General features: G+C 57.2%; 51 protein-coding genes (2 of these 51 running past the window's edge). 26 read left to right on the top strand and 25 right to left on the bottom strand.

The window, feature by feature from the left end:
• The 3 genes from idnD to DW56_RS12245 all read right to left on the bottom strand — a co-directional run.
• Positions 1-863, bottom strand: partial view of an L-idonate 5-dehydrogenase gene (gene idnD, locus DW56_RS12255; protein WP_024554817.1) — the 5' portion only. The gene continues 178 nt to the left of window position 1, outside the view; only the first 863 of its 1041 coding nucleotides appear in the window; the start codon lies at positions 861-863; the stop codon falls past the left edge of the window.
• A gap of 9 nt (positions 864-872) precedes the next feature.
• Entirely contained in the window at positions 873-2228 is a 1356-nt protein-coding gene (locus DW56_RS12250) for an MFS transporter (RefSeq protein WP_024554816.1), read from the bottom strand.
• 74 nt (positions 2229-2302) lie between these two features.
• Complete coding sequence (locus DW56_RS12245) at positions 2303-3070, bottom strand: SDR family oxidoreductase (protein WP_024554815.1); 768 nt, start codon at positions 3068-3070, stop codon at positions 2303-2305.
• 283 nt (positions 3071-3353) lie between these two features.
• Here DW56_RS12245 and DW56_RS12240 point away from each other — a divergent pair, with 283 nt between their 5' ends.
• Positions 3354-4055: a FadR/GntR family transcriptional regulator gene (locus tag DW56_RS12240; RefSeq protein WP_024554814.1), complete on the top strand. Its 702-nt coding sequence runs from the start codon at positions 3354-3356 to the stop codon at positions 4053-4055.
• A gap of 76 nt (positions 4056-4131) precedes the next feature.
• Complete coding sequence (locus DW56_RS12235) at positions 4132-5385, top strand: enolase C-terminal domain-like protein (RefSeq protein WP_024554813.1); 1254 nt, start codon at positions 4132-4134, stop codon at positions 5383-5385.
• A 249-nt stretch (positions 5386-5634) separates the two neighbouring features.
• Here the strand turns inward: DW56_RS12235 and DW56_RS12230 are convergent, their stop codons facing one another.
• Positions 5635-6573, bottom strand: coding sequence for a LysR family transcriptional regulator (locus DW56_RS12230; protein ID WP_024554812.1), 939 nt, complete (start codon positions 6571-6573; stop codon positions 5635-5637).
• A 133-nt stretch (positions 6574-6706) separates the two neighbouring features.
• Here DW56_RS12230 and DW56_RS12225 point away from each other — a divergent pair, with 133 nt between their 5' ends.
• From DW56_RS12225 to DW56_RS12215, 3 genes are all read left to right on the top strand, one after another.
• Positions 6707-8107, top strand: coding sequence for an MFS transporter (locus tag DW56_RS12225; protein ID WP_024554811.1), 1401 nt, complete (start codon positions 6707-6709; stop codon positions 8105-8107).
• 212 nt (positions 8108-8319) lie between these two features.
• Complete coding sequence (locus DW56_RS12220; protein ID WP_024554810.1) at positions 8320-9279, top strand: sensor domain-containing diguanylate cyclase; 960 nt, start codon at positions 8320-8322, stop codon at positions 9277-9279.
• A 353-nt stretch (positions 9280-9632) separates the two neighbouring features.
• Positions 9633-10397, top strand: a complete 765-nt coding sequence (locus DW56_RS12215; protein WP_024554809.1) for an AraC family transcriptional regulator — start codon at positions 9633-9635, stop codon at positions 10395-10397.
• Here the strand turns inward: DW56_RS12215 and leuA are convergent.
• Positions 10394-12052 (bottom strand): 2-isopropylmalate synthase, encoded by a 1659-nt coding sequence (gene leuA / locus DW56_RS12210; protein WP_029589821.1) that lies wholly within the window; start codon positions 12050-12052, stop codon positions 10394-10396. The genes DW56_RS12215 and leuA overlap by 4 nt on opposite strands.
• 377 nt (positions 12053-12429) lie before the next feature.
• Between leuA and tcuC the strand changes: the two genes are divergently transcribed.
• Both tcuC and DW56_RS12200 read left to right on the top strand, forming a co-directional pair.
• Positions 12430-13737, top strand: a complete 1308-nt coding sequence (gene tcuC, locus DW56_RS12205) for an MFS transporter (RefSeq protein WP_024554807.1) — start codon at positions 12430-12432, stop codon at positions 13735-13737.
• An 88-nt stretch (positions 13738-13825) separates the two neighbouring features.
• Complete coding sequence (locus tag DW56_RS12200; RefSeq protein ID WP_081711358.1) at positions 13826-14548, top strand: substrate-binding domain-containing protein; 723 nt, start codon at positions 13826-13828, stop codon at positions 14546-14548.
• Here DW56_RS12200 and psrA read toward each other — a convergent pair.
• A complete protein-coding gene (psrA, locus tag DW56_RS12195) occupies positions 14523-15422 on the bottom strand; it encodes an L-proline-binding transcription factor PsrA (RefSeq protein ID WP_024554805.1) in 900 nt (299 codons plus the stop codon). The two genes, DW56_RS12200 and psrA, sit on opposite strands and share 26 nt — an antisense overlap.
• Before the next feature lie 284 nt (positions 15423-15706).
• A complete protein-coding gene (locus DW56_RS12190; protein WP_024554804.1) occupies positions 15707-16543 on the bottom strand; it encodes an alpha/beta fold hydrolase in 837 nt (278 codons plus the stop codon).
• A 710-nt stretch (positions 16544-17253) separates the two neighbouring features.
• Between DW56_RS12190 and DW56_RS12185 the strand changes: the two genes are divergently transcribed.
• Entirely contained in the window at positions 17254-20097 is a 2844-nt protein-coding gene (locus DW56_RS12185) for an autotransporter outer membrane beta-barrel domain-containing protein (RefSeq protein WP_024554803.1), read from the top strand.
• 297 nt (positions 20098-20394) lie between these two features.
• Positions 20395-20754 carry a CaiF/GrlA family transcriptional regulator gene (locus DW56_RS21710; protein WP_024554558.1) on the top strand — a complete coding sequence of 120 codons (360 nt, stop codon included), beginning with the start codon at positions 20395-20397 and terminating at the stop codon, positions 20752-20754.
• Positions 20755-20832: 78 nt separating this feature from the next.
• Here the strand turns inward: DW56_RS21710 and DW56_RS12175 are convergent, their stop codons facing one another.
• Together DW56_RS12175 and DW56_RS12170 are read right to left on the bottom strand one after the other, a co-directional pair.
• Positions 20833-22092, bottom strand: a complete 1260-nt coding sequence (locus DW56_RS12175) for an amino acid permease (protein ID WP_024554559.1) — start codon at positions 22090-22092, stop codon at positions 20833-20835.
• Positions 22093-22664: 572 nt separating this feature from the next.
• Positions 22665-23042 carry a hypothetical protein gene (locus DW56_RS12170; protein ID WP_024554560.1) on the bottom strand — a complete coding sequence of 126 codons (378 nt, stop codon included), beginning with the start codon at positions 23040-23042 and terminating at the stop codon, positions 22665-22667.
• Positions 23043-23357: 315 nt separating this feature from the next.
• Between DW56_RS12170 and DW56_RS12165 the strand changes: the two genes are divergently transcribed.
• Positions 23358-23657, top strand: a complete 300-nt coding sequence (locus tag DW56_RS12165; RefSeq protein ID WP_024554561.1) for a hypothetical protein — start codon at positions 23358-23360, stop codon at positions 23655-23657.
• Between the two features lie 78 nt (positions 23658-23735).
• On the opposite strand, the gene DW56_RS12160 is transcribed toward DW56_RS12165, so the two are convergent.
• Complete coding sequence (locus DW56_RS12160) at positions 23736-24290, bottom strand: hypothetical protein (RefSeq protein ID WP_024554562.1); 555 nt, start codon at positions 24288-24290, stop codon at positions 23736-23738.
• A gap of 344 nt (positions 24291-24634) precedes the next feature.
• Here DW56_RS12160 and DW56_RS12155 point away from each other — a divergent pair, with 344 nt between their 5' ends.
• From DW56_RS12155 to DW56_RS12135, 5 genes are all read left to right on the top strand, one after another.
• Entirely contained in the window at positions 24635-25864 is a 1230-nt protein-coding gene (locus tag DW56_RS12155) for an MFS transporter (RefSeq protein WP_029589820.1), read from the top strand.
• 20 nt (positions 25865-25884) lie between these two features.
• Positions 25885-26955, top strand: a complete 1071-nt coding sequence (locus tag DW56_RS12150) for a sugar phosphate isomerase/epimerase family protein (protein ID WP_024554564.1) — start codon at positions 25885-25887, stop codon at positions 26953-26955.
• Entirely contained in the window at positions 26952-28103 is a 1152-nt protein-coding gene (locus DW56_RS12145) for a Gfo/Idh/MocA family protein (protein WP_024554565.1), read from the top strand. Before DW56_RS12150 ends, DW56_RS12145 begins: the two co-directional genes overlap by 4 nt.
• 100 nt (positions 28104-28203) lie before the next feature.
• Positions 28204-29184, top strand: a complete 981-nt coding sequence (locus DW56_RS12140; protein ID WP_024554566.1) for a LacI family DNA-binding transcriptional regulator — start codon at positions 28204-28206, stop codon at positions 29182-29184.
• A 211-nt stretch (positions 29185-29395) separates the two neighbouring features.
• Positions 29396-31756, top strand: a complete 2361-nt coding sequence (locus DW56_RS12135) for a membrane-bound PQQ-dependent dehydrogenase, glucose/quinate/shikimate family (RefSeq protein ID WP_024562110.1) — start codon at positions 29396-29398, stop codon at positions 31754-31756.
• Positions 31757-31988: 232 nt separating this feature from the next.
• On the opposite strand, the gene DW56_RS12130 is transcribed toward DW56_RS12135, so the two are convergent.
• Positions 31989-32777, bottom strand: a complete 789-nt coding sequence (locus DW56_RS12130; RefSeq protein ID WP_024554556.1) for a helix-turn-helix transcriptional regulator — start codon at positions 32775-32777, stop codon at positions 31989-31991.
• 105 nt (positions 32778-32882) lie between these two features.
• Here DW56_RS12130 and DW56_RS12125 point away from each other — a divergent pair, with 105 nt between their 5' ends.
• On the top strand, positions 32883-33644 hold the full coding sequence (locus tag DW56_RS12125) for a class I SAM-dependent methyltransferase (RefSeq protein ID WP_024554555.1): 762 nt from the start codon (positions 32883-32885) through the stop codon (positions 33642-33644).
• 45 nt (positions 33645-33689) lie between these two features.
• Here the strand turns inward: DW56_RS12125 and DW56_RS12120 are convergent, their stop codons facing one another.
• Together DW56_RS12120 and DW56_RS12115 are read right to left on the bottom strand one after the other, a co-directional pair.
• Entirely contained in the window at positions 33690-34310 is a 621-nt protein-coding gene (locus DW56_RS12120; protein ID WP_024554554.1) for a GNAT family N-acetyltransferase, read from the bottom strand.
• A 154-nt stretch (positions 34311-34464) separates the two neighbouring features.
• Complete coding sequence (locus DW56_RS12115) at positions 34465-35379, bottom strand: LysR family transcriptional regulator (protein ID WP_024554553.1); 915 nt, start codon at positions 35377-35379, stop codon at positions 34465-34467.
• An 81-nt stretch (positions 35380-35460) separates the two neighbouring features.
• On the opposite strand from DW56_RS12115, the gene DW56_RS12110 reads away from it, so the two are divergent.
• Positions 35461-35940 carry a GNAT family N-acetyltransferase gene (locus DW56_RS12110; RefSeq protein ID WP_024554552.1) on the top strand — a complete coding sequence of 160 codons (480 nt, stop codon included), beginning with the start codon at positions 35461-35463 and terminating at the stop codon, positions 35938-35940.
• A gap of 253 nt (positions 35941-36193) precedes the next feature.
• Positions 36194-37423: an MFS transporter gene (locus DW56_RS12105; RefSeq protein WP_029589819.1), complete on the top strand. Its 1230-nt coding sequence runs from the start codon at positions 36194-36196 to the stop codon at positions 37421-37423.
• 144 nt (positions 37424-37567) lie between these two features.
• Here the strand turns inward: DW56_RS12105 and DW56_RS12100 are convergent, their stop codons facing one another.
• The 3 genes from DW56_RS12100 to DW56_RS12090 are packed head-to-tail and all read right to left on the bottom strand — an operon-like array spanning position 37568 to position 40945.
• On the bottom strand, positions 37568-38980 hold the full coding sequence (locus DW56_RS12100; RefSeq protein WP_024554550.1) for a sugar porter family MFS transporter: 1413 nt from the start codon (positions 38978-38980) through the stop codon (positions 37568-37570).
• 34 nt (positions 38981-39014) lie between these two features.
• The gene (locus DW56_RS12095; RefSeq protein ID WP_024554549.1) at positions 39015-39935 is read right to left on the bottom strand and encodes an ROK family protein; all 921 of its coding nucleotides are present in this window, start codon (positions 39933-39935) and stop codon (positions 39015-39017) included.
• Positions 39932-40945, bottom strand: coding sequence for an SIS domain-containing protein (locus tag DW56_RS12090; protein ID WP_024554548.1), 1014 nt, complete (start codon positions 40943-40945; stop codon positions 39932-39934). The genes DW56_RS12095 and DW56_RS12090 overlap by 4 nt, the downstream gene beginning before the upstream one ends.
• Before the next feature lie 201 nt (positions 40946-41146).
• On the opposite strand from DW56_RS12090, the gene DW56_RS12085 reads away from it, so the two are divergent.
• The gene (locus tag DW56_RS12085) at positions 41147-41908 is read left to right on the top strand and encodes a DeoR/GlpR family DNA-binding transcription regulator (protein WP_024554547.1); all 762 of its coding nucleotides are present in this window, start codon (positions 41147-41149) and stop codon (positions 41906-41908) included.
• A 26-nt stretch (positions 41909-41934) separates the two neighbouring features.
• On the opposite strand, the gene umuD is transcribed toward DW56_RS12085, so the two are convergent.
• Positions 41935-42369: a translesion error-prone DNA polymerase V autoproteolytic subunit gene (umuD, locus tag DW56_RS12080; protein ID WP_024554546.1), complete on the bottom strand. Its 435-nt coding sequence runs from the start codon at positions 42367-42369 to the stop codon at positions 41935-41937.
• Positions 42370-42712: 343 nt separating this feature from the next.
• Positions 42713-43630 (bottom strand): SDR family NAD(P)-dependent oxidoreductase, encoded by a 918-nt coding sequence (locus DW56_RS12075; RefSeq protein WP_024554545.1) that lies wholly within the window; start codon positions 43628-43630, stop codon positions 42713-42715.
• A gap of 617 nt (positions 43631-44247) precedes the next feature.
• On the opposite strand from DW56_RS12075, the gene mdtJ reads away from it, so the two are divergent.
• The 3 genes from mdtJ to DW56_RS12060 all read left to right on the top strand — a co-directional run bounded on the left by mdtJ (position 44248) and on the right by DW56_RS12060 (position 47263).
• Positions 44248-44601, top strand: a complete 354-nt coding sequence (mdtJ, locus tag DW56_RS12070) for a multidrug/spermidine efflux SMR transporter subunit MdtJ (protein ID WP_024554544.1) — start codon at positions 44248-44250, stop codon at positions 44599-44601.
• On the top strand, positions 44591-44917 hold the full coding sequence (mdtI, locus tag DW56_RS12065; protein WP_024562109.1) for a multidrug/spermidine efflux SMR transporter subunit MdtI: 327 nt from the start codon (positions 44591-44593) through the stop codon (positions 44915-44917). The genes mdtJ and mdtI overlap by 11 nt, the downstream gene beginning before the upstream one ends.
• Positions 44918-45049: 132 nt before the next feature.
• A complete protein-coding gene (locus tag DW56_RS12060) occupies positions 45050-47263 on the top strand; it encodes a putative bifunctional diguanylate cyclase/phosphodiesterase (protein WP_024554610.1) in 2214 nt (737 codons plus the stop codon).
• On the opposite strand, the gene DW56_RS12055 is transcribed toward DW56_RS12060, so the two are convergent.
• Both DW56_RS12055 and ydgU read right to left on the bottom strand, forming a co-directional pair.
• Complete coding sequence (locus tag DW56_RS12055) at positions 47216-48034, bottom strand: trypsin-like serine peptidase (protein WP_024554611.1); 819 nt, start codon at positions 48032-48034, stop codon at positions 47216-47218. The genes DW56_RS12060 and DW56_RS12055 overlap by 48 nt on opposite strands.
• Before the next feature lie 102 nt (positions 48035-48136).
• Positions 48137-48214 (bottom strand): small membrane protein YdgU, encoded by a 78-nt coding sequence (gene ydgU / locus DW56_RS23220; protein WP_459561948.1) that lies wholly within the window; start codon positions 48212-48214, stop codon positions 48137-48139.
• 237 nt (positions 48215-48451) lie between these two features.
• On the opposite strand from ydgU, the gene DW56_RS12050 reads away from it, so the two are divergent.
• Positions 48452-49111: a YecA/YgfB family protein gene (locus DW56_RS12050; protein WP_024554612.1), complete on the top strand. Its 660-nt coding sequence runs from the start codon at positions 48452-48454 to the stop codon at positions 49109-49111.
• Between the two features lie 48 nt (positions 49112-49159).
• Here the strand turns inward: DW56_RS12050 and DW56_RS12045 are convergent, their stop codons facing one another.
• Positions 49160-50644, bottom strand: a complete 1485-nt coding sequence (locus DW56_RS12045) for a carboxypeptidase M32 (RefSeq protein WP_024554613.1) — start codon at positions 50642-50644, stop codon at positions 49160-49162.
• A 72-nt stretch (positions 50645-50716) separates the two neighbouring features.
• Positions 50717-51940 carry an MFS transporter gene (locus DW56_RS12040; protein ID WP_411431242.1) on the bottom strand — a complete coding sequence of 408 codons (1224 nt, stop codon included), beginning with the start codon at positions 51938-51940 and terminating at the stop codon, positions 50717-50719.
• Positions 51941-52088: 148 nt separating this feature from the next.
• Here DW56_RS12040 and DW56_RS12035 point away from each other — a divergent pair, with 148 nt between their 5' ends.
• From DW56_RS12035 to bioD, 3 genes are all read left to right on the top strand, one after another.
• Positions 52089-52988, top strand: coding sequence for a LysR family transcriptional regulator (locus DW56_RS12035; RefSeq protein ID WP_024554615.1), 900 nt, complete (start codon positions 52089-52091; stop codon positions 52986-52988).
• A 127-nt stretch (positions 52989-53115) separates the two neighbouring features.
• Positions 53116-54333 carry a sugar metabolism global transcriptional regulator Mlc gene (gene mlc, locus DW56_RS12030; protein ID WP_024554616.1) on the top strand — a complete coding sequence of 406 codons (1218 nt, stop codon included), beginning with the start codon at positions 53116-53118 and terminating at the stop codon, positions 54331-54333.
• Between the two features lie 123 nt (positions 54334-54456).
• On the top strand, positions 54457-55146 hold the full coding sequence (gene bioD, locus DW56_RS12025) for a dethiobiotin synthase (protein ID WP_024554617.1): 690 nt from the start codon (positions 54457-54459) through the stop codon (positions 55144-55146).
• Between the two features lie 61 nt (positions 55147-55207).
• On the opposite strand, the gene osmV is transcribed toward bioD, so the two are convergent.
• The 3 genes in view from osmV to DW56_RS12010 are tightly spaced (at most 9 nt apart) and all read right to left on the bottom strand, a layout consistent with a single transcriptional unit that may run on beyond the window.
• Positions 55208-56353, bottom strand: a complete 1146-nt coding sequence (osmV, locus tag DW56_RS12020; RefSeq protein ID WP_024554618.1) for an osmoprotectant ABC transporter ATP-binding protein OsmV — start codon at positions 56351-56353, stop codon at positions 55208-55210.
• A complete protein-coding gene (gene osmW / locus DW56_RS12015; protein WP_024554619.1) occupies positions 56353-57000 on the bottom strand; it encodes an osmoprotectant ABC transporter permease OsmW in 648 nt (215 codons plus the stop codon). The genes osmV and osmW overlap by 1 nt, the downstream gene beginning before the upstream one ends.
• Before the next feature lie 9 nt (positions 57001-57009).
• Positions 57010-57671 carry the 3' portion of a glycine betaine ABC transporter substrate-binding protein gene (locus DW56_RS12010; RefSeq protein WP_024554620.1) on the bottom strand. Its footprint extends 238 nt past the window's final position, so only the last 662 of its 900 coding nucleotides appear in the window; its start codon lies beyond the right edge, outside the window; the stop codon is at positions 57010-57012.

Genomic DNA, 57671 nt, shown 5'->3' with positions numbered 1-57671 from the left:
TGGATTTCTTTCACCAGCAGGGGACCGACAGGGTAGTTAATCTCCGCCGCGCCCATGCCCAACTGCACGATAATTCCGCCCGGGCGCGTATAGCTCACCACGGAAGCGACCGCAGAGGTGGCGCCGGAAGCTTCAAAGCAAACGTCAAAGGCGCCGCCGTTCGCAGACCATTGCGCTGCGGCCTCCTCGTCGCGAGGGTCTTTCGCCGACGAGGCGCCCATCTTCACCGCCAGCGCGCGGCAGCGCTCGCTGATATCGGTCGCGACAACCTCGGTTGCGCCGCAAGCCAGCGCCGCTGCAATGACCAGGCAGCCAATCGGGCCTGCACCGGTAACCAGCACCCGCTTGCCGGTCAAATCGCCAGCCTGCCTGACAGCATGAAGGCAGACGGCGAGCGGTTCGGCGAACACGATAACTTCAGGGTTCGCCTCTGCGCAATAAGGTACGCATTGCGCCGGGTTGACCGCGACATACTGCGCGAAGCCGCCATTCACATGCGGATAAAACTGCGCGCTGCCCATAAACCGCATCGAGCGGCAAAGATTTTGCTTGCCACTGAGGCAGATTTCACATTGCTGACAGGGCTGCGAAGGATTAATCGCCACGCGTTGGCCTGGCGTCAGGCCGCTCCCATGCGGCGCTTGCTCAATGATTCCCACAAACTCGTGACCCAGCACCATCGGGGATTTCAGTACAGACATACCGGCCCGGCCATGCTGGAAATAGTGAATATCTGAACCACATATTCCGCCGCGTTCGACTTTGACCAGCGCCTGCGCCTCATCCCAGTTGATGGTGTAGTCTTCAAGACGCACGTCATGCGCCCCTGTAACCATAACGGCCTTAACAATTTTACTCTGCATGATCTCTCCCTACGCATTTGACGGAGTGTTAAATTTTTCCTTGCTGCCGTTTTCCTGCTCGTCGGCGGGCGGCGTGATGACCTCAATCCTGCCGACAAGAAACAGATAGGCGAGGAAGCCTGCGAGCGCGACGGCGGCGATATACCACATCGCATACTGAAAATTCTGGGTACGCTGCAAAATCACGCCAATAATGATGGGGCTGGCGATACCGGAGAGGTTGCCGAAAATGTTCAGGAAGCCGCCAATAGTGCCTATCAGGTGACGAGGAATAACATCGCTGCACACCACCCAGCCGAGATTTGAAAAAGCGTTAGCAAAAAAGGCGAGGGACAAAATGGCGATGGCGATAACCGGGCTTTCCTGAAAAAAGTTAACCAGGGCGATAGAGCAGGTCAGCAGCATGCCCGCCATGACCGGTAATTTACGGGCAAAGGTCCGGCTGTGGCCGCGCTTAAGCAACAGGTCGCTCAGGGTGCCGCCGCACAGCACGCCCGCCATTGCCATGAGATAAGGAAACATCGCGCCGATGCCTGCTTTATCAATCGAAAGATGAAGACCTTTTTCCAGATAAACGATAAACCACGTGAGGAAAAAATAGAGCGTGGAAGAGGCGGCGAACTGCGCGATGAAAAGGCCCCAGGTGGTGCGCTGGCGTAAAATGTAACGCACGGACGGCCAGTCGACGCGGCTGCGGCTGTCTTGCGCGGCCGAGCCATAGCCGCCGCCCTGTCGAATAAGCTCCAGCTCCGCCTGGTTAACGCGTTTACTCTGCTGCGGATCGCGATAGGCGATCAGCCAGTAAATACCAAACACGATACCTACCAGGCCCGAGAGATAGAACGACATCTCCCAACCCCATTTGCTGACGATAAATGACAGCGCGGGCGTAAGCAGCGCAAGCCCGATGTATTGCGCGCTGGAATAGGTCGCAGTGGCTCGCGCCCGCTCGTGATCGGGAAACCAGGTGGCGATGATTTTCGTATTAGATGGAAACGAAGGCGCTTCGGCAATGCCCACCAGCGCGCGGCAGGCCAGCAGCATCATAAAAGAGGCGGCCGCGGTGGTGAAAAAATGGTGTGAGGCAAGGCCCATCAGCAACGTGAAGAGGCTCCAGAGCACAATGGCGCTGCCGTAAAGCCAGCGGGAGCCGATTCGGTCGAGCAGGTAGCCTACCGGGATCTGGCTCATGGCGTAAAACCAGGTAAACATAGAAAACAGCAGGCCAAGCTGGGTTGCTGATAATGCAAACTCACCCTGGATATGCGACCCCGCCACGGAGAGGTTCGCCCGATCCATATAGTTAATTGCGGTAACCACGAACAACATGGCGAGGACTGAGAATCGGGTACGAGTTGGTTTTATGTTCATTCGTTGACCTTTTTCAGTAAGCCGGACATGGCGCACGGGCGCTTTGCGCGAAACGTTGCAGCCTGTGATTACAGGGTGGCGAGCCAGCCGCCATCGACATAAATCATCTGTCCGTTCACGTAGTCGGAGGCGCCGGAGGCCAGATAAACGGCTGTGCCGATAAGTTCTTCCGGTTTGCCCCAGCGGCCGGAAGGGTTGCTGTTGCGTACCCACTGGTCAAACGCTTCGTTCTCAACCAGCGCGGCATTCATGTCGGTGAGAATGTAGCCCGGACCAATACCGTTGGACTGGATGTTGTAAGCCGCCCATTCCGCCGCCATTGATTTGGTTAACAGCTTGATACCGCCTTTGGCCGCCGTGTAAGGCGCAACCGTCGCGCGCGCCGCCTCGCTGGTCAGCGACCCGATATTAATAATCTTGCCGCCGCGTTTACGATCGACCATTCGCCGCGCCGCCGCGCGCGCTACCAGAAAGGCGCTGGTGAGATTGACATCCAGAACGCGTTGCCAGTCGCTTAAGGCAAGTTCAAGCATGGGCTTGCGAAACTGAATGCCTGCATTGTTAATCACGATATCGACATGCACATTTTCCGCATCCAGTTGGCTGAATACGCGCTCGATAGCTTCTTCACTGGCAACATTAAAAAGAAAGCCGCGGGCGTTCAGACCCTGCGCGTTAAGTTTTTCCAGCGCGCTGTTCATATGCGGCTCGCTGGTGCCGTTCAGGATCACCGAGGCGCCAGCTTTAGCGAGGCCTTCTGCATAAGCAAAACCCAGGCCGCGCGTGGAGCCGGTAATCAGCGCCGTTTTACCCGTAAGATCAAAAAGGTTGTTCATCGCATCTCTCACGTAACATGACTAACAAGTGGTGCTCTTTGTTGTACTTGAGGATAAAACCGACAGCAATCGGGGAAAAAGAAAAATGGCGGATAACTCACAAATATTTAACAAAGTCACGCAGGGATGAAATGAGGGAATAATTTTATATTATTGATATTAAATAAAAATAATGAAAAATACCCATCGTATGTCGTTTTTGCCTTTAAATTTATCTTGTGATGGAAAGCCGGAAGCGTTAAAAATCCGAACATGTAGGACAAGTAAGGTGAAGGCTAAAGACGTGGCGCTGGAAAGTGTGCAAAAGCATAACATTGTCGATGTTATCTACGAGCAGATGAAAAAGAATATCCAGGAAGGGGTCTGGGAGCCCGGCTGTAAGCTGCCTTCCGAATCAGAATTGACGGCCACCTTTCAGGTGAGTCGCGTAAGCGTAAGAAGCGCCGTGCAGAAACTGCGCGACCTGGGCGTGGTGATTACGCACCAGGGGAAGGGGACTTTCGTCACCCGCGACGCAACGCGCTACGGCGTCTTTAACGACAACCAGCCCATCCTTCATCTTTCACAAGAAGAGTTTGATCATATGCGGGTGTTTCGCCAGACAGTGGAGTTTCGCTGCATGGAGCTCGCGGTGCAAAACGCCACCGAGGAAGATATTCAGGAGCTGGAAAAAGCGCTGAGCCGCATGCTGGTGAACAAGGATGACTATAAAAAATATTCGCTGGCGGATTACGACTTCCACCTGGCGATTGTAAAAGCGTCTCATAATTCAATCTTCATTCATGTTATGGAGTCGCTTAAAGGGATCTACGTTCACTATCTGGAAGAGTTAAACAGGGTATTAGGCATCACGCTTGAGAGCGTGGAGGCGCATATCAAGGTCTATATGGCGCTGAAGAACCGCGATGCTTCGCTTGCGACAGAAACCCTGAACGGCGCGATGACGCATAACGTTCATGCCATTAAAGACGTACGGCAAAACTGACCAGAGATAAAGGCCCGCAGGGCCTTTTTAAAGCATATAACATGTAGGACATCATACAAGATAGGTGGAGAACCTCATGAGCAACCTGAAAATAACGAACGTAAAAACCATCCTGACGGCGCCAGGCGGCATCGATCTGGTCGTGGTGAAAATCGAGACCAGCGAACCCGGGCTTTACGGTCTGGGCTGTGCGACGTTTACACAGCGTATTCATGCGGTTGCTGCCGCTATCGACAATTACATGAAACCCTTCCTGCTGGGCAAAGATCCCGCCCGCATCGAGGATATCTGGCAATCGGCGGCGGTTAGCGGTTACTGGCGCAACGGCCCTGTTATGAATAACGCGTTGTCGGGCGTGGATATGGCCCTGTGGGATCTTAAAGGCAAAGTGGCCGGTTTGCCGGTCTATGAACTGCTGGGCGGAAAATGCCGGGACGGGGTGGCGCTGTATCGCCACTGCGACGGCGCCGACGAAGTGGAAGTGGAAGATAATATTCTTGCCCGGATGGAAGAGGGCTATCAGTACGTACGCTGCCAGGTGGGTATGTATGGCGGCGCAGGCACCGACGACATGCGGCTCATTGGCGGCAAGCTGGCGAAAGCACGCAATATTCAACCTAAAGTGTCGCCGCGCAGCCAGACGCCTGGCGTATATTTTGACCCGGACGCCTACGCGCGCGCCGTGCCGCGGCTGTTCGATCACCTGCGCAATAAACTGGGTTTCGGGGTTGAATTTATTCACGACGTACATGAAAGAATCACGCCGATCGCCGCCATTCAGATGGCGAAATCGCTGGAGCCTTATCAACTCTTTTTCCTGGAAGATCCCGTGGCGCCGGAAAATATCGACTGGCTGAGCAAAATGCGCGCGCAGAGCAGCACGCCTGTCGCGATGGGTGAACTCTTCACACAGATAAACGAATGGAAACCGCTTATCCAGAACCAACTCATCGATTATATCCGCTGCCATGTCAGCACCATTGGCGGCATTACGCCTGCCAAAAAACTGGCGACCTTTGCCGAGCTTTACGGCGTGCGAACGGCGTGGCATGGCCCAGGCGATATTTCGCCAGTTGGCGTGGCCGCCAATCTGCATATCGATTTGAGCATCACCAACCTTGGCATTCAGGAATATACGCCGGTCAACGACGCGCTGAAGGAGGTTTTCCCTGGCTGCCCGGAGGTGGAAAGAGGCTACGCTTACCTGAGCGATCGTCCCGGACTGGGCGTCGACATCAATGAAAAAGAGGCGGCCAGATACCCGGTTTCCGGCGGCATACCGGAATGGACGAACGCACGCCTGCCGGACGGCACCGCCGCGCGGCCCTGATAAGCCATGTTAAACCAGCCTCTTGTATAACAGCGGCTGGTTAATTTTCCCCCGTTCCACTTTATTTATGCTGCCATCAGCCTACCCGGCGAGCTGTCGCCACGACATGTGGCCCTCAGCCACACCATGACGACGACATTATCGTTACCGGTTCGAAATTTTCAGGCGACAGTGTTTCGGTAAAAGAGCCGCATCCTGACGACTAAAGGCGTTGGCCGGAGATCAGATAAGCTCTGCGCTGAAACATCTTTATTCATCAGGGTAAGCCTGGCGGGTCTCCCCCATCATCAACTGCCGACAACTCTCTCTTACAAACTGCCGCAGCCAGCGGTGCGCCGGGTCCGCTTCCATTCGCGGGTGCCACATTTGCGAAATGGTTATCGGCGCGGTTTTTACCGGCAGCGCGAAAACGTGCAGGGTATCGTCAACAGCCGGGTTGAGAAGAAACGAGGCGGGAACCAGGGCGATATAATCGGTTTTGCGCGCCACCGCCAGCGCGGCGGGGAAACCCGGCACGATGGCGGCGATGTTACGGCTCAACCCCGCTTCGGCCAGCGACTCGTCCACCGGCCCCGCGGCGTGTCCGCGGCGCGAGGCGATCACATGCCCCCACAGGGTGTATTGCTCAATGCTTACGGTCTCTTGTCGCGCCAGCGGATGCGCGCGGCGCACTGCGCCGACAAAGCGGTCACGGAACAGCATCTGCATGCGGATCTCCGGCCCCATTTCCCCCGGCACGCCAATTTCAAGACAGACCCGGCCTTCGCGCAGCGGCTTGTCGGTCTTCTCAGGCTTGGGCGCAAAGCGCAGCACCACGCCGGGCGCTATTTTTGCCGCTTCGGCGATAAGCGTCGGGCCGAACGCTTCCACAAAACCGTCATTGGCGCGAAGCGTAAACACCTGCCTGTGGCTGGCGATATCCAGCGCAGGCGAGGCAGGGCGCAGCACCGCGCGGGCTTCCAGCACGGCGTCCTGCGCGCGTTCACGCAGGGCTTCGGCATAAGGCGTCAGCACCATGTTGCGGCCCGCGCGCACCAGCAGCGGGTCGCCGGTGGTTTCACGCAGGCGGCTCAGGGTGCGGCTCATGGCGGATGCGCTCAGCCGCAGGCGCCGCGCTGCCGCCGCCACGCTTTTTTCAGCGAGTAACACGTCAAGCGCGACCAGCAGGTTCAGGTCCGGTTCATTCATCGCGTTTTGTTTCCCTACGGAAAGAGTGAGAGAGGGCGTTTGCTGCATTGTATAACTGCAATGGCTGCGCCTTCCGCCCTATATGCTACTGCAAGTAGAGTAGACGCAAGCAAAAACAACAGCAGAGGATCTTATGGAATTGTTTACCGACCGGCCAGGGGATGAAGGATTGCCGGGCCGCGAGCGTGCGCTGGCGATGACCGCGGTAATGATAAGCACCACCATGGCGGTGTTTGATGGCGCTATGGTGAACATTGCGCTGCCGCAAATGGCGCAGGCGCTGAACGCGCCTGCCGCGCAAACGGTCTGGATCGCCAACGGCTATTTGCTTTCCGCCGCCATGACGCTGGCGATTTTCGCCGCCCTGGCGACGAGGCTTGGATTCCGGTCGCTTTTTGCCTTTGGCGTGGCGCTGTTTACGCTCGCCTCCCTCGGCTGCGCCTTGTCCTCTTCGTTAACGATGCTGGTGGCTATGCGCATTTTGCAGGGCATCGGCGGCGCCGCCACGCTCAGTATTGCGCCGGCTATTTTGCGCTCGGTGTTTCCCAACCGGCTGCTCGGGCGCATTCTCGGTCTGAATGCGTTGCTGATAGCAACCTGCACCGCCGTTGCGCCGGTGCTCGGCGGCGCGCTGTTGGCGTTGCTCGGCTGGCCCTGGCTGTTCGCTATTAACGTTATTCCGGGCATTATTGCGCTGGTTTTTGCCCTGCGCGTTATACCGGGTAAGCGCATCACGTCCGGCGGGCCGTTTGACGTTGCGGGCGCGCTCTATTCGGCAGCTCTGCTGGGGGCGGTGGTGATGGCGTCCGATGCGTTATCGCACCGGCAGGCGCTGCCCGTGGCGCTGGCTTACGGGCTGGCGGCGGTCGTGGCGGGGCTGGCTTTTGTGCGCCGACAACGCCGCGCGCCGCAACCGCTGCTGCCGCTGCAACTCTTCGCCTCTGCGCGTTTTTCCCTGGCGGCGCTTACCTCGCTGGCTTCGTTTGTCAGCCAGGGGATGACCTTTGTCGCGCTGCCGTTTCTGTTTCAGAACATCTACGGCTACAGCGCTTTTACCTCAGCGCTGCTTTTCACCGCCTGGCCCGTCGGCATTATCCTTGTGGCGCCCTGGGCCGGAAGACTTGCCGACCGCTACGCCCCGGCTGCTATCTCCACCGCCGGGCTGTGTCTGTTTGCCGTTGGGCTGTTTTTACTGGCGAGTTTGCCGGATAACGCCGCCAGCTGGGATATCAGCCTGCGTGGGCTGGTTTGTGGCCTGGGGTTCGGCGTTTTTCAGAGCCCGAATAACCGGGAGATGCTGGCAAACGCCTCGCGCGAACACAGCGGTTATGCTTCAGGTGTGCTGGCCATTATGCGCACCTTCGGCCAGTGCCTGGGCGCCGCGTTTGTGGGGGTTATCCTTGCGGCGTTTGCGCCTTCAGGGGCGATCGTTCAGGAAGAGCAGGGCGTGCGGATAGCGCTCTGGCTGGCGGTTGCGGCAACGCTTGTCGCGCTGGCGTTCAGCCTCAGCCGGATAAAGCGCAAAGCGGTCTAAAAACGGGAGAGGGCGGCTTCATCAGCAAGCCGGACGCCATGGCGCGCAAAGGGGTAAAGGCGCGCCTGACGCAACATTATGACGAGGATATAAAACGATATTTCACCTGAATGCTTCTACAGGTATGCTACTTTGTCGCCTGAACGAGGATCGCCTGGCAGAGACTCTTCAGACGCGCCGACGCAAGCATTCCCCTGACTCAGAGGTAGAAGATGAAATTTCCTGGTATCCCTGAAAACGAAGAAGAGCGTTTGAAATCGCTCTATATGATTGACCTGCTCGATACCAGGGATGACGAGCGTTTTGAGCGCCTGACGCGGGTGGCGAAAAGGCTGTTCCGGGTGCCGGTGGCGCTGATCAGTCTGCTCGACCGGGACCGCCAGTGGCTGCTGGCCTGCCAGGGGCTGAACACCCGTGAAACCACGCGCGATGTTTCGTTTTGCGGGCATGCGATATTGCAGGAAGGGCCGTTCATCGTGAACGACGCCCGCCTTGATGAACGCTTTCACGATAACCCGCTGGTGACCGGCGAGCCGTTTATCCGCTTTTACGCCGGGTATCCGGTGCGACTGCCGGATGGCGCGGTGGTAGGCACGCTCTGTCTTATCGACTCAACGCCGCGCGATTTCAGCGATGAGGACATCACCACGCTGAAAGATATGGCGTTTATTGTGGAAGATGAGTTTCACGTGATAAGCCTTGCGATGACCGACAGCCTGACCGGCATCCCTAACCGCCGCGGTTTCTTGCGCAGCGGCGAGAAGCGGTTCAACGCGTTTAAAGCGAATGCCGAACCTTTCAGCATCATCTATTTCGACCTGGATAAATTCAAACCCATCAACGACCTGTGGGGGCATGCCGAAGGCGACGAGGTGCTGAAAGTTTTCTCGGCCCAGTTGCGCCAGCATCTGGGGCCAAAAGATATCGCCGGGCGGCTTGGCGGCGATGAATTCGCCGTGTTTCTGACCCGCGAAAGCGACGCGCAGCCTTACCTGCACAAGCTGCGCGCAAGCATGGAGGCGCACAACCAGCGCGCCGGCAAACCTTACAACATCAATTACTCTTACGGCATACTCCACCGCGACTCAGGCAACTATGCTTCGCTGCTGGAGATGATCAAAGAGAGCGACAGCGTGATGTACTCTGAGAAGCGCAGAAAAAAGCTCGGTTAACCGCCAGCGGCGCGACAGTAAGCAAGGCAGCTTGCCTGGCTTGGCGCATTCATCACGGCGCGCCCGCAAGTGAAAGCGTTTGATGACGGGCTGGTTGAAGGCGTTAAACGTGAACACCGGCGTAAGCGGTAAAGAAAAATGACGCCTGTCGCCACGGTAAGGCAGACAAACGCTTTGCCCGCCCGCCGCTGCGGCCAGGAAAAGCATGCCAGTCAGGGCGTAGCCGTTTCAGCAGTCCAGGCGCGGACGCTTAGGTTTCACGGCCTTTTTTGCTATAACTGAGCCACGGATATACGCGAGTCATTCACAACAGACCCTTATCACTTAACGAGTCAGCCAGTACCCTTAACTTTATGCAATCCAGCGCCTCGCTTTCTTTTACGCATCGCCCTCTGGTTCCTGTCGCGCATGATTATGCGCATGGCGCCACGGAGCCCTGGCACCAGCATGACTGCGCCCAGCTTTTGCATATCCTGAGCGGGGTGGTGCGCGTTGATACGCAGAGCGGTTGCTGGGTGATCCCGCCCGGCCGGGGCGTCTGGCTGCCGGCGGGTACGCGCCACGCCTTGCGTATTACCGGTCAGGTGGCCGCCAGAACGCTGTTTATCGATCCGCTGGCACGGGCCGATCTTCCCGCTGTTTGCCAGATTGTGCAGATCTCCGCGCTGCTGCGCGAGCTTATCGTGGCCTCGCTTGCGCTTGCGGAACGCTATGCCAGCGGCAGTCGCGACGAGCGTATTTACGAGCTTATTCTGGATGAAATACGAGGAATGGCGGTGTTGCCGTTTGGTCTGGCCGATCCGCAAACGGCGATCCTGCGCGAGCTTTGCCAGACCATGCGGGCGCGGCCTGCTGAATCATGGTCCAGCCAGCGCGCCGCCCGGTTTGTTAATATGAGCGAGCGCACGTTAAACCGCCATTTTCAGCAGCAAACCGCGCTGACCTGGAACGAATGGACAAGGCGGGCAAGGCTGATGGAGGCGTTAATTCGTCTGGCGCAGGGGCAGCCAGTGCTGACGATTGCGCTGGAGCTGGGGTATGGCAGCCACAGCGCGTTCACCGCCATGTTTCGCCGGGTGATGGGCGTTTCACCCAGCGACTATTTTCACAACGATTAATCTTCCTGCCTGGCGGCGTTAAGCAGCGCCTGCAAAGAGGCGCGCGACACGTCGCTGTCGATGCCCACACCCCAGCGGGTGACGCCGTCGGCTGACTGGCAGCGAATATACGCCACGGAGCGGCTGTCGCTGCGCTCGCCAAGCGTATGCTCGTGATAGTCTTTTATTACCGGCGGCTGCCCCAGGAGCCGCGCCAGACCGCTGGCGGCGGCGGAAAGCAGGCCGTTGCCGTACCCGGCGATTTTCCTTGTTTCGCCCCTGACGGCCAGCGTCGCCTCAAGCTTAATCTGGCCGTTTTGCTGGCTTTCGCTTTTGTAGTCAAGAAGCGCAAGCGGCGGTTGGGGCACCAGCCCGTAGCGCGTGCGAAAAAGCTGCCACAGCGCATTCAGGGTCATTTCGCGACCGTGACTGTCCGTTTCCTGCTGCACATGCTGGCTGAAGTCCTGCTGTAAAGCGCGGGGCAACGTCAGGCCATGGTTTTGTTCAATAAGCCAGGCGCTGCCGCTTTTCCCGGACTGGCTGTTGACCCGGATGACGGCTTCATAGCTGCATCCGATATCCTGCGGATCGACGGGCAGATAAGGCATCTCCCAGCGGTCGCCCGCTTTACGGGCGTCAAAACCTTTTTTAATCGCATCCTGATGCGAGCCGGAAAACGCGGTATAGGCCAGACTACCCGCCCAGGGATGGCGCGGATGCACCGGCAGCTGGTTGCAGCTTTCGACCACCTCAACCACTTTAGGCATATCATGAAAGGCGAGGCCGGGGCTAATGCCCTGGCTGTACATATTCATCGCCAGCGTCACCAGGCACACATTTCCAGTACGTTCGCCGTTGCCGAATAAACAGCCCTCAACCCGGTCGGCGCCCGCCATTATCGCCAGCTCCGCGCAGGCTACGCCCGTTCCGCGATCGTTATGCGGATGAACGCTAATACACACCTCATTACGCCGGGTAAAATGGCGGCAGAAATACTCTATCTGGTCGGCGTAAACGTTGGGCGTGCTCACTTCCACCGTGGCGGGCAGGTTCACAATCATCGGGCGCGCCGCGCATGGCTCCCAGACATCCGCCACGGCTTCGCAGATCTCCAGCGCAAACGCCGGTTCGGTAAAGCAGAACGTTTCCGGCGAATACTCATACTGCCAGAAGGTTTGAGGATGCAGTTCGCACTGCTGGCGTATCAGCGCCGTGGCTTTTACCGCCAGGGCGACGACTTCCTGTTTTTCCATGCCGAACACCAGCCGCCTGAAGAGCGGCGCAGTGGCGTTATAAAGATGCAGGGTGGCGCGTTTCGCCCCGCGCAGCGACTCGAAAGTGCGCAGAATCAGATCTTCTCGCGCCTGAGTAAGCACCTGAAGGGTAACATCGTCAGGGATCGCTTTTTCCTCAATTAACTGACGGACAAAGTTGAAATCGGTTTGCGAAGCCGAGGGGAAGGCCACTTCAATTTCCTTAAAACCGCACTTGAGCAGTAAGTCCCAGAACAGGCGCTTGCGCTTGCCGTCCATCGGCTCAGCCAGCGCCTGGTTGCCATCGCGCAGATCGGTAGAAAGCCAGCGCGGCGCGCAAGTAATTTGCCTCTCCGGCCAGCTGCGGTCGGGCAGGCTGAGGGGAGGATAAGAACGGTATTTGTTTTCCGGATGGCTCAGCATGATTATCTCCTCTTAACGTCAGGCTATTTTGCTGGGCCGCCGCGCAACGCGCTTTATCGGGCTGGACAACAGATTGTTTAAACTGGACAACGTGACGCTCTGGATAACTCCATTAATTAACGTTTTAGTTACATTTTTGCTTATTATCGTTATGAATGTCGTCACAAAACCGAAAAGCTGTTACTCCTTACAACCGCTGGCTTAAGGCTGCGTCAGTCAACGTAAACAATTGTAGGCAAAGAGATTTACGCGAAGAAAGCAGTTATTAATGCAGCCTGCGCATGAGTCCATTGATTTATTGCACTTATTAACTGCGCAACGCTGGTCCAGTCTTCAGAGCAGGCGCAGCAAAAGCGTCATGAATAATGGAGACTCAAATGCAAACCGCTTCCTTACCTTTAACGTCACGGGCACGAGCCGGCGCTATTTTGCGCGTTACCTCCGGCAATTTTCTTGAGCAATTCGATTTCTTTCTGTTCGGCTTTTACGCCACCTACATTGCGCATACCTTCTTTCCCGCCAGCAGCGAGTTTGCTTCGCTGATGATGACGTTCGCGGTTTTCGGGGCGGGCTTTTTAATGCGTCCTGTCGGCGCAGTGATGCTGGGAGCGTACATTGACAAAGTGGGCAGACGTAAGGGGTTAATTGTCACCCTGTCGATTATGGCGACCGGCACGTTTCTTATCGTGCTGATCCCTTCGTATGCCAGCATCGGCCTCTGGGCGCCTTTACTGGTGCTGACCGGGCGCCTGTTGCAGGGGTTCTCCGCAGGCGCGGAACTGGGCGGCGTATCGGTTTATCTGGCGGAAATCGCCACGCCTGGGCGCAAAGGGTTCTACACCAGCTGGCAGTCTGGCAGCCAGCAGGTAGCGATTATGGTGGCGGCGGCGATGGGCTTCGCGCTTAACGCCCTGCTTGAAGAGACCGCCATTCGGGAATGGGGCTGGCGGATCCCGTTTCTTTTCGGCTGCCTGATTGTTCCGTTTATTTTTCTTCTTCGCCGCAAGCTGGAAGAAACCCAGGAATTCCGCGCGCGCAAAAGCCATCCAGGCATGGGGCAGGTGTTTACTACGCTGCTGAAAAACTGGCAGGTAGTGATTGCCGGCATGTTGATGGTGGCGATGACCACCACGGCGTTTTACCTGATAACAGTCTATGCGCCGACCTTCGGCAAAAAAGTGCTGATGCTCAGCGCCTCTGACAGCCTGCTGGTTACGCTGCTGGTCGCCGTTTCCAATTTCTTCTGGTTACCCGTGGGCGGCGCGTTGTCTGACCGCTTTGGCCGTAAACCGGTATTGGTGGCGATGACGCTGCTGGCGCTGGCCACCTCGTATCCGGCGCTGAGCTTGCTGGCAGGCGCGCCGGGCTTTTACATGATGCTGGGCGTGCTGCTGTGGCTTTCCTTTATCTACGGGCTGTATAACGGCGCGATGATCCCGGCGCTTACCGAAATTATGCCGGGCGAGGTGCGAGTGGCAGGGTTTTCGCTGGCCTACAGTCTCGCGACAGCGGTTTTCGGCGGGTTCACGCCAGTCATGTCTACCGCGCTGATTGAATACACAGGCGATAAAGCGTCGCCGGGCTACTGGATGAGTTTTGCCGCCCTCTGCGCATTGCTGGCGACGCTCTACTTATACCGCCATCGCGCCGCGCCGCTTCAGCACGCGCGCAAAACGTTCGGCTAAGGAGATAAACGTGAAATTTTGGCCTGCCTTCGCGTGTATTTTCGCCGTTGCCTGGAGCGCGGCGCTTGAGGCGAAAACGCTGACTGTTATGATCTCCGGCGGATTCAAAGCCGCCTGGGAAACCCTCGCCCCACGTTTTGCGGCGCGGGAAGGCATTACGCTATCGACCGTGTCCGGCCCCTCAATGGGGGATACCCCGCAGGCGATCCCGGCGAGGCTTGCGCGGGGAGAACAAGCCGATGTGGTGATTATGGTCGGCAGCGCGCTGCAAAAGCTGGAAGAGCAGGGCAAAACGTTGCCCGGTTCACGGGTTGAGCTGGCGGATTCCCGCATCGGCGCGGTGATAAAAAAGGGCACAAAGCCGGTCAGCATTAACACTGAAGATGCGCTACGCGCCGCATTGCTCAACGCCCGCTCGATAGCCTATTCCGACAGCGCCAGCGGCCGCTATGTCAGTGAGCACCTGTTCCGGCGGCTTGGGATCGAAAACCAGGTTAACGAAAAAGCGCATCGGGTGGACAGGATCCCGGTCGCCTCCGTGGTCGCCAAAGGGCAGTATGCCCTCGGCTTTCAGCAGGTTAGCGAGCTGTTGCCGGTGCCTGGCGCCACGTTCATTGGCGAGTTGCCTGAAAGCGTGCAGTACACTACCCGGTTTGCCGGCGCGGTGACGGCAACTTCGGATGAGCCTGAAAAAGCCGCCGCGCTGCTGCGCTATTTATCCTCGGCAGAAGTGCGAAAGGTGGTGCAGGCGACCGGGCTGCACGGGGTAGAGGCTAAGCAGGGCGTCAGAGCGCGCGATACTGTTCAATAATCATCGTTTCAAGCTCCTGCGCCACATGGGAGAGCACGCGGCCGTTTTTCCTGAGCAGGCCCACCGTTCGCGTAACCACCGGCTCGGTCAGCACCACTTTCGTCAGGGCGGAGTGTTCAGACTGCGGCATCGACATGGCAGGAACGGCGGCAATGCCCAGCCCCGCCTCAACCATGCCGAGCATGGTCGTCACATGACGGGTTTCGCAGATGCTGGGCCGCTCGGGCACCAGATGCTCGAGCGCGTGGTCAAGCAGGTTGCGGTTGCCTGACGTTTTATCAAGCCCCACCCAGGCATGAGTATAAAATTCACGCCAGGTCAGGCTTTTTTTCCCGGCGATGGGGTGCTCGCGCCGGCAGGCGGCGACGTAGTTATCGTTGCGCAGCGGCAGAAAGTCGATATCGGGCTGGGAGAGGGCGGAAAAGCTAATGCCGAAATCCGCCTGGCCGCCCACGACCGAGTCGTAAACGTTGCCTGCGCTGCTGTCGATAAGCTTGACGCGCACGCGAGGATAGCGGGCCTGGAAGCGGCTGATAATGTTCGGCATAAAATAGTACGCGGCAGACGGCACGCAGGCGACGGTAATCAGTCCGGTGCGGGCTAAGCTAACTTCGCTGAGATCCGCCATCACCGCTTCGAAATCCGCCAGCAACTGGCCGGAACGCTCGGCGAAAGCCTGTCCTTTAAGCGTCAGCGTGACGCGCCGGGTAGTGCGTTCAAAGAGCTTCAGCCCCAGCGCTGTCTCCAGCTTATCAATGCGTCGGCTGAGCGCGGGTTGCGAAAGGCAGATAGACTCCGCCGCCATACGGAAATTGCCATACTCCACCAGCGCCCGAAACGCGTAAAGATCGTTCAGGTCAACATTCACCGGCATAACACTGTCCTTATTGCTGTATAAACCTCGTTCTCCTTTCGCCGGCCCTCTCTGCGGGCGCGGCATAGCCTGTTATACCAGAGGAAGGGTTAAAAAGTTTTATGATTTAACGCCCTTGCTACATAAAAATAACAATTATGCCGAAGGCGCGACGCAGACAGGGGGGCATTCGCCGTTTTCGCTATAAAGCGGCGATAAAAGAAGCCCGGGCAGGGCGCCTCAGGCGTGTTATAAAGCGGTTGCTGTAAAGGGGAGGCGGATAATTTCCGCCTCCCGGATAAGCCTTATTTCTCGATAAACGCCAGCAGGTCGGCGTTCAGTACTTCCGCGTTAACGGTCAGCATCCCGTGAGAGAAACCCGGATAGGTTTTCAGGGTGCCGTTCTTCAGAAGCGTGATGGATTTATGCGCCGACGCGCCAATCGGCACAATCTGATCGTCATCGCCGTGCAGCACCAGCGTCGGCACTTCTATGGCTTTTAAATCGTCGCTCTGGTCGGTTTCCGAAAAGGCCTTTATCCCTTCATAATGCGCCTTCGCGCTGCCCATCATCCCCTGACGCCACCAGTTCTGAATAACCCCCTCCTGAGCGGTGGCGCCGTCCCGGTTGAAGCCGTAGAACGGGCCGGCAGGCACATCGCGGAAGAACTGCGCGCGGTTAGCCGCCAGCGCGGCGCGAAAACCATCAAACACCTCCAGCGGTAACCCCTCAGGATTCGCTTCGGTTTTAACCATCAGCGGCGGTACGGCGGAAACCAGTACGGCTTTAGCCACGCGGCCGGAAGGCTGACCAAATTTTGCGACGTAGCGCGCCACTTCGCCGCCGCCGGTGGAGTGGCCGATATGAATAACGTTTTTCAGATTCAGGGCTTCCACCACGGCAAAGGCATCCGCCGCGTAATGATCCATATCGTGGCCTTCCGGGACCTGGGCGGAGCGGCCATGACCGCGGCGGTCATGGGCCACAACCCGGTAGCCTTTGGCTACGAAAAAAAGCATCTGCGCATCCCAGTCGTCCGAAGAGAGCGGCCAGCCGTGATGGAACATAATGGGCTGCGCCTCTTTTGCGCCCCAGTCTTTATAAAAAATGTCAACGCCGTCTTGGGTGGTTATAAAGCTCATAAGGATACTCCTGACAGATGCTGATGCGTGTTTGGAATGACCTGCGTGAAACGTGCAGGCAAGAATATAAGTCTCGGTTGTTGCAAATAAATTATGTAGTAAGACGCTTCTAAATCAATTTGCGGATGAAAATTAAGGGGGTGCTGATGGGTGAAATGCCAACTTTCCGGGGATTGACATGTTATTCGCTCACGCATTGTTATTAGCTTTCTGGCTTATCTACCTGAGAAAGGCAAGCCGCTGCCTCTTTTTATATTACCGTCCTCATTTCGCCGTTCAGGCTTAATCTCTGGCTGTAGCAGAGACTGGCAGCCCGGGAGCCAGCCTTTTTCGTCAGAAAATCTTAACCGCAGCGCTTAGGTTTATTCCGTCTACTTTAAAGCAGAGATGAGGCGCGTTTAGCGGGGCTTCGTGGCTTCAACGTTTTCTCCATTTAACAGGTTGAAGCAGAAAGATAAATCTTATGTGACTCCCGAAAATTCACGTTAAAAACACTCCATTTAATGAACGACAGCACCAGTCCGTCAATGCGCTGAATTACTTTTTAAGGATTAACTTAATTATTTTCTTTGCCTGTTTAATATTGCGCAACAAACTGGTGGCTTATTCGCTGGGGCCGAAATAAATAAATTAATATTGCTTATATTCTGCAACAAAAGATTACCCGTAGTCATTAATCAGTATGAAGCCGATAATCAGGAGGATTATTCATGAAAAGTACTCAAGCGGTTTTTTTAAAAAATAAATATCGCCACCGGTTTGCGGCGGTTCCTCTGCGGGCGTCGCTAAAACGCCCGGCGACATTGCCTGTCATCCCGGGCTTACTGCTCGCCACCACCGGGCTTATGGCGCCAGGAAGCGTGCTTGCGCAAGAGACGCCCTGCGTCAGCGAATCGTCCGGGTTATGCGCAGAAAGTAAGACCTCTTATTCTGTCCGCGGCTCGCAGCTCTCTTCTTCATTGCCGTCTGACGGGGCTGCCAGCGACGTTGTGATTAATAACAACGACGAAGTTGTGTTGTCCGCTGACGACACTATCAGTACAGGCTGGGCTAATGTTAAAAGCCTGACCGTGGGCAGCACGACCGATGGCGCGCTCACGATCGATGGCCAGCAGATCCAGTCCTCCACTGGCTCCATTGGCCGGGGAAGCACCGGCTCGGTGCGGTTAACGAATGGCGCGAAATGGGTGGTAGGCACCGGCAACCTGGTGCTGGGCACCAACAATGGCGACGGTCGGTTGCTGGTGGAGAAGGGCAGCCAGATCAGCGGAATAAAAGAGTTTCGCATCGGCGAGTATAACGCCGGGGCGAAAGGAAAGGTCGTTATCGACGGTAACGGTTCTTCCGTCAGCACCGGCTGGGCAGTGGTGGGCGATCAGGGCGAAGGGACGCTTGATATTCTCAATGGCGGCCAGCTTTTCACCACGCAACACATGAATATCGGCTATATCGGGAAAACGAACCTGAATAACCTGAAAGGCAACGGCGTGGTAAACGTGGATGGCGCCGGTTCCCTTCTGGAAGTGGGAACCAGCCTGCTGCTGGGAGGACACCAGGCTGCCACGAACGATGCCAAAGGGATGCTGACCGTCAGCAACGGCGCCACCGTCACAGCCAGTAGCTATATCTGGGTCGGTATCGGCACGGGAAGCACCGGCGTGGTGAATATCGGCGCCAGGCAGGTCGAAGCGGCGCAGCAGGCGGGGTATATCGAAACGCCGTTGCTCTTTTTGGGCGACACGAAAAACCATGACGGCACCGCCTTGCTGAACTTTAACCACAACAGTGACGATTACGCCCTCAGCGCACGCATCTACGGCTACGGTGAGGTCAATCACGAAGGCCCTGGCACCACGCTGCTCAGCGGGGTCAACAATACCTGGACAGGTAACACCACCGTCAGTAACGGCACCCTTCGCGCCGGGAGCACGACCGCCTTTAGCGCTAACTCAGACTTTACGGTGGGCAGCGGGGGGACGCTCGATCTCAACGGTTATAGCCAGCAAATCAAGTCGCTGTCGCTTGCCGGGACGTTGAGCTTTGGCAGCCCGGACTCTGGCCGGGATGACCTGTCGCTTGCGGGCGGCGTGCTCACCGTAAGCGGGGATTATATCGGCGATAACGGCCTGCTTATCCTGAACGCCGCAGAAGATGAAGCGCAGCAGAAAGGGGTGGTTAACCAGCTGCATGTTAAGGGCGACACATCCGGCGCCACGCGAGTCAGGCTGAATGCGTTAGGGACTGCCAGCGTCAGCGATCTGAATGGCGCGCGGGTGGTGCAGGTTGACGGCGCGTCAGAGGGCGAATTTGTCGCAGACGGGCGCCTGGTGGCTGGCGCCTATGATTATGCGCTGCTTCGCGGCGCGCAGACGGAGGGGGCGGCGATCCCGGATTCGAATCACTGGTATTTAACCAACACCTGGACCCCTGAAGAAGAACCGCAGCCAGACGTCGATCCGCTGCCTCAACCGGCACAGGAACCGGAAGCAGACCCTGAGGATACACCTGCGCCCGCGGCGCAAGATCCCGAACAGCCTGACCCGCAGGTCGACCCGGATCCTGCGGCGAAGCCCGCCAGTCAGGCCGTGTATCGCCCGGAGGCGGGCGCTTATCTGGCTAACAAAATGGCGGCCAACACCCTGTTTTCAACCCGGTTGTACGATCGTCTGGGAGAGACAGAATATATTGATCCCCTTACTGGCGAAACGAAGGTAACCAGCCTGTGGCTGCGAAATGTCGGCGGTCACACCCGCTTTCGCGACAGCTCGGGTCAGTTGCGCACGCAGAGCAACCGCTATGTCGTCCAGCTGGGCGGCGACCTGGCGCAGTGGAGTTCAACCCTGGCGGACCGCTGGCACCTGGGGGTGATGGTCGGCTACGCCAACAGCCAGAGCAACACGCGTTCAAACGTCTCGCATTATCAGGCCGACGGTACGGTTTCCGGCTACAGTGCGGGCCTGTACGGCACCTGGTTTGCCGATGAAGCAGATAAAAGCGGCAGCTATGTGGATCTCTGGATGCTTTATAACTGGTTTGACAATACGGTCAAAGGCGAGCAGATAGCCGAGGAAAAATATCGCTCCCGTGGGGTCACCGCCTCTGTTGAAGTCGGCCATGCCTTTAAGCTGGCCGAAAAGCCAGGGCGCAGCTACTGGGTGCAACCTCAGGCGCAATTAACCTGGATGGGCGTTTCCGCCGACGAACACCGGGAAGCGAATGGCACCCGCATTCATAATGACGATAAAGGCAACCTGCAAAGCCGTCTGGGGGTGAAAGCGTATCTGCGCGGACACGCTCGGCGTGATGAAGGCACGGGGCGGCTGTTCCAGCCCTTCGTTGAGGCTAACTGGCTGCACAATACGCGAAACTATGCCATCTCAATGTCTGAAACACGCAGTGAAGTGGATGGCGCCAGAAACCTGGCGGAGCTCAGGGCGGGGGTAGAGGCCAAAGTGAACACCCGGCTGCATCTGTGGGGCAACGTGGGCCAGCAAATTGGCGATAACGGCTATAGCGATACGCAGGCCGTGCTGGGTCTGAAAGTGCTGTTCTGAGCCTGATGCCCTCCGCGTTCCGGCAACCATCGCGGGGGGCGTTTGCCCGGCCGTTATCATCGACAGCGCCGTGGCGTTTTCACTAAACGTGTTATTTCATATCTGGCAGCACTCTTTTACAGAGGACGCCGCGTCGCTAAAGAGAGTTACAACTGTCTTTTTTTCTACAGATTCAAAATAAATATGGATCAAATAAACCGCGTTAAATTTCAGGATAAATGTGGCCTGGTTTATCGCGGCGCAAAGCAAGGGTGAGCTTTGCGTTTTTATCCGTACATTGACGATTGGGTCTTTAATATGAATAAGCAGCCTTCTACATGGATTAGCAAGGGAAAGCAAAGTAACCATGGTTGTTTCTTAATACCGCAGGAGATTCGCCATCTGAGAAATTTACCGCTCTACAGAGCGGTGGCCTGGTGGGGGTTAATCAGAGGCAGCGAGTTTACCCGCACAGAGGTAAGCCAGGCCTTTCAGATAGATTTGCGACGCGCCAGCGATATCCTTCATTACATTTGCCATCGCTATGAAGGAAACGACATCACGTTTCAGCATCGCAAAATTCCTGCCCGGGGCGGCCACCACCTGCTGGTGCTGCGCATCCTGTCGGTTGAGCCAGCGCCGGTTACGGCTGCTGGCCAGGGTAAGCCTGGCGCGTAACCTCTGCGCAAACGATTACTTACGCTCACGCTATAAAAAAAAGCCCCTCGTTGAGGGGCTTTTTTTAATCGCAGGCGATCACACCATGGAGTAGAGCAGGGCGGAGAGCGTCGCCACGCCCGCGATGGCGATAATGGCGGTTTTCACGCCGCGCAGTTCGCGCAGTTCCGTGCGGGTATAAATAAGCCAGGCCGGGATAAGAAACAAAATAATGGCGATGAGCGGCCCGCAGAAAGTTTCAATCAGGGTAATCACATTCGGGTTAGCGTAAACGATGCCGAAGGTGAGGGCGAACATAATCAGATACGCCGCGCGTTTGCCGCCTGCGCCCTTCAGGCCGGAGGCTTCCGTTATCAGCTGGGCGAATGTTTCGGTAACTGAAAGGCCGACGCCGAGAAATGATTTGGTCATGCCGACAATAGCGATAAACGGCGCCAGCAGATACACCAGGCGTGAGCCTTCCGCCGACACCACCGACAGCACATTCAGGTTTTGCGCTTTGGCCTGGGCGAAGCTTTCATGGGGAATGCTCAGCACGCAGCTCAGCACAAAAAAGAGAATGCTGAAGAAAATGGCGCCATAGGCGATGCGAATAACAAACAGCGCTTTACGCTCGCCTTCCGCTTCCCGCTCGCGGTAATAGGAGGTGAGCGGAGAGACCATTGGCGCGCAGCAGAAAGAAAAGGTGATAAGCGGCAGCGTCAGCCAGATGCTCTTTAACGTTTCCGACAGCGGCGCCGCATGCGCTTTGGTCATAACGCCTGCAAGGTTCGCCATATTCCAGTGCGGAATTTGCAGCAGGGCGATGAGCAGAATCGAGGCGGCGAAAGGCAGCGCCAGCGCGCTCATGGTGCCCACCACTTTGTCGCGCCCTTTGCTCAGCACCGCGTAAATAGCGGCGACCACAATAAACGACAGCAGGCCGCGGGAAAGATGGCCGGTATGCAAATGGGCGCTGAGGTAATTATCCAGCGCGTTAACCAGCGCCACGCCGAAAACCAGCGTCACCGGGAAAAAAGCCAGGCAGTAAAAGAGCATGATCGCAAGCTCCCCTTTGCCTTTAAAAAAGGAGCCGAAAATCGGCAGCGAAGAGTCCGCCGTCGGCTGCTCTTTCATATAGACGCGGCACAGCATCAGGTGCGGCATCAGCGAGAGCGGCAGACCGGCCAGCAGCATCATCAGAAAAATCACCGGCCCCTGGGTGCCGATTTCTACCGGAAGAAATAACGTGCCTGCGCCTACGGCGGTGCCGTAAAGCCCCAGCGCCCAGACATTGTCCCGCCATTTCCAGCCCGGCTGGACTGCCTCTTCGCGCTTGCTTTGTGTTGCCGAAATCATAATTACGTCGCTTTCTGGTGTGGTTAAAGAATTGCTGTGACTTTTTCCGTACGAAGCGCTTGTTATGCCGCATCCGGATAGCTTCCATAGCACAGAAGCGGGGTAATCCGGCTTGGCAAATTTTAGTTAACTGTCATTGCCGTTACAGAAAGGGGCGCATTATAGGGGCATCGTCCCGGGTAAGTAAAATCTCAGAGCAAATAACGGCCCGGGCGCAACCGCTTTTTTTGAATATCAACTGGCGCGATCCAGGCGGATTTTGCGCAGCACAACGTAAAAAAATAAAAGAGTGCGTTTAAGAATTGAACAAACAGGATAGTGGGCCAGACATTACCGTCACGGTTATTTCATTCAGATAAGCAAAAATAGAGCGTTGCGAATTCAATAGTCTGGTTTGGTTAATTAACCAGGGCAAACGGCATTATGTGAATTCGCATCAGCAGACAAATAACGGGTTCACGCTCTTATTTTTTATCAGTTCATTAACATGAATGTAAGCGAGTTGTGTAAACGCGTTTTCTGAGCGGGGGTTCGTGTTTGGTTCCTTTTTCCCCGCCCGCCGCTTTGAGTTATTACCCGCTGTGCAACTGCCCCGGTTGCTCCTGCTGCGGCTTATATTCCCGCAAACCGTAAGGGCAGAGCGAAAAGAGGCATTTTTTATCTGCTGAACAGGGCCCTGTCGCGTCTTTTGAATTTCCGGGGCACCCGGTCTTCTGCAATAAATTCCGCCATATCTGCGGGTTATAAGGCGAGGCGTGAATAACCGTGATGTTGCGTGTTTTGCCGTTAACAACCAGACCCTGCGCCGCGGTTGTCAACGTATTGCCCTGCTGCAAAAAGTAGTCGCCTTTGCACCATAAGATAAGCTTCAGGCTCTTAGCCGTTTGGGCAATTGAGAAGAACGACCCCGTATCCGGACTTGCCAGAGTATCAACAATTTTCCAATCCATAACGCTCCTTTGTTTTTTTTGTTTAATTAAGTTGGTCAAAATGGCGCAAAAAAGCGAAACGGCTCAGCAGGAAGAGGGCGAAAAGCGGCTTTCGCTGCCGTGCTGTAGCGTTAAAAATTCGCGCTTAAAATTAACTTAGTTTAAATGTGTGGTTTTTCCATAAAACCATTGAAAGTTTATGCCTATCGTTACTATCGCCTTCAACATTGCAGAAGGGAGAGGGAAAGCGGGTGAAAACAGCCGGAGAAAAGTCACGACCGCCGCAGCTTTGCGCGCTTTACGCTACCCTTACTCTTAACCAAAGAGGAGAGAACGATGGCTGATGCAAAACTTATCGATACGCTACAGTTTGGTCCTGAAGGCGCGCCGACCCGCAAATATGAAATTTACGGCGATGACGAAAAGACGCCCGCTTACGCGCTGATTTATGAGCAAAACGGCGGCGACTGGCAGAAACAGAATGAAACGCTGAACTTTGCGGTGAAAGAGGAGCAGGAAGAAGCGAGCAGCACCATGGATTACGGCACCAGCGACAGCCTGCCGGAGCTGCGCGACCTGAAAGCCGAAGCCCGCGAACGCTGCGAACAGCACTGGCAAAAAAGCGGCGGTCAATAAAGCTTATGCCGGGACGCGATCCCGGCTCATCACGCTGATCCGCATGCCAGACAGGCCATTCGGGTTATTGCTGAGACATCATGAAACCATCTTCATGGCGACATCGATAATGGATAGCGTAATGGCGGATGCCGTTAACGCCACAATGCCATACGCCACTTTATTTAATTTCCTGAAGGTCCAGATAAATTTAATCAGCGCCATTACGCCTAAATAGATGCAAATAATATACATGACCACCAGATATAAACCGGTGATAAACCAGCCGGTAGCCTCAAATACCCCCTTAAGGGTATAGATGAGCACCGAAAGATAAAAAGCGGAAAGCGCCAGACCGCTCAGGAAGTCGTAAAAAACGAGATAAGTAATTTTTTCATCTCCAGGGGATAGCCCCAGAAAAGCGCTTAATTTTTCGTTGTTGATTTTACCCACATAATGACTGATTAAAGGGAGTAACATGACCATCAGAAGCATAAGGTTCATGAAAAAAATAACCAGATACGCTCTTTCATCCAGGTTGCATTCTGACCGCCATAGCGCCACCACGTTAACGTCTAAATAAACCAGCAACCCAAAGCACAATACCGAAACCAGATATTCTGAAAGCGTTCCCCATAGCCCTTTTTTTTGCATTTCTTTTTGCTCTTTTGGTTATATGAAAATGAGCCGGCTGGCCTGCCGGCGTTGTTAATTCCGGCCAGTTTAACAGCGTGCCTGGCAGAGAAAAGCCGCCTTTTTAAGGAGGCAGGGGCGCCCTTATGTTGCAACGCTCGCCTGGATAGTCTGTCGCTTTTATTCACGCCTCGTTTTGTCGCAGCCGCGTTTTTGCGGCCAGTGTGCGTGCCGTCGCGGCCTGACAACAACGCTTTTGACGATGTTTAAAAATTGTGATCAAAGCGACGACGGGGTTAAAAGTAATCGATTACTTTTACCGTGCAATGGTTTTGTAATCGATTACTTTCCTCTGTGAGGCTTTTATGGTGACTGCAACGCAAAGCACTAAAAACGCGGTGATGACCCATCGCATGCTGGTCCCGCAGTTGTCTTTAATGATGTTCATACAGTTTTTTATCTGGGGAAGCTGGTCCGTCACCCTGGGACTGGTCATGACTCAGCACAACATGTCGCTGCTGATTGGCGATGCGTTCTCCGCCGGGCCTATCGCCTCGATCCTTTCGCCTTTTGTACTGGGAATGCTGGTGGACCGCTTTTTCCCGTCGCAAAAAGTGCTGGCAGTGATGCACCTGATGGGCGCGGTGATTTTGTGGTTTGTGCCGCAGGCGATGGTCGCCCAGAACGGCGTGCTGCTGATAGCGCTGCTGTTTGGCTACACGCTCTGCTACATGCCGACGCTGGCGCTGACCAATAACATCGCCTTTCATAGCCTCGCGAACAGCGAGAAGAGCTTTCCGGTGGTGCGCGTGTTCGGCACCATCGGCTGGATCGCCGCAGGCGTGTTTATCGGCTTTACCGGCATTGCCGCAAGCGTGACCATTTTTTCGCTCGCCGCCGTCTGTTCCGTCATTCTCGCCATTTACAGCCTGACGCTGCCGCATACCCCCGCGCCGGCAAAAGGGCTGCCGTTTAAAGTGCGCGATATGTTTTGCGCCGACGCTTTCGCGCTGATGAAGATCCGCCACTTTTTCATCTTCGCGCTCTGCGCCACGCTCATTTCCGTTCCGCTGGGAACCTATTATGCCTTTACCGCTTCCTGGCTTGCCGATGCGGGCGTGGAGAATGTCAGCACGCTGATGTCCTTCGGCCAGATGTCGGAAATCTTCTTCATGCTGGTGATCCCGCTGCTGTTTCGCCGTCTCGGCGTGAAGTACATGCTGCTGATTGGCATGTTCGCCTGGTTTGTGCGCTATGCGCTGTTCGCCATGGGCATGGGTGATGAGACGCGCACGCTGATCCTGCTCGGCATCCTGCTGCACGGCATCTGTTACGACTTCTTCTTCGTGGTGGGCTTTATCTATACCGACCGCGTGGCGGGCGAGCAGGTTAAAGGCCAGGCGCAGAGCATGGTGGTGATGTTCACCTACGGCATCGGCATGCTGCTCGGCTCGCAAATTTCCGGCGCGCTCTACAACAATCTGGTGGCGGGGCAGGCGACCGCAGAAAACTGGGCGCTGTTCTGGTGGATCCCGGCGATTGCCGCCGCCGCTATCGCCGTTCTCTTCTTCTTTACCTTTAAATATCGGGATTGATCCTGCTTCAGGAGGTGGTTTTGAAAACAATAAAAGGACCGGGCATTTTTCTTGCGCAGTTTATTGGCGCGCAGGCGCCATTTACTACGCTTGAGGGGCTGGCGGCATGGGCGGCTGAACTCGGCTATAAAGCGTTGCAGCTTCCCTGCAACCACCCGGCTATTTTTGACCTGAGCCAGGCGGCAGCGAGCCAGACCTATTGTGATGAAGTGGCGGGTAAGCTTGCGCAGCATGGGCTTGTCATCAGTGAGCTCTCCACCCATCTGGAGGGGCAGCTGGTGGCGGTGCACCCGGCCCACGACATCGCCTTTGATAACTTTGCGCCGTCCGCGGTGCGGGGAAACAGCGCCAGCCGCACGCAGTGGGCTATCGGGCGGTTGCAAGAGGCGGCGGCGGCCTCGCAAAAGCTGGGGCTTCGGGCGCACGCGACCTTTTCCGGCTCGCTGGCCTGGCCTTACGTCTATCCCTGGCCGCCGCATAACCCGCAGTTGTTAAGCGAAGCCTTCGCCGAACTGGCCCGCCGCTGGCGGCCCATCCTCGACTGCTTTGACGAGCACGGCGTGGATCTTTGTTATGAAATTCATCCGGGGGAAGATTTACATGACGGCGTGACGTTTGAACGTTTCCTGGAAGGCGTTGCGCACCATCCGCGCGCCAGCATTCTGTTTGATCCCAGCCACTTACACTTGCAGCATATTGATTATTCGCAGTTTGTTGATATCTACCACCAGCGTATCAAGGCGTTTCACGTAAAGGATGCGGAATATCTGCCCAATGGCCGCAGCGGGGTCTATGGCGGCTATCAGCGCTGGATTGACCGGGCAGGCCGCTTTCGTTCGCCGGGCGACGGGCAGATTGATTTCAAAACCCTTTTCAGCAAGCTTGCGCAGTACGACTACGACGGCTGGGCGGTGCTGGAATGGGAGTGCTGCCTGAAAGATGCCGCCACCGGCGCGCGCGAAGGGGCGGAATTTATCCGCCGCCATATCATTCCCGTGGCCGATCGCGCCTTTGATGATTTTGCGGCGCAGGCAGGGGATGAAGAGCGGGTGCGCGCGCAGCTCGGGCTGGATAAAGGAGGCGTGAGATGATCAACGTCGGTATTATCGGCGCCGGTTTTATCGGCCCGGCGCATATTGAGGCGCTCCGCCGCCTCGGCAACGTCTCGGTGGTCGCCCTCTGCGATTCAAACCCGGCGAGCGCGCAGGCGCATGCGGCGCAGCTTCATGTTCCCCATGCCTACAGCGACGTGGCGGCGTTTCTGCAACATCCCGGACTGCATGCGGTGCATAACTGCACGCCAAACCATCTGCATGCGGCGATCAACCGCCAGATTATCCAGGCGGGTAAGCATGTTTTCTCGGAAAAACCGCTCTGCATTACCGTGGAAGAGGCGCAGGAGCTGGTGCAACTGGCCGAACTGGCGGGCGTGGCGCACGGCGTCAGCTTCGTCTACCGCCAGTTCGCCATGGTGCAGCAGGCGGCGAGCATGGTGCGAAACGGCGAAATTGGCCGCCTTTTCTCGGCGCAGGGCAGCTATTTACAGGACTGGATGCTGGAGGAAACGGACTACAACTGGCGGGTGGAAGCCGGCAAGGGCGGCGCGTCGCGCACCGTTGCGGATATCGGTTCGCACTGGTGCGACACCGTGCAGTTCATTACCGGGCGTAAAATTGTCGAGGTGATGGCGGACCTCGCTATCGTCTGGCCGACCCGCAAGAAAAACGCGCAGGCAACAACGACCTTCGGCGCAGGGCAGCAGGAAGCGCGCTATGAAGAAAAGCCAGTGACGACGGAAGATCTGGGCTTTGTGCTGTTGCGTTTTGACGATGGCACAAAAGGCAGCTTCAGCGTGTCGCAGGTGGCGGCGGGTCGCAAGAACCGTCTTAGCCTGGAGGTGAACGGCAGCGCAGCCTCGCTGGCATGGGACCAGGAAGTGCCGCAGCAGATGTGGGTGGGGCATCGCCATCAGCCCAACCAGCTTCTCTCTGACGATCCTGCTTTGCTGAACAAAGCGGTCGCGGCGCGGGCGCGCTTCCCGGGCGGCCATATCGAAGGCTGGCCGGATGCGTTTCGCGCCATGATGCAGGCTTTTTACCAGGCGGTAGAGGCAGGGCGGATGCCAGCCCGGGGCGAAGCGAACTTTGCGACGTTTCACGACGGGGCGCAGGTGATGGCGGTAGTGGAGGCGATTATGCGCAGCCATCAGCAGCAGCGCTGGGTGAAGGTCGCGTACTGAACGTCGGCCCGGCGCGCCTGGCCGCCGGGCTAACTTATTGTCGCGCCGTAATTTATGGTAGCCTGCTGACTTACTGATTTTCTCTGGAAGCATTACCACCATGTCCATTCAAAAGATCGCCCGGCTGGCGGGGGTTTCGGTCGCTACAGTGTCACGCGTTCTCAACAACAGCGACACCGTAAAGGAAAAGAACCGCGAGAAAGTCCTCCAGGCGATCAAAGCCAGTAACTATCAACCTAATCTGCTGGCCCGACAGCTCCGTACCGCGCGCAGTTCGATGGTGCTGGTGCTGGTTTCCGACATCACCAACCCCTTTTGCGCAGAGCTGGTGAAAGGGATTGAAGAGCAGGCGGAACAGCAGGGCTACCGCATCCTGCTGTGCAATTCCGGCTCCGATATCAAACGCTCCCGCTCCAGCCTGCAACTGCTCTCCGGGAAAATCGTCGACGGCGTTATCACCATGGACGCCTTTACCACCTTGCCTGAGCTGACCCAGTTAATTGGCGACACGCCTTGGGTACAGTGCGCTGAATACGCCGATGCGGGAGATATCTCCTGCGTCGGCATCAACGATATCGACGCCTCCCGCGAACTGGTGCGTTACCTGGTTGAAAGCGGGCGTCAGCGCGTTGCGCTTATTAATCACGATCTCAGCTACAAATATGCCCAGTTGCGCCAGCAAGGGTATCTGCGGGAGCTGGAAAACCATGGTCTGGCGTGGCAGGCGATAACCTATGCCAGCGCGCTGAGCTTCAGCGCCGGCAAGCAGGCGATGGAAAAACTTTTGCAGGCGCAGGCGCGCCCTGACGCGGTGTTTGCGGTTTCTGACACGCTGGCGGCGGGCGCCATGGCCGCGGTCCGGCAGGCGGGGCTTCGCGTGCCGCAGGATATCGCGGTGGCGGGTTTCGACGGCACGGAGCTTGCTGAAATGGTTTCGCCGCCGCTGACCACCATCGCCCAGCCATCACGCGATATTGGCCGTAAGGCGTTCAGCCTGCTGCTGCAAAAAATGGATAACCCGCACGCGCCGACAGAGCGGGTAATGATGGCGTGGCAGCTTATCGTGCGCGCCAGCACCTGACGCCGCTTCTCTTCCTTCAGCCAGTCTTAGACTGGCTTTTTTTGTGCCCGCTTATATTCAAACCGTCGTTTTACCAAATACAAAACGTATTGCCGCACAAATTGCTAACCCAACAGCAGAATTCCAATTTTAACTGATTTGTGATGGACGTATCATAGATACGTAAATTTTGTAAAATTTATGTAATTTTTTTCATTCATTAGGGAGAGGTATGATTAACAAAATTTCTGGCATCGCGATCGCCCTGGTCGGGCTCGCTTTGCTTTATATGGGAGGACAGCTCCTGCTCGCAGGCGGCAGCCCTTTCTATGCGCTGATGGCGGTGGGGCTGCTCATTACCGCCTTTTTACTGTTTAAAAACAAACGCAGCGCGCTCTCTTTTTATGCCGTGCTGATGTGGATTACGCTTGCCTGGATAATCTATGAAGCGGGTTTTGATAAGTGGCAGTGGATCCCGCGCGGCGACCTTTTCGGCGTCATCGGCCTGTGGCTCGCGCTCCCCTGGAGCGTGCGCGCGCTGACGAACCGCCAGCGCCGCTTCCATCCTTTCCTCGGCACTACCGTTGCGGTGATGATTGCGCTGGTAGCAGGGCTTTGCTTCTATGACCCTATCCCGCAGGAAGGCACTGTCGCCAATGAGAGAACGGCTTCTGCCGCCGACGTCGCCGGCAACGACTGGAGCGCCTACGGCGGCACCACCAACGGCCTGCGTTTCTCCTCTCTTAAGCAAATCACCCGCGATAACGTAAAAGATCTGGAGATCGCCTGGACTTACCACACCGGCGATTTACGAGAAGGCGACGATGCGACGGAGTACACCTTCGAAGCCACGCCGCTCAAAGCCAACGGCATGCTCTATTTCTGTACGCCGCATAACGAAGTGCACGCGCTCGACCCGGAAACGGGCAAGGTGAAGTGGAAGCACACGCCTGCCAAAGACCGCTCTTACCTGCAACAGCATCAGACCTGTCGCGGCGTGAGCTACTATGAAAGCGTCGCTGACGCTGCGGCGCAAAACGGCACGCAGCCGGCTATCTGCCGCAAGCGCATTTTTAACGCCACGACCGATGCGCAACTGGTGGCGCTGGATGCCGACACCGGCAAGCCGTGCGCCGATTTTGGCAATAACGGCGTGGTTGACCTGCATGCCAATATGGGCGACGTTCGTCCGCACGCGCTGATGCAAACCGCTGCGCCGCTGGTGGCCGGCAAGCTGGTTATCGTCGGCGGCTCGGTGATGGATAACGGCTTTAACAGCGGCAACCCGTCGGGCGTTATCCGCGCTTATGACGCGGTAACCGGCCGTCTGGTCTGGAATTTCGATCCGGCTAACCCGCAAGAGACCCAGCCTGTCGCCGCGGATAAAAACTACCCGTACGATACGCCTGTCGCCTGGGGCACCCTCAGCGCCGATCTGAAAAACGGCCTGGTTTATGTGCCGTTCGGCAACGCCTCGCCGGATGAGCTGGGCATAAAGCGCGACCCTGCCAGCAATACGGAAAAATTCCGCGATGCCCTCGTGGCGCTGGATCTCAACACGGGCGCTTTCAAATGGCGCTACCAGAGCTCCCGCCACGATCTGTGGGACCGCGATAACCCGTCTCAGCCTTCGCTGCTCGATATCGACTACCAGGGCAAAAAACAGCCTGTGGTGATCCTGCCGACCAAAACCGGCAACCTGTTTGTGCTTAACCGTCTGACTGGCGAGCCGGTCTACCCGGTAAATGAAGCCCCGGTATCCACCCAGGGCGGCGTGCCGGGCGAAAAATTCGCGCCGACGCAGCCGGTTTCCAGCCTGAACTTTATCCCGCAGCCGCTGACCGAAAAATCGATGTGGGGCATTACGCCGTTTGACCAGATGGCCTGCCGACTCGATTTTAAAAAGCTGCGCTACGACGGCAACCCGTGGACGCCTGCGACGGAGCAGGGCGCGATTATTTTCCCGGGCAATATCGGCGTCTTTAACTGGGGCTCTGTCGCCATTGACCCGGAGCGCCAGCTGCTTGTCGCTTCGCCGGTGCGTCTGGCTTACAAATACACGCTGATCAAACGCACGCCGCAAACGGCTACCGAGCGTATGTTCACCAAAGACGGCCAGCCTTACTGGAACGAAAACTTTAACGGCGATTACGCGATCCACATCCAGCAGCTTGCTTCAGGCTTAGGGATCCCGTGCATTGCACCGCCGTGGGGACGCCTGGCGGGCGTTGATCTGAAAACCGGTAAAACCGAGTGGCTGCGCCGCGTCGGTACCACCAAAAACCTTAATACCACGTTCCTGCCGGGCCGCTTCCCGATTGGCTTCCCGATGGGGATGGTAGCGCACGGCGGACCGCTGCTGACGGCGGGCGACCTGGTGTTCCACGGCGCGACGGCGGATAACTTCTTCCGCGCTTACGACAGCACCACCGGCGAATTGCTGTGGCAAACCGAGCTTTCCGCCGGGGCGCAGGCCACGCCGTCCACCTTTATGGGCAAAGACGGCAAGCAGTACGTGGTGATTGCCGCAGGCGGTCACGGTTCGCTTGGCACCAAAGCGGGCGACAGCGTTGTCGCTTTCCGGCTGAAATAACGGTTCACGTTGTAAAGGCGCCTGCGGGCGCCTTTTTTGTCGCCGTTAAAAACCTGCCGTCGCGCGTAAGCGCCAGGTGCCGGATCTCTGCCTGCCGGCATTGTGGTGGAAGATGGCGACGTCCGAACGGCGGCGGTCATAGGTAAAGCCTTTTTGCGCGGTCTCAGCCCCGCGCCGGTTGCGTTTTCGCATTGCCGCCACAGGAGACCGGCCCGGCCTGATTTTTCAGGCCTCAGTCTGTCGCTTCCGGCAGCAGCATGATCATTTTCAGCGTACGGTTGCTGGCAAGCTGCCAGCTAACCTGCCGATAAGCGACCCGTCCTTGCTGCTCATGCTGAAAAAGGCGTTCGCCGCCTTCACGCGCAATCACCTGCTGGCGCTGCCAGAAGCCGCGAAAGGTCGCGCTTTCCTGCGTCATCTGTTCTACGAAAAGGTTAAGCGCTTCATCATGCGGGTAGTGCATGGCGTCGGCCCGCAGTTCCGCGACGATGCGGCTGGCGCGCGTCTCCCAGTCCAGCACCAGCTGCTGCGCCAGCGGATGAAGAAACATAAACCGCATCATGTTCGGCTGCGCGTCTTTATCCAGCCAGCCGCTGAACAGCGCCTGCGCCTGCGGGTTCCACGCCAGCATATTCCAGGTTAAATCCAGCAGATAACAGGGGCCTGAAACCTGATTGACCGCCGCCAGCACCGCCTCTTCAACCAGCGGCACCGGCTCGTCGAGCGGGTCGTTTTGCAGCGCCAGGCGGAAAAGATAGTGCCTTTCGGCGGGTTTCATTTTCAGCGCCGTCGCAATGTTTGAAAGCGTCTGCGCGGAGACGGTGATATCCCGCCCTTGTTCAATCCAGGTATACCAGGTCGTGCTGATGCCGCTTAGCTGGGCCACTTCTTCACGGCGCAGGCCGCGGGTGCGGCGGCGAGCCGTAACGGGCATGCCGAGCAGCGCAGGCGGCGTATTTTCCCGCTGGGTGCGTAAAAAAGCGCCCAGCGCTTTTGGGCCGGAAAGCGGCGTGGTTTCCATGGTGGTACTCCCTGATACCAGTATAAGTAGCAATATTGTACCCGTATAAAGCGCGCAGTATAGTCCCTTCACTCCTCCGGTTTTTCTGACCATAAGGCGATAAAAATGACAGCAAACACACACGAAGCATTAGTTGGGGCGCAGTTTGGCGACCAGGCGCAGGCGTATCTGCAAAGCAGCGTGCATGCGCAGGGTAAAGATTTAACCCGGCTGGCCGCGTGGCTCGACGATAAGGCGCACGCCTCGCTGCTGGATATCGGCTGCGGCGCGGGCCATGCCAGTTTCGTCGCCGCGCCAAAGGTCGCTCACGTTACCGCTTACGATCTGTCAGACAAAATGCTGGCGGTAGTGCAGGCGGCGGCGCGCGAACGCGAACTTCATAATATTGACACCCGCCAGGGCCAGGCCGAGGCGCTGCCTTTTCCGGCGGCGAGTTTCGATGTGGTGATAAGCCGTTATTCCGCCCACCACTGGCACGATGTCGGCATGGCGCTGCGTGAAATAAAGCGTGTGCTGAAGCCCGGCGGCGAATTTATCCTGATGGATATCGCTTCGCCCGGCCAGCCGGTGCGCGATGTCTGGCTGCAAACCGTGGAAATGCTGCGCGACCCGTCCCATGTCCGCAACTACTCGCAGGGCGAATGGCTGCGGCTGGTCAACGAAGGGGGTATGACGGTGCAGGAAATGGCGGCTGACCGTCTTGAACTGGAATTCAGCAGCTGGGTGGCGAGGATGCGAACGCCTGCGCCCCTGGTGACGGCGATCCGCCTGTTGCAGCAGACCGTTTCCGACAGCGTGCGCGAGCACTTTAGCATTCAGCAAGATGGCTCGTTCACCACCGACACCCTGATGTTCCGGGCGCGGTAAAACGTCTCTTTTGCCAGCAAAGCCAGTCTGCGACTGGCTTTTGCATTATTTCACCGGGCGGATAACCGGAATGTGCGGCGCGGCGTCGGCAGGCAGGTGGCCCGTCAGGCGCGGATCTGCCTGCACTTCAACCTGAACGGCGTAAGGCCTGAAGCCGGAGCGGATATAAAAGCCAAGCGCAGAGGGGTGATCGAACGAGCAGGTATGCACCCAGAAGCGTTGAATGGGGCGCGACCAGGCAAGGTTTATGGCCTGGTTCATGACGGCGCGTCCCAGCCCTTTGCCTGTGGCCTCGGGCGTCAGCCCCAGAAACGACAGCTCGCATTGCCCCGGCTCGCTAAAATCCAGCTCCAGAATGCCCGCCTCCTGCTGGTTCGCTTTGATAACGTAGATGTCGACGCTTTCGCGGTTAAGAATGGCGCGCAGTTTTTCGTCGCTCATCAACAGGCGTGAATACCACAGCCAGGCGGAGCCGACCTTGCGAAACAGCGCGCGGTAGGCATGTAAATCGGGGTTTTGCAGCTTTTCCAGCGTCACGCCGGCTGGCAGCGCGGCGCCTTTTTTTTCCGGCTCGTTCAGCATTTCAAGGCAGGTGACTACGCTTGCAACATGGCCCGGCGCAACATCGGAATAACCAACCGGAAGGGTTCTGTCTGAAGAGGTCATGCGCTTTCCTTATTCATTCATTTTGCAGGGAATGGCGGTTTCTCGTTTTACGTTCCCTAAAACCTACTGTTGCCTTTGCGGCATGGCTACGTTTTTTTGCCGCGCCTTTTAAATACAGAACAATACGATGCCGGCGCGTGACCTCGCCGGATAGCTATCTGACCAGGCGGCGTAAAACCTGCTTCAGCCAGTCGGTGGCCTCGCGTTTGCCGCTGCGCAGGTGGGAGTAAATTTTTACTTCGAACGGCGGCACGGTAAAGGGCAGCGTAAACAGGGCGACGCCTGCCGCCTGCGCCAGCCGGGTGGCGGCGAAACGCGGCATCGCCATCAGCAAATCGCTCTGCGCGACGATAAACGGCCCGCTCAGCATAGAGGGCGTTTTCATCGTCACCTGGCGCGTATGGCCCAGACGTTCCAGCTGGAGATCCAGAATGCCCTGGCGCTCATTCCAGGGCGTGACCACCAGATGGCGGGCCGCCAGATAATCTTCCAGCGTCAGGCCGGTACGGCGGGGATGGCTGATAACAACATACTCATCCTCAAACCAGTCGATCGCCTCCAGATCCGGATGCGTAACCTCATCCGGCACGCTAAAGCCCAGCGCCAGATCGACTTCGCCAGCCAGCAGCTCGTTCAGCGCCGGGCTGTGCGGAAGATAGCGCAGCTCAAAGCGCACGCCGGGCGCGCTGCGCTCAATCTCTTTTATCAGCCCCGGAAAGATGCAAAAAGCCGTATAGTCCGTTATCGCTATCTGAAAACAGTAGTCGCTGGCGGAAGGGTCAAAAGCGGGCCGCGGCGAAAGCTGCTGGTTTAGCGCCGCAAGCGAAGAGGCGATGGCGGGCGCCAGCTCGCTGGCGTAGACGGTGGGGCACATCCGGTGGCCTTCGCGATAAAAAAGCGGGTCGTTAAAGGCGGCGCGCAGGCGTGAAAGCGCATGACTGAGCGCCGACGTGCTCATAAAGAGTTCATCCGCAGCCTGTTTTACGGAACGGTGGCGAAACACCGCCTCGAAAACAGGCAGCAGGTTAAGGTCAAGCTTTCGCAGCGCAGGATGCATAGCGTTCATCATTTGTTGAGTTAGTTGCACTTCATGCAGGACAAAATAGCGCTTATGCTTGTCAGCCTCAATCCAGTAACCACAGGAAAACCCATGACTATCCGCATTCGCGAAGCGCGCGATACTGACGCCGAAGTGATTTACAACATGATTTATGAACTGGCGGTTTATGAAAAAGCGCCGCAAGAGGTAGTGACTTCGCCGCAGGAGATCCGCGAGACGCTGTTTGGCGCAGAGAGTAAAACCGAAGCGCTTATCTGTGAAGCGGACGGCGTGACGATAGGTTATGCGGTGTTTTTTACCAGCTACTCCACCTGGCTTGGTCGTAACGGCATCTACCTGGAAGATCTTTATGTGTCGCCGGATGCGCGCGGGCAGGGCGCGGGCAAGGCGCTTATCAAACATATCGCGCAGCTGGCGGTACAGCGCCAGTGCGGACGCCTGGAGTGGAGCGTGCTTGACTGGAACCAGCCCGCTATCGACTTTTACCGCAGCATTGGCGCGCTTCCCCAGAGCGAATGGGTGCGCTATCGCCTTGACGGCGAGGCGTTGCTGAACTTCGCGGAGCGTTAATGACGCTGCCAGCCGGGGCGGATGTTTTACGGCGTCCCGGTTGGCGCGGCAATAAGAGGATCGCGTAGCGGCGGTTATTCACGGCAAACGCTTTATTTTACATTTCAGAAACATTAAAAGCGTTTAAGATGTCGCTTCAGCCAGCCTGCCCGAAAAACTCAGCGCCTGATAACACCTGCCTGTCGCGCTGAAACCAACAATGCGCAGTAAAGCGGCACGCGGTAATGGATCCCCTGCAAAAGAGATAAGGTCAATGGCTTCTTCAGAATGTAATGCCCGGACAACAGCAACCATCGCTCCCCCCGCCACGGATACCTCTAAATTTCTCGTCAATATTGTCGGCGCCGTCGCCCTGACGCACGCCTGCAATGACGTTATCCAGGCTACGTTGCCCTCGATATTCCCGATGCTTAAAGCGAGCTATGCCCTGTCTTATACGCAGATTGGCATGATTGCGCTGGTCTACCAGATAACCGCTTCGCTGCTCCAGCCGTGGGTCGGGTTGTATACCGATAAACACCCTAAACCTTTTTTGCTGCCGGCAGGCATGGGGGTGACGCTGCTGGGGATTGGCCTGTTAGCGATGGCGGGCAGTTACCCCATGCTGCTGCTGGCGGCGGCGCTGGTGGGCGTGGGATCGTCGACGTTTCACCCCGAGGCGTCCCGCGTGGCCAGAATGGCCTCCGGCGGACGATTCGGCACGGCGCAGTCCGCTTTCCAGGTGGGCGGCAATGCCGGAACGGCGTTCGGCCCGCTGATGGCGGCGCTTCTTATCCTGCCGCATGGCCAGCACTCGGTCGCCTGGCTTATGTTAATCGCTCTGCTGGCGATTTTTGTCCTTTCGCGCATCAGCCTGTGGACGGTGCGCCACGGCCATGCGCATAACAAAAGGCATAACCGCGTCACGGTGGAGCCTCTTTCCCGGGGGCGGGTAATCCTGGCGCTAAGCGTCGTGGGCGTGCTGCTGTTCGCTAAATTTACCTACATCGCCTCCATCAGCAACTACTACACTTTTTACCTTATGCAGCGCTTCCCGGTTTCGCTGAAAGAAGCGCAGCTTTGCCTCTTCGCCTTTCTGGCGGCGGTGGCGGTCGGGACGTTTATCGGCGGGCCAGTGGGCGATCGCATTGGCCGCAAAGCGGTGGTGTGGATCTCTTTTCTCGGCGTGATCCCCTTTGCGCTCGTTCTGCCGCACGTCGGTTTTTTCTGGACCGTGGCGCTGACGCTGGTGATTGGCGTCATCTTCTCGTCCGCCTTTGCCGCACTGGTTGTCTATGCTCAGGAGGTGGTGCCAGGGCGGACCGGCATGGTGTCGGGCATTATGTTCGGCACGATGTTCGGCGTAGGCGGCATTGCCGCCGCAGGGCTTGGCAAACTTGCGGATCTCTACGGCATTGTTTCGGTGTATAACGCCTGCGGTTTCCTTCCGCTGTTAGGGCTGGCAACGCTGCTGATGCCGCAAGTGAAACACAAACCTGATTAATCTTTCTGGCTCAGGCCTGCCGCTGGCAGGCCTGGTCACCAGGGTAATGCGCGCGCAGGCAGCCGTCAGGGCGGTTGTAAATAAACCCTGATACAGACAACGCGTTAACAGAAGTTACTCGTTACTTAAAAGAACAGGCGGAAATTAATTTACGGCTTTATTTTGTTGTTGCGCCGCGTGGTATTTCTCTTTAAATAACAGCTCCACTTCTTCCAGGCTTTTTCCTTTCGTTTCCGGCACGTAAAAGCTAAATAAAGTGAAAGCCACGCAGATGGCGGAAAATATCCAGAACGTTTGCGAGACGCCAAGGCCATTTAACATGGGTAAAGAGAGCAGGGCGATAACCAGATTGGTGGCGAAAATAACAAAAATGGAAAGGCTGGTGACTTTGGCTCGCGCTCTTAACGGCGAAATTTCAGAGATCATTAAAAAGCCAAGCATGCCTGGGCTAATGGCGTACATCACAATATAAAAAAGCAGTGAGGCCAGCGCGAGCCAGTTGCTGGCGGGGAATGCCGGAACGGAAAACAGCACCGCCAGAATAACCAGGCTTGCGGTTAAGCCAACGGCGCCAGCTATCAGCAGCGGCCGACGACCGACTTTGTCGACAATAAGCATACCCACAACGGTGAAAATAACGTTGGTCACGCCTAAGCCAAGGGTGCCCATCCAGGAGACCGACGAGGTAAACCCGCTGGACTGAAGGATTTGCGGCGCAAAATAGATGACCAGGTTTATACCGCAGGCGTTGGAAAAGAAGGCGACCAGCACGCCGATAATAATCATCGGGCGCACGTGTCCGCTCAGCAAATCGCGCCAGCGCATGGTCTGCTGTTCAATTTTGTCCAGGCGCTCTGTCTCCTGCATTTCCGCCTCAACATCTTCGCTTCCCCGGAGCTTTTTCAGCGTAACCAGCGCGGCATCCCGACGTTTGACGGCAATAAGCCAGCGGGGAGATTCCGTTACAAACAGCACGCCCACCGCCAGCATCACGCCGAAGATCCCGGCGATGCCGACCGGAAAGCGCCAGGCGCCGCTGCTTTCCGCGCCAGCGTTAACGCCATAGGCCAGCACAATCCCCACGGTAATCATCAGCTGGAAAGAGGTCACCAGCACGCCGCGGATCTTTGCAGGCGAAAGCTCGGCAATATAAACAGGCACAAGCACCGAAGAGGCCCCGACGCCTATCCCCTGAAGAATGCGCGCGGCGGTAAGCGCTTCAATGCTCTGGCTCAAGCCGGAACCGGCTGCGCCGACGGCAAAAAAGAGACCGGAAATAAACAGCACTGCCTTACGGCCATATTTATCGCCCAATGGGCCAGCGGCGAGCGCGCCGATCATCGCGCCAAATAAAGAGGTGCTGACCACCACCCCTTGCATAAGATCGTTTATGTGAAACGCTTTGCCGATATAAACAATAGCGCCGCCAATAATGCCCGTGTCATAACCAAAGATAATTCCGCCGACAGAAGAGATAAGCACGGAAAGCATGATAAAGAGGCTTGCTTTTATTTTTACAGGCTTGTCTGACGCATGTCTGTTTTGTGAAAGCACCATAATATTCACCTGCCATAAGTCATGTTGTGATGATTTAATTCAGTGACGGAATAACCGTCGCGCCCAGCGCGCCGGCAACGTCGCCTAATTCAGAAGGAACAATCGTTTTATTAATGGCATAGGCTTCTGAGCGGGTGAGCGCCTGCTCAAGGCCTTCTTTAAAGAGCGGGTAATAATGGGCGGCGCTGCCGCTGAGGATCGTCAGGTCCGGCCCGTACAGCGTTAATAAAGTGACCAGCCCCCGGCCAAGATAATTCCCGTAGCGGTGAAACAGGGCCGCCACGTCTTCCCGCTGGGCCGCCATTTCGCGATAAAAATCGCGATCCTGCTTTTCAAAAGCGATGCCCGGCAGCGCCTTTTCCAGGTTCTGTTGCAGCCAGCTTCGCGAGGCCAGCGTTTCCCAGCATCCGTGCAACCCGCAGTAGCAGGGCGCCGGGTTGCCGGAAATGGGAATATGGCCCGCTTCGGGATGCTGCCCGCTGCTGGTGCGAAACGGCTTGCCGTTTTCCAGCAGCGCGACGCCGATGCCCGTGCCAAGCGTCACCATCAACAGACGCTGACTGTTAATGCCCGCGCCGAAGTGATATTCGCCAAGCACGGCGGCAACGGCGTCGTTATCCATGCTGACTTTTACCCTGAGCTCCTCGCGCAGCATTTGCGCGAGCGGGAAAAAGGAAAAGCAGGCGAGCGTATCTTTATTGGTAATGACGCCCGCTTCGGTATCCACCGGCCCGCTGGCGCCAATCCCCAGGCTGACAAGCTCCATACCGGGCGGAATGAGTTCAAGCACATGGGAGGCCAGCGCTTTCGCGCGCTGGCTTTGTTCGATGCTGCTGAACAGTACGGTGGGAACCGTTCTGGAACTTACGATCCCGCTTTCACCGTGAATAAGGATACGGGTGCCTGTGCCCCCGAGATCGACGCCCGCTCTGACCGCTGAGGTTGTGGGATTCATACCGCCACCGTAATTTTTTGACCGTACAGGAAATGCCCCGGGATAAAGCCATTTTTTTCCGCCAGCGCCACCGTCAGGTGCTCAATGTAGATAAACCCGCACAGCAACTGGCCCAGCTCTTCGCCCTGCGGCACAGGCAACAGCGCCGAGCCGGCGTAAGGCGTTTGTCCAATGGTGACAACCTGGGTGCCGTTCGCCAGCATCTCGGCGGCGAGCTTTTCCAGCGTTTCATCGCCGGGTTTGCCAAGCAGCACCGCCAGCATGCCTTTGCCGGAGGTTTCCAGCGGGCCGTGGCGGAATTCGCCGCCGATAAACCCTTCGGCGCTGACTTTCGACGCTTCTTTGGTGATCAACGCGCCGGTAAGCGCGTTCGCGGCGTAAGCGCCCGTGCCGATGTAAGCAATACGGGGACGTTCGGCGGTAAAGAGCTGCCCGGCGATGCCCGCCACGCTGGCGCTTTCGCCCACCAGCGAGCGAATGCCCGCAAGCGCTGCCGCTGCTGCGCTGCACACTTGCGCTTCATCTTCGCCAAGCAGGCTGGCGAGCACGCGGTGACAGGCGATAAGCGTGTTGAGATAGCTTTTGGAGCTGACGGTCGCTTCATCGCCGCTCTCCAGCGTCACCAGCACGTCCGCTTTTGCAGCCAGCACGCTTTCCCGGTCGTTGGTCAGGCCAATCAGCGTGCGCGGACGGCGGCCTTTTTCCAGCAAAGCGACCACTTCTCCGCTCATGCCCGACTGGGAGGTCGCCCAGAGCAGGGTGTTCTCTGTGATAAGCCCCGGCATATCCAGCAGGCGACCGGCGTCCACCCGCCAGACAGGGTAGCCGCGGTTAGCCAGCGCGCGCTCAACCGGGATCAGCGCATAGTCCGATGAACCCATACCGGTCAGGATTATCCTGTCATAGCTGGCAAGCTGCACCGTGCGCAGCGTCGCGGGCAGCGGATTCGCAAGTTGCGCTTCAACGGCCTGCGGCTGCATGGCGATATCATTTTCATAGGGGGTAGACATAAAAACCTCTCAGTAACGTTAACAGTACGGTTACACCCTATATGCACGATATCGTGCAAGTCAATGCACGATATCGATTATTTGATAGGGTTAACTTATTGCTGGCCTGTGAGGTAAGTCATTAAAAGCCGGGTTAAAAGGGCGAGATGCCCGAATAATGTGTTAAAATCGACTGCACTTAATTGTGCGAGGGATGAAGAAATGCAGGCAAACGAGAGGCGGGAGAAGATCCTTTCCCTGCTCAGCTCCACCGGGTATCTGAATGCCAACCAGCTGGCGGAAGCCTTCGCGGTAGACAGTTCAACCATTCGTCGGGATTTAATTCACCTGGAAAAAACGCAGCAGATTATCAGAACCCATGGCGGCGTACTGCCTGCGCTCGTCACGCAAGAACAGGACACGCCTTACAGCATCCGTAAAAACCGGCATCATGAAGCGAAGGCGGCCATTGGCGCCTATGCCGCTTCGCTTATTGCCGACGGTGATTCGGTAATACTGGATAACGGCTCTACGGTTTATGAGCTTGCTGAAAAACTCACGACAAAAAAGAACCTGACGGTCATCACCAACGATCTGAACATTGCCATGCTGTTAAGCCAGTATCCGGCCATCAACCTGAATGTTACCGGCGGCGCGGTTGTCGGCAACTCCTACACCCTGGTTGGCCCGGATACCACGCGAAAGTTCAGCGAAGTTTACGCAGACTGGGCGTTTCTTGGCGCGGAAGGGGTGCATCCCGAGGCGGGCATCACTAACGTCAACGCCATCGAGCTGCCCACAAAAACGGCCATTCTTAAAGCCGCGAAAACGCGCGTTGTGCTGGCGGACTCCTCCAAGCTTGGTTATCGCGCGCTTTCGCATGTTTGCAGCATTGCGGAGATCGACTTGATTATCACCGACAAAAAGAAAAGCGAGAAAAGCGCGGCCGCTTACGGGGATAAGCTAAGGCTTGTGGATCTCTGAGCGGCGCAAGGCGCGCCGCCCGAAAGCTAGCGCGCCTGCACCGGGTTTTGCAGCGTCTGGATAACCGTGGTGACGACGCCGATAACTTCCACGTTGGCATGTTCATGCAGCGGGATCGGGGCATAGGCGGGGTTTTCCGGCCACAGGCGCGGGCGGGGCCAGAGCTGTAACCGCTTGACGGTGAACCCGTCATCCAGGCGGGCGACCACGATATCGCCATGGCGCGGTTGCAGGCTGAAATCCACCAGCAGCAGCGAGCCTTCCACAATGGCGGCGTCGCGCATGGAATCACCGGTCACCCGCAGCACATAGGTGGCGGAAGGGTGGGGAACCAGCTGGCGCACCAGGTCAATGGCGCCGTCCAGATAATCCTGCGCCGGGCTGGGGAAACCGGCGGAAATCCGTTCCAGATAAAACGGCAAATCAAGTGAAGCGGAGGCGTCAATCTTATACCAATCCATATTAACGGCCTGTTTATTTATACTGTATGTATATCCAGTATAATTAGCGCGGCGCAATTAGCAATGCCCGCCGCTTCGCTTTACAGGATTAGTCTGTTTAACTTCATGAATCTAAAAGTAAAAATTTATTCATAAAAAAACAAACCCCCGGCAATATTAATTTAGCGGTTATTTATTGGCCGCAGGGGGTGTATTTGGCGCGGCCTGGTTTGCTATTCAGCCCGCCGTTTTGCCTGCGGCGTTTTATTATCCAGGCGCGAAAATGATTAATATGGCTTCAGGTTTAACTTTATTGGCAGCGGCTTTGCGGCCGCAGGCGCGGCCGCTTCTCTTACGGAAGGCGCTATTTGTTTTCGTCTTCTTGCTTCATGCGCGCCCGAATGCCGCCCTCTATCATCGCTGTGCCTTCCATCGGTTCGTAAATGGCGCCTGTGCTGTTCGGCTGCGGCTGCGCTTTTGCTATTGAGCGGCGGGCGACGTTTGCCGACAACTTTTCCGTCGTATCGGGAAAGAGGTTATGCGAGAGTGTCGAGGCGTGGGCTTTCCAGCCTACCGGCATCTCTTCCTGCGGATTCAGGCAGGCTTCCACCAGCGCATCGATAACAATTTTCGGGTCATCCATCGCCGCCATGCGCGGCGCGTGGCCGGTATAGTTAGCCGCGTGCGTCCACCAGGGGGTGTCCACCGCCCAGGGCATCACCGTCGCCACTTTTATATCTTTAAAATCATTCAGTTGAAGCTCTTCGTTAAGCGTGCGGCTCAAACTCAGCACGGCGGCTTTGGAGGCGGCGTAAGAGGCCTGATAAGCGAGCGGCACCTCGCTGTCCACCGAACCGACGTTAATGAGCACGCCGAACCCCTGCGAAATAAAATGGTTGATGGCTTCATGAGCGCCATAAATAAGCCCTTTCAGGTTGACGTCAATAAGCCGCGCATGGTCCGCCACCGGGATCTGCCAGAAAAACCCCAGCGCGCCCACGCCGACGTTATTTATCCAGATATCAATATGGCCGAAGCGCTGAATGGCGCTGTCGGTGAGCATCGCCACTTGTTCCGGGTCGCTTATGTCTACCGCCACCGCCAGCGCTTTGCCGCCCGAGGCGGTAATATCAGCGGCGAGCGCCTCAAGCTCCGCTTTTCGGCGTGCGGCCAGCACCACGTTTGCGCCCATATCCGCAAGCTTTATCGCCGCGCCGCGCCCGAAGCCGCTGGACGCGCCGGTAATCACAATAGTGGCGTTCACCAGATTTTTTCTGACCATATACCAACCTCCGTAAAGGTAAACGTAATGAGGCGCGCGACAGCGTGCCCGAATCCTGTCTCATTGAGTTTAGTTGGCAGTCAGCACGGTGAGCAGCGCCTTAAGCAAAAAGTTGCGGCGTCTCACGGCGCCCGGCTTAAATAAAACGAACGGAAAACAGGCAGTCACGATAATAAAACTGGCCCGGCCTGGCGTGAAAAATAAACCTTGTTTTTAGAGGAAAAAACAAATTAATAATATTTCCGCAACAAAATAGCAGGCGGGTTCAGATAAAACGCTGGCGTAAAGAATTGCAAAATATTTGAATTTATTATTGCAGCGTGATATTAATTTTTACGTGTTTAACTACCGAGGGCAATTTTCATCCGCAACGACGAGAAGCAATACCGCGGATAAATTGAATCTATATGAGCAGGTCAATCAGGACGAACGCTTCGCTTTTCATCTCTTCACACTTCTTTTATCTCCTTAACGGCGAGCAGCACTGGCGCAGCGCGCTATAGTGCCATTTCTCTTGCGCCCACGCCCGTTGGCGATGTGGCTAACCGCTTAATTTTTTATCTATTTTGCTCTGCGGCGCAACGCTGCGGTAGCGTTTTATAAGCAGGAGAGAAATGATGTTTTACTGGATTTTATTAGCGCTGGCCATTGTTGCAGAAATAACCGGCACGCTGTCATTAAAATGGGCAAGTCAGGACGACTCCCTGGCAGGATTTATTTTGATGATGGTGATGATTTCCCTTTCTTATATTTTCCTTGCCTTTTCAGTGAAAAAAATCGCCCTTGGCGTGGCGTATGCCATGTGGGAAGGGGTTGGGATTATCTTAATAACGATTTTTAGCGTTCTGTTGTTTGATGAAACGTTGTCGGTCAGTAAAGTGGTCGGCCTTGCGATTTTAATCAGCGGGATTGTGCTGATTAAAACCGGCACCCTGAAGAACAAAACCACGGAGGTGCAGCATGGCGTTTGAATGGATCCATGCCGCCTGGCTGTTGCTGGCTATCGTGCTCGAAATCGTCGCCAATATCTGGCTTAAGCTTTCGGACGGCTTTCGCCGCCCCGTTTATGGCGTGCTGTCGCTGCTGGCGGTACTGTCTGCGTTTACCGCGCTGGGCCAGGCGGTTAAGGGGATAGAACTGTCGGTTGCCTACGCGCTGTGGGGGGGCTTCGGCATTGCCGCCACCGTGGCGGCGGGCTGGGTGCTGTTTGGCCAACGCCTTAACCATAAAGGCTGGGCCGGGCTCGTGCTGCTGCTGGTGGGCATGGTTGTAATAAAGCTCGCCTGATGTGATCGCCGTCAGAACTCCATGACGGCGAAACGTCTCGCTTGCGGATATATAGATTAGCTGGAGTGATGTTTTGCTAATGTATATCCATAAATTCCTAAAAAATTATCGGCAGCGAGAAAAATAAAACCGATGCATCAGCCGTTCCGGGGTCGTACTGTGCCCACCGCGTGGGCACTTTTCGTGATGATATTTCTGTCAGGCGTCGGGTTAATTTTTTCCGTAGTGACGCTGCTTTACCTCTCGCTTAACTTAATCAGCGCCAAAACCAACGAGATAGAAGAGCATCGCACCGCGCTGTCCGTCAGGGGCGCGATTCAGATCACGGCGAATAAAATGTCGGCGCTGGTAACGGACAATGCGGTCTGGGATGACGCCGTCAGGGAAGTTTATCGCCCAAAGCTTGATGAAAGCTGGCTTTTCAGCACGTGGGGAACGGGCTTTAAAATCGGCAACCTTTACGACGGCACCTTTATCCTTGATGAACATTTCCGCGTACGGTGGGGCGCGTTTAACGGCGTCGCCAGCGGTGATAAAACCCGTGATTTCTTCGGCCGGGGGCTGGATGCGCTTATCCGCCAGCATGCTGCTTCACTGCGTAACGACAAAGTGGTCTACGCCGGGCTGACGCGCACGCAGGAAGGGGTGGCGTTTGTGGCGATAGGCCTGGTGCGCCCGATGCGGGCGCCATTGCAGGCGCAGGGAGAGACCCGGCGCTATTTGCTGCTTACCCGCCACCTGACGCCGGGGCTGCTGCGTGAGCTTGGCGACACTTTCCAGGCGCCCGGGCTGGCTTTTACGCAACAGAAAATCTCGCCTGCCAGCGTGCCGCTGCAAAGCGCGGCGGGCGAAACCCTTGGCTATCTCAACTGGACCCCCTCGCAGTCGGGCGCGCAGGCCGCCAAAGCCTCTTCCGGCACCTTTATCCAGATAGTGGTGAGCGCCGTCGGGCTTATCCTGCTGTTTATTCTCTTTAGCTGCGTTGGGCTCTACCGGCTGGCGCGGGGTGAAAAAAGGGCGCGGGAAATCGCGCGGCTGGACTGGTTAAGCCGCCTGCCGAACCGTCGGGCGCTGATCGAACGGCTCGAACAAGGCAGCCAGCGCGCCGAGGGCGAAGTAAAGAGCGTCGTGTTTATCGATCTGGATGGTTTTAAGGATGTGAACGACATTTACGGCCACGATACCGGCGACCAGCTTATCGTTACGCTTGCCGCCGCCTTTCGCCAGAGCGTGCCATCCGGCGGCATGCTGGCGCGCATGGGCGGAGATGAGTTCGCTATGTTGCAGGAGGGCGAAGCGGCGCATGAAAAGGCGGTCGGCTGGGCGAACGGCATACTTGATTATCTGAGCGCGCCGGTGCAGGTAGGGGAGCGAGTTCTGCATATCAGCGCCAGTATCGGCATCGCTTCCGGCTCCTTGCAGGATTGCTCCAGCAAAGAGCTGTTCCGCCGTGCGGATATTGCCATGTATCACGCCAAGCTCAACGGCAAGGGGCGGTTGATGCATTATGACGGTGAGCTTAACCGGGTGCGGGAATTTCAGCTGCTTGTTGAGAATGATATCCGCAACGGGCTGGAGCGCGACGAATTTGAGGTCTGGTACCAGCCCATCGTCGATGCCGGCAGCGAGAAAATGGTAGGGGTTGAAGCGCTGCTGCGCTGGCCCCGTCGCCCGGCAGGCGCACTGGCGCCCGATACCTTTATCAGCATCGCGGAAACCAGCGGCCTGATCCATGCCCTGGGGCAGTTTGTCCTGCGCCGCGCCTGCCGCGATTTACAGCCGCTTTATGATCTGAAGCTTTCCGTGAATATTTCGCCCGCCCAGTTCCGCGACCCGGAGTTTGAAAACAAGGTGGCGAGAGGACTGCGGGAAAACCATTTTCCGGCGGCGCGTTTGCAGCTTGAGGTAACGGAAACTTACGTGCTGGAGAACCCGGAGCGAGCGGCGGCGGCCATTGCCAACCTGAAACATCTCGGCATGACGATTGCGCTGGACGATTTCGGCACCGGCTATTCCAGTATCGGTTACCTGCGGCGCTTCAATTTTGACACCATCAAAATCGATAAATCGCTGGCGGGCCGGGTAGACAGCGACCCGCAGGCCGCCGCGCTGGTGAGCGGCACCATCCGCATCGCCAGCGCCCTTGGCATGGCGGTGACCGCCGAAGGGGTGGAAAACGCCCGGCAAAAATGGCTGCTGCGCCAGGCTGGCTGCGACGCGTTGCAGGGCTACTATTTTAGCCAGCCGATGACGATAGACGATCTGCTGCGGCTTCGCCGGGAGCAGGGCGACAGGCCGCTAGTGGCTTGCGAGCGCCTCGAGCCGCTCGCGAAAACCTGTCACTGAAATCGCCCGGTTATCGGCGCGGTAGCGGTCTTTCGCCGCCGGCGCCGAGCTTTGCACGCCAATAAGCTGCCAGCCGTTGTCGGTGTTAAGCATCAGCGGCGAGCCGCTGTCGCCGGGCAGCGTATCGCACTGGTGAGACAGCACGCTGCGCTGCGCCCAGCCAGTGACCAGACAGTCGCGATGGCTGTAAAGCGTTTCCAGATGATCTTCCGGGTAGCCGGACTGCGTAACGCGACGTCCCATTTTGCGCAACGCTTCGGTCAGCGCCTCGCGATCGCCGGTGAACAGCGGCAGCGGCGTGATGGCGGAGGGCGGGTTGCGCAGCGCAATCAGGCCGAAATCGTCCGGCGCGGCGGAAGGCGGCACAATCCAGCCGTCGCCGTCCGCTTTCAGGCGACGCCCGAGGGACGATTCAACCCGTCCTTCGATATCGTGAATTTCATAGCGCCAGCCTCCTTTAAGCGAAACAAAGCGCAGCGCCACCGGGCGGTCCGCTTTGCCGCGGGGCGGCTTCAGCAGGCAATGACCCGCGGTAAGGGCAAGGTGCGGGGAGATAAGCGTGGCGGTGCACAGGTTGCCGCTCTCGGTTTCCAGCTGACCGATGGCATCCCAGGGCGCGTCGGTGGGGTTATCAACGCGTACGCGGTCGTCATGGCCAAAAAACAGCGTGGCTATCTCACTGGTCGCCTGTGGCGCTTCGCCGACATCCGCATGGGCAAAAAAGACCGGCAGAAAAAACGTTCCCAGCAATAAGACAACGGTTTTATGCATATCACTCTCTGGTGGGCAATTATGATTATAGAAGTAACCCTGCCCTGTAACTATAGACGGGACGCGGTGAAAGCGGGAACAAAATCAGCGCACTAGCCCCGCTTACAGATAAAAAACGCCAGCAATCACGCCGCAAAGAATAAGCAGAGTAAGAATGAGCTCAAACTGATAACGGCGCATGTTCCTGGCCTCTTAAAAAACGCGATAAACGCACAAGCCGGCGGTGGCAAAGAGTCTATCCGGCAACGCGCGCGGCTTCCGTGAGTCATTGGTATCGGCCTGTAACAAGATGTACAGCCGCAATGCGTTGAGCTTTCGCGGCTTTTATCCGTCGCGCAATGCGTTTATCATCCGGCGCGTTTAACGTAAAAGCGGCAGATGCCGAAAAAAGGTCAACACGCCTGAGGAGGCACATTTATGAACCAGGGTCCGCTTAACGAAAAAGAGCTGGAGTGGCTTGACGACGTGCTGGCGAAATACGGCAACGACGACTCGGTGCTGGACGTTTCGGAGCTCGACGGCATGCTGACGGCGCTGCTCTCCGGCCCGCGCGAAATTGAACCCGCTCAGTGGCTGACGGCGCTGTGGGGCGGAGAAAAGCAGATCCCGCGCTGGTCTTCAGAGCGCGAAATGACGCGCTTTATGAACCTAGTCTTCCAGCATATGAATGATATTGCCGACCGCTTAAACGACGCGCCGGATCAGTTTGAACCGCTGTTCGGCTACCGGGAAGAAAATGACCGGGAGTATGTGGTGGTGGAGGACTGGTGTTTCGGCTACATGCGCGGCGTGGCGCTGGACGACTGGTCAACGCTGGCGCCGGAAATGCAACCGGCGCTTGACGCAATCGCCCTGCATGGCCAGCAAGAGCATGTCCAGAAGCTTGAGCGGATGACGGAGCAGGAGTATGAGCAAAGCCAGCAGGCTATTCGCCCGGCGGCATTGCAGCTCTGCCAGTTCTGGCAGGCGCAGCCGGAACTGCGGCAAACGCCGGTAACCGCCGAACTGAAGCCAGGCCGTAACGATCCCTGCCCGTGCGGCAGCGGCAAAAAATATAAAAACTGCTGTTTGCATTAAGCCTGAGTGGGGCGGGCGCCGCCTGCCATAGCAGACGGCGCCGTATCCTTATAAATAACGCGCCTCTAAGTGCGCCCGGAAATAGCGTGCGCTCAACTCTTCACCCGTAGCGTGGGTAATAAGCTGCGAGGTGGAGAAGCGGCTGCCGTGCTGCCAGATATTCTGGCGCAGCCAGTCAAAAAGCGCGCTGAAATCGCCCTGCGCGATGTCGTCATTTAATTGCGGCAAGGCGGCGCGGGCGGCATGGAAAAGCTGCGCGGCATACATGGCGCCAAGCGTATAGGAAGGGAAGTAGCCGAAACCGCCGTCGGTCCAGTGGATATCCTGCATACAGCCGTCGCGGTAGTTGCCTTTCGTGGAAAGCCCCAGCCACGCCTGCATTTTCTCATCCCACAACGCCGGAATATCTTCCACTTCAATATCGCCGTCGATAAGCGCCCGCTCAATTTCATAGCGCAGCACGACATGCGCCGGGTAGCTCACCTCGTCGGCGTCCACGCGGATGTAACCTGGCTTCACGCGCTGGTTCCATGCCACATAATTCTCCGGCGCAAAGGCGGGCTGCTCGCCGAAACGTTGGGCGATCTGCGGCAACAGGCGCATAAGGAAAGCTTCGCTGCGGCCAAGCTGCATCTCAAAAAAGAGACTTTGCGATTCATGAATGGCGGTAGAGCGCGCCAGCTGCACCGGCTGGCCTGGCCATTCACGCGGCAGGTTTTGCTCGTAACGGGCGTGGCCGGTTTCGTGGATCACGCCAAACAGCGCGCTGAAAAGCTCATTTTCATTATATCGGGTGGTAATGCGCACATCTTCCGGCACGCCGCCGCAGAAAGGGTGCGCGCTGACGTCAAGACGCCCGCCGTTGAAATCAAATCCAAGCAGCTTCATCGCCTCCAGCCCCAGTTCGCGCTGGGTGGCGGTAGGGAAAGGGCCTTGCGGGGCGATAAGCGTGCGCTGCGCCTGTTTCTCCGTCGCTTTCGCAAGCAGATCCGGCAGCCAGCTTTTGAGGTCGGCGAACAGCACGTCGAGGCGCGCGCTGGTCATCTCCGGTTCGAAAATATCAAGCAGCGCGTCGTAGCGGGAGCAACCTTTCGCTTCGGCACGCAGCGTCGCCTCTTCACGGCTCAGCTTCACAACGTCTTTCAGGTTTTGCGAAAAGCCTTCCCAGTCGTTATTCGGGCGCTGGGTGCGCCAGGCGTGCTCGCAGCGACTCCCCGCCAGTGATTTCGCCTCCACCAGCGCTTCCGGCAGCAGCGAGGCCTGCTCGTAATGACGTTTAATCTCGCGCAGGTTGGCGCGTTCAACGTCATTAAGGTTCTCCTGTTCCGCGCCGGCAATCCACTGGCCGACGTTTTTATCGGTCAGGATCTGATGCTGAAGCACGCTCATTTCCGCCAGCGCTTCGCCGCGCGCCTGGCTGCCGCCTGGCGGCATCATCGCAAACATATCCCAGCTGGCGATGGACGAAAGATGAGAGAAGCGGGAAAGCCGCAGGAAGGTGCGGGTAAGTCGCTGATAATTTGTCAGTTCCATAAGGCCTCGTGGCAGGATGGGGAAACCATGAAAGTACCATTAACCCTGCGCAAACACGAGGCCCGGCGCCTGTTAGTGGACACGCCGGTGTAAACGTATGCCCACCGCCAGCGCCATTGCCAGCAGCAGGGCGATAAAGCCGCCCACGCCGTACCAGCCATAATGGTGCCAGAAGACGCCGCCCAGCGTGCCCGCGAGGCTTGAACCCAGGTAATAACTAAAAAGATAGAGCGAAGAGGCCTGGCCTCGGGCGCGCTTAGCGCGCGGGCCTATCCAGCTGCTGGCGACCGAGTGGGCGGCGAAAAAGCCCGCTGAAAAAAGCAGCATGCCCGCGAAGATCAGCCACAGCGAAGAGAACAGCGTCATCAGCAGCCCGCAGAGCATTACGCCGGTAAAGGCTATCATCACCGGGCCGCGGCCGAATTTCGCCGTCATTGCGCCCGCTTTTGGCGAACTCCAGGTGCCGGTGAGGTAGGCAACGGAAAGCAGCCCCACCATCGCCTGGCTCAGGTGCCATGGCGACAGCATCAGCCGGTAGCCAATGTAGTTGAAAAGGGTCACGAACGCGCCCATCAGCAAAAAACCTTCGGCGAACAGCAGCGGCAACCCTTCATCGCGCCAGTGCAGACGAAAGTGAATAAACAGCGTTTTAGGGCGCAGGGAGGCGGGGCGGAAATGGCGCGAAGCGGGGAGGATCTTCCAGAACATCAGCGCCGCCGCCAGCGCAAAGCAGCCGATGGCCGCCAGCGCCACGCGCCAGCCGAAAAAGTCCGTTACCACGCCGCTCAGCAGTCGGCCGCTCATGCCGCCGATGGAGTTGCCGCTGATATAAAGGCCCATCGAGAAAGCCACTACGCTTGGGTGTATTTCCTCAGAAAGGTAGGTCATGCCCACCGCCGCCACGCCGCTCAGCGACAGGCCAATCAGCGCGCGCATAATCAAAATACCGTGCCAGCTGGTCATCAGGGTAGAAAGCAGCGTGCAGCAGGAGGCCAGCAGCAGCGCCGTTACCATGACATTTTTGCGGCCAATGGCGTCAGACAGCGGGCCGGTAAAGAGCAGGCCGACCGCGAGCATGGCAGTGGAAATGGAAAGCGAAAGACTGCTTTGGGCAGGCGTTACGCCAAACTCATGCGACAGCACAGGCAACACAGGCTGAACGCAATAGAGCAGGGCGAAGGTAGCGAGTCCTGCGGAAAAGAGCGCAAGGGTGACGCGCATAAACAGCGGCGTGCCGCGTTTGATCCAGACGACCGGGGTTTTTACGACAGAGGCTTCAGCTTCAGCGGCGGTCAGTTCGCTGGCTGTGGATGTACGGCTCAAAGTGATTTCCTGAGGCTTTATCCCCACTGTTGCAGGCCGCGGGTATCGCCTTCATTTCAGAGTAGAAAATTGCCATTCTTCTGTCTAATATATTAATAATCTTAAATGATACTTTAAACATATGAATGTCGAACTGCGTCATTTGCGCTATTTCATCGCCGTGGCCGAAGAGCTGCATTTTGGTCGCGCCGCCGCCCGTCTTAATATCTCCCAGCCCCCTTTAAGCCAGCAAATTCAGCTGCTGGAGGCACAAATCGGCGCGAGATTGCTGGCGCGCACTAACCGGAGCGTCAGCCTGACGGCGGCAGGGCGGCAATTTCTTGCCGACAGCCGACAAATCTTAAGCCAGGTGGACGCCGCCGCCGTGCGCGCCGCGAGGCTGCATGCGGGCGAAACGGGCGAACTGCGCATCGGCTTTACCTCTTCCGCGCCGTTTATTCGCGCCATATCCGACAGCCTTTCGCTGTTTCGCAAGCGGTATCCGGACGTTCATCTGCAAACGCTGGAAATTAACACCCGGGCGCAAATAATGCCGCTTAATGAAGGGACGCTGGATATCGGCCTGATGCGCAACACGCCGTTGCCGGAAACGCTGGAGTGGCGGCTGATTTTGCGCGAGCCGCTGATGGCGATGCTGCATTGCGACCATCCGCTGGCCGCCCGCGAGCGGCTTTCCCTACGGGAGCTTGCAGATGAACCCTTTGTTTTTTTCGACCCGCACGTCGGGACCGGGCTTTATGACGACATCATCGGCCTGCTGCACCGTCACGGCGTAAAAGCGCAGATAACCCAGGAAGTGGGCGAGGCGATGACCATCATCGGGCTGGTGGCGGCGGGGCTTGGCGTGTCTATTCTGCCTGCTTCGTTCCAGCGGGTGCGGCTGGAGGAGATGCGCTGGGTGGCGATTGAGGAGCCGGACGCCGTTTCGGAAATGTGGCTGGTCTGGTCGAAGCACCATGAACGCAGCGCCGCCAGCGAGCGGTTTATCGCGCTGGTCAGCGAAGCGGCGTTAGCGCGTTAACGCCGCGTTACAGCGTGTAAAAATGTGCGGTAAATCACAAGCCTGGTGAAATATTTGACGATAGCTGTAGAAGTGCTTCACCATAGCCGAAGGTTTATTTCGCAGCGTGAAAATAAGGAAGCAAGACGTGGTTGCTGACAGCCAGCCGGGGCATATTGATCAAATAAAACAAACGAATGCAGGTGCGGTTTATCGTCTGATCGATCAGCTCGGCCCGGTGTCACGTATCGACCTTTCTCGCCTCGCGCAACTCGCGCCCGCCAGCATCACAAAAATCGTTCGTGAAATGCTCGAAGCGCATCTGGTGCAGGAGACGGAGATCCAGGAGCCGGGCAGCCGCGGGCGTCCGGCTGTGGGGCTGGCGGTGGAAACCGAAGCCTGGCACTACCTTTCTGTTCGTATCAACCGTGGGGAGATCAACCTCGCGCTGCGTGATTTAAGCAGCAAGCTGGTGGTGGAAGAGCAGCTTGACCTGGCTATCGTGGCGGAAAAACCGCTGCTTGAGCGCATTATCGAACATGTCGACACCTTTTTTATTCGTCATCAGCAGAAGCTGGAGCGCCTTACCGCCATCGCCATTACGCTGCCGGGCATCATTGATACGGAGAGCGGTCTGGTGCGGCAAATGCCTTTTTACGACATCACGGATATGCCGCTTGGCGAAGCGCTGGAAAACCACACCGGCGTGCCGGTTTTTATTCAACACGACATCAGCGCCTGGACCATGGCGGAGGCGCTTTTTGGCGCTTCCCGCGGCGCGCGGGATGTTATTCAGGTGGTTATCGACCACAACGTGGGGGCGGGCGTGATTACCGACGGCCGCTTGCTGCACGCGGGCAGCAGTTCGCTGGTGGAGATCGGCCACACGCAGGTCGACCCGTTCGGTAAGCGTTGCTACTGCGGCAATCATGGTTGCCTTGAAACCATCGCCAGCATTGACAGCGTGCTGGAGCTGGCGCAGCAGAGGATGAACCAGTCGATGGGCTCCATGCTGCACGGGCAGCCGCTTTCGGTGGAATCGCTGTGCGACGCAGCGCTGCGCGGCGATTTGCTGGCGCGCGACATCATTCTTGGCGTCGGCACCAATGTCGGCCGCATTCTGGCCATTATGGTTAACCTGTTTAACCCGCAGAAAATCCTGATAGGCTCGCCGCTCAACCGCGCAGCGGAGATCCTTTTCCCCGCCATCGCCGACTGCATTCGCCAGCAGGCGCTGCCTGCTTACAGTAATCGTATCGCGGTGGAAAGCACGCAGTTCTCTAACCGGGGCACCATGGCGGGCGCCGCGCTGGTGAAAGATGCGATGTATAACGGTTCGTTATTAATTCGCCTTCTCCAGGGGTAACAATTTTTACCTCATCCACCAAAAATTGCGCTATCTCAATCTGAGGCCAACCGTCTTATTTTACACTTTCACCGCTAAATTATTCTCGTTTGTATTTATCTGAGCATAACCGTGGAGTCAGTGATGCTTAAGCGTTTCTTTATAACCGGTACGGATACCTCTGTCGGGAAGACGGTGGTTTCGCGCGCGCTGCTACAGGCCCTGGCCGCCAGTGGTAAAAGCGTGGTGGGGTTTAAGCCTGTCGCTAAAAGCAGCAAAGAGACGCCAGAAGGATTACGCAACCGGGATGCCCTGGTGTTGCAAAGCGTCTCAACCCTCGATCTCCCTTATCACGCCATCAACCCCATCGCCCTGAGTGAAGACGAAAGCAGCGTGGCGCACAGCTGCCCTATTAATTACACCTTGCTCTCCGACGGCCTGGCGCGCCTGGCGATTCAGGCTGACCACGTGGTGGTGGAAGGCACCGGCGGCTGGCGCAGCCTGATGAACGATTTGCGCCCGCTTTCGGAATGGGTAGTGCAGGAACAACTGCCCGTGCTGATGGTGGTGGGCATTCAGGAAGGGTGCATCAACCATGCGTTACTCACTGCGCAGGCCATTACCAGCGACGGGTTGCCGCTCATCGGCTGGGTGGCGAACCGCATCAACCCGGGGCTTGCGCATTACGCGGAAATCATCGATGTGCTGAGCAAAAAATTACCCGGGCCGCTGGTGGGCGAACTGCCTTATCTGCCGCGCGCCGAGCAGCGCGAGCTGAGCCAGTATGTCGATATCTCCGCGCTGGGCCTGGAGGCTTGCGCGAAAGCGGTGTGAGACTGGCCCGACGCGTAAAGCAAAACGCCTCCCGTGGGAGGCGTTTTTTTACGCAGGCCAATCACGCGCCGGTAATATTGAGCGCCCGGCGGGTACGGCCGGAGCTTAAATAGTCGGCGATATAGTCCTGCGAGATCTCCCCGCTGTAACGGCCTTCTTCATCAACAATCGGCATCCAGACGGTGTTGTGCTCATAAAGTTTAGAAAGCACCACGCGCAGGTTGTCCTCGGCCTTGCCGGTGACGCGAAACGGATGCAGCAGGTCGGCGCATTCGCCTGTCGCGCCGCGCGCCTCGCGGCGTTTCACGAAGCCCAGCGGTTTTTCGTTTTCATCCACCACCGTAACCGAGCGCATGTCATTGTCATCCATCAGCGCGAAGGCTTCGGCAAGTGAAGTGGAGCGGCGCACGGTGATGGTCGGCTGCGCCTCGGTGACATCGCCCGCCTGCACCAGCAGCAGGCGCTTAAGCGTGCGGTCCTGGCCGACAAAAGAGCCGACAAACTCATCCGCCGGCTTCGCCAGCAGTTCATCGGGGCTGGCGCACTGGACGATACGCCCCTGGCGGAATACCGCGATGCGGTCGCCAAGCTTCAGCGCTTCGTCAATATCGTGGCTGACCAGCATGACGGTTTTTTTCAGCTGGCGCTGCATCTCCAGAAACTGGTTCTGGATCACCTCGCGGTTGATCGGGTCGACCGCGCCGAAAGGCTCATCCATCAGCAGCACCGGCGGATCCGCCGCCAGCGCGCGGATCACCCCGATGCGCTGCTGCTGGCCGCCGGACATTTCGCGCGGGTAACGGTTGAGAAAGCGCTTCGGATCCATCGCCACCATCGACATCAGCTCGGTGGCGCGTTCCTTGCATTTCACCTTGTCCCAGCCCAGCATGCGCGGCACCACAGTGATGTTCTCTTCTATCGTCATGTTCGGGAAGAGGCCAATCTGCTGGATGACGTAGCCGATGTTGCGGCGCAGCGTCACGGTATCCAGACCAGTAGTATCTTCGCCGTTGATAAGAATTTTGCCGCTGGTGGGCGCAATCAGGCGGTTAATCATTTTCAGCGTGGTGGTTTTGCCACAGCCGGAAGGGCCGAGCAGCACGCACATTTCGCCTTCAGGTACGTTCAGGTTAACGTGGTCGACCGCGTTGACGGTCTGTCCGTTCTTCTGCGTAAACTGTTTGGTGAGGTTTTCCAGTTTTATCATTATCGAATCCCCTTAGGCGTAAGCATTACTTGCAGGCGGTGCAGTAACCAGTCGAGCACAATCGCCAGCAGACAAATCATTAAAGCTCCGGCAATCAACATGCGGATATCGCTGCCGCCAATGCCGTTGAGCAGCAGCAGGCCCAGACCGCCTGCGCCAATCACGGCGGCGATGGCCATTACCCCGATATTCATTACCACGGCGGTGCGAATACCGCCGAAAATCACCGGCAGCGCCATCGGGATCTCCACCCAGCGCAGGCGTTGCCAGAAGGTCATGCCGATGCCCCGGCCCGCTTCCCGCAGCCCTGGCGGCAGGCTGTCGAGCGCGGTATGGGTGTTGCGCACAATCGGCAGCAGAGAATAAAGAAAGACGGCGGTAATGGCGGGCAGAGCGCCAATGCCCTGGCCTATCATCGAAAAGAGCGGGATCATCAACCCGAACAGGGCGATGGAAGGAATCGTCAGCACCAGCGTGGCGAGCCCCAGCACCGGGGTCGCCAGCCACTTATAGCGGACAATTAAAATGCCGAGCGGCACGCCGGTGACAATAGCGAGACCCACCGCCAGCAGCACCAGCCACAGGTGTTGCAGCGTCAGCGCGCCAAGGTAGCCGGCGTTATCAATCATGTAGTGAATCGTATCCATCGGCTCTCCTTAAAGCAGACCTTTGCTGCGCAGAAAGTCGCGGGCGACCTGCTGCGGCGTCTGGTGGTCAATATCCACCTTCGCATTGAGCGTGGTGATGGTGTCGTTGTCCAGCAGGCCGGAAAGGGTGTTAAGCGCCTCCTCAAGCCCCGGGTTTTCAGCAAGCGTATCCTGGCGCACCACAGGGGTGACGGCGTAGCTTGGGAAAAAGCCTTTATCATCCTCCAGCACTTTCAGGTCGAACCCTTTAACACGCCCGTCGGTTGCGTAAACCAGACCCGCATCCACGAAGCCGTCGCGAATGGCGTTATAGACCAGACCCGGATCCATCTGGCGGATCTGCGGGCGGTCCAGCGGCATGTTGTAAACCTGTTGTAACGGCTTCATGCCGTCGCTGCGCCCGGCGAATTCAAGATCCAGCGCCACACGCCAGTTATTGTCCGGGTCGGTCTTACGAATGTGCTCAATTTTTTCCACCAGCTGAGACAGGGTGGCGATATGCTCCGCCTCGGCGCGTTTGCGTTGCATGGCAAACGCGTAGGTGTTGTTCATCGCCGCGGGCTTAAGCCAGACCAGGCCAAGCTTCGCATCGAGCTTTTTCACGGTCGCGTAAGATTGCTCCGGCGTCATTCGCTCTTTAATGCGGTTGAAGATAATCAGCGAGGTGCCGG

The organism is Franconibacter helveticus LMG 23732 (assembly GCF_000463115.2).
Classification (GTDB): domain Bacteria; phylum Pseudomonadota; class Gammaproteobacteria; order Enterobacterales; family Enterobacteriaceae; genus Franconibacter; species Franconibacter helveticus.
This window is presented reverse-complemented; position numbering and strand designations above follow the sequence as displayed.

Excerpts from the sequence above, each read along its gene's own strand:
- DW56_RS12245 (WP_024554815.1), bottom strand. The coding sequence starts at position 3,070 with ATGAACAACCTTTTTGATCTTACGGGTAAAACGGCGCTGATTACCGGC.
- DW56_RS12035 (WP_024554615.1), top strand. The coding sequence starts at position 52,089 with ATGAATGTCGAACTGCGTCATTTGCGCTATTTCATCGCCGTGGCCGAA.
- DW56_RS12050 (WP_024554612.1), top strand. The coding sequence starts at position 48,452 with ATGAACCAGGGTCCGCTTAACGAAAAAGAGCTGGAGTGGCTTGACGAC.
- leuA (WP_029589821.1), bottom strand. The coding sequence starts at position 12,052 with ATGCTGAGCCATCCGGAAAACAAATACCGTTCTTATCCTCCCCTCAGC.
- DW56_RS12130 (WP_024554556.1), bottom strand. The coding sequence starts at position 32,777 with ATGGAAACCACGCCGCTTTCCGGCCCAAAAGCGCTGGGCGCTTTTTTA.
- DW56_RS12200 (WP_081711358.1), top strand. The coding sequence starts at position 13,826 with ATGATCTCCGGCGGATTCAAAGCCGCCTGGGAAACCCTCGCCCCACGT.
- DW56_RS12055 (WP_024554611.1), bottom strand. The coding sequence starts at position 48,034 with ATGCATAAAACCGTTGTCTTATTGCTGGGAACGTTTTTTCTGCCGGTC.
- umuD (WP_024554546.1), bottom strand. The coding sequence starts at position 42,369 with ATGGATTGGTATAAGATTGACGCCTCCGCTTCACTTGATTTGCCGTTT.
- DW56_RS12115 (WP_024554553.1), bottom strand. The coding sequence starts at position 35,379 with ATGATGAACGCTATGCATCCTGCGCTGCGAAAGCTTGACCTTAACCTG.
- DW56_RS12125 (WP_024554555.1), top strand. The coding sequence starts at position 32,883 with ATGACAGCAAACACACACGAAGCATTAGTTGGGGCGCAGTTTGGCGAC.
- osmV (WP_024554618.1), bottom strand. The coding sequence starts at position 56,353 with ATGATAAAACTGGAAAACCTCACCAAACAGTTTACGCAGAAGAACGGA.
- DW56_RS12120 (WP_024554554.1), bottom strand. The coding sequence starts at position 34,310 with ATGACCTCTTCAGACAGAACCCTTCCGGTTGGTTATTCCGATGTTGCG.
- DW56_RS12100 (WP_024554550.1), bottom strand. The coding sequence starts at position 38,980 with ATGGTGCTTTCACAAAACAGACATGCGTCAGACAAGCCTGTAAAAATA.
- DW56_RS21710 (WP_024554558.1), top strand. The coding sequence starts at position 20,395 with ATGAATAAGCAGCCTTCTACATGGATTAGCAAGGGAAAGCAAAGTAAC.
- DW56_RS12105 (WP_029589819.1), top strand. The coding sequence starts at position 36,194 with ATGGCTTCTTCAGAATGTAATGCCCGGACAACAGCAACCATCGCTCCC.
- DW56_RS12060 (WP_024554610.1), top strand. The coding sequence starts at position 45,050 with ATGCATCAGCCGTTCCGGGGTCGTACTGTGCCCACCGCGTGGGCACTT.
- DW56_RS12190 (WP_024554804.1), bottom strand. The coding sequence starts at position 16,543 with ATGAGCTTTATAACCACCCAAGACGGCGTTGACATTTTTTATAAAGAC.
- DW56_RS12220 (WP_024554810.1), top strand. The coding sequence starts at position 8,320 with ATGAAATTTCCTGGTATCCCTGAAAACGAAGAAGAGCGTTTGAAATCG.
- mdtI (WP_024562109.1), top strand. The coding sequence starts at position 44,591 with ATGGCGTTTGAATGGATCCATGCCGCCTGGCTGTTGCTGGCTATCGTG.
- ydgU (WP_459561948.1), bottom strand. The coding sequence starts at position 48,214 with ATGCGCCGTTATCAGTTTGAGCTCATTCTTACTCTGCTTATTCTTTGC.
- DW56_RS12145 (WP_024554565.1), top strand. The coding sequence starts at position 26,952 with ATGATCAACGTCGGTATTATCGGCGCCGGTTTTATCGGCCCGGCGCAT.
- DW56_RS12235 (WP_024554813.1), top strand. The coding sequence starts at position 4,132 with ATGAGCAACCTGAAAATAACGAACGTAAAAACCATCCTGACGGCGCCA.
- DW56_RS12225 (WP_024554811.1), top strand. The coding sequence starts at position 6,707 with ATGGAATTGTTTACCGACCGGCCAGGGGATGAAGGATTGCCGGGCCGC.
- tcuC (WP_024554807.1), top strand. The coding sequence starts at position 12,430 with ATGCAAACCGCTTCCTTACCTTTAACGTCACGGGCACGAGCCGGCGCT.
- DW56_RS12155 (WP_029589820.1), top strand. The coding sequence starts at position 24,635 with ATGGTGACTGCAACGCAAAGCACTAAAAACGCGGTGATGACCCATCGC.
- DW56_RS12090 (WP_024554548.1), bottom strand. The coding sequence starts at position 40,945 with ATGTCTACCCCCTATGAAAATGATATCGCCATGCAGCCGCAGGCCGTT.
- DW56_RS12185 (WP_024554803.1), top strand. The coding sequence starts at position 17,254 with ATGAAAAGTACTCAAGCGGTTTTTTTAAAAAATAAATATCGCCACCGG.
- psrA (WP_024554805.1), bottom strand. The coding sequence starts at position 15,422 with ATGCCGGTGAATGTTGACCTGAACGATCTTTACGCGTTTCGGGCGCTG.
- DW56_RS12135 (WP_024562110.1), top strand. The coding sequence starts at position 29,396 with ATGATTAACAAAATTTCTGGCATCGCGATCGCCCTGGTCGGGCTCGCT.
- DW56_RS12045 (WP_024554613.1), bottom strand. The coding sequence starts at position 50,644 with ATGGAACTGACAAATTATCAGCGACTTACCCGCACCTTCCTGCGGCTT.
- DW56_RS12170 (WP_024554560.1), bottom strand. The coding sequence starts at position 23,042 with ATGGATTGGAAAATTGTTGATACTCTGGCAAGTCCGGATACGGGGTCG.
- DW56_RS12175 (WP_024554559.1), bottom strand. The coding sequence starts at position 22,092 with ATGATTTCGGCAACACAAAGCAAGCGCGAAGAGGCAGTCCAGCCGGGC.
- DW56_RS12075 (WP_024554545.1), bottom strand. The coding sequence starts at position 43,630 with ATGGTCAGAAAAAATCTGGTGAACGCCACTATTGTGATTACCGGCGCG.
- osmW (WP_024554619.1), bottom strand. The coding sequence starts at position 57,000 with ATGGATACGATTCACTACATGATTGATAACGCCGGCTACCTTGGCGCG.
- mdtJ (WP_024554544.1), top strand. The coding sequence starts at position 44,248 with ATGTTTTACTGGATTTTATTAGCGCTGGCCATTGTTGCAGAAATAACC.
- DW56_RS12165 (WP_024554561.1), top strand. The coding sequence starts at position 23,358 with ATGGCTGATGCAAAACTTATCGATACGCTACAGTTTGGTCCTGAAGGC.
- DW56_RS12095 (WP_024554549.1), bottom strand. The coding sequence starts at position 39,935 with ATGAATCCCACAACCTCAGCGGTCAGAGCGGGCGTCGATCTCGGGGGC.
- bioD (WP_024554617.1), top strand. The coding sequence starts at position 54,457 with ATGCTTAAGCGTTTCTTTATAACCGGTACGGATACCTCTGTCGGGAAG.
- DW56_RS12160 (WP_024554562.1), bottom strand. The coding sequence starts at position 24,290 with ATGCAAAAAAAAGGGCTATGGGGAACGCTTTCAGAATATCTGGTTTCG.
- DW56_RS12110 (WP_024554552.1), top strand. The coding sequence starts at position 35,461 with ATGACTATCCGCATTCGCGAAGCGCGCGATACTGACGCCGAAGTGATT.
- DW56_RS12215 (WP_024554809.1), top strand. The coding sequence starts at position 9,633 with ATGCAATCCAGCGCCTCGCTTTCTTTTACGCATCGCCCTCTGGTTCCT.
- DW56_RS12140 (WP_024554566.1), top strand. The coding sequence starts at position 28,204 with ATGTCCATTCAAAAGATCGCCCGGCTGGCGGGGGTTTCGGTCGCTACA.
- DW56_RS12230 (WP_024554812.1), bottom strand. The coding sequence starts at position 6,573 with ATGAATGAACCGGACCTGAACCTGCTGGTCGCGCTTGACGTGTTACTC.
- DW56_RS12085 (WP_024554547.1), top strand. The coding sequence starts at position 41,147 with ATGCAGGCAAACGAGAGGCGGGAGAAGATCCTTTCCCTGCTCAGCTCC.